Source organism: Rhodococcus sp. KRD162 (assembly GCF_017168335.1).
Classification (GTDB): Bacteria; Actinomycetota; Actinomycetes; order Mycobacteriales; family Mycobacteriaceae; genus Rhodococcoides.
Genome location: NZ_JABFAU010000015.1, coordinates 279508 through 336881, shown reverse-complemented (window position 1 = coordinate 336881; position 57374 = coordinate 279508). Strand labels below are relative to the sequence as shown.

The following is a 57374-nucleotide window of genomic DNA, read 5'->3' as shown; positions in this document are numbered from 1 at the left end:
GCATCCCAATACTGTCGACTACCGACTCAAGCGGGTGGAACAGCTCACCGGACTCGATCCGATGAAGCCGTCCGGACTTCGCCGATTGCATGCTGCCCTGATCGCCGACCGTCTCGAAGCACGTCGAGCCCCGGTCGACGAGCGACGGCTGTGACCGTTCCGGACGGTGCGGTGCTGGCAGCGTCGGCGGCGCTCGATTCGGTCGAGTCCGTTGCTGCGATGTTCCAGCCGGTCGTCGAGCTGTCGACCGGGAATGTCGTCGGGTACGAGGCGCTGGCCAGATGGCCGTCGCCGAGCCTTGCGCTCCCCGAGGACGTATTCGCCCTCGCCCGTGAGCGAGGCATGGTCGGACGCGTGGATGTGGCATGCCGAGCCGCTGCGTTGCGGGCAGCGCGCGAGCGCGCGTACGCGCGTCGGGTCCGGTTCTTTCTCAACATCGAACCGGGCTGTTTCGTCGACGAACGCGACGTCGGGGCCCACCTCGATGCCATCGGAGACGATCTGGATGTCGTTCTCGAGATCACCGAGCGTGATCTCGACCGGAACGTCCCGCTGTTGATGGCGCTGGTTCGAGGAGCGCGCGATCGCGGAATGGCGGTCGCCATGGACGATGTGGGCGCTACCCCGGCAACATTGCGGCTGCTGGACGCGGTGGCACCGGACATCGTCAAACTCGATTCGTCGATCGTTCGGTCGCCGTACCGGACGCGCGCTGCGATGCGTCAGGTGCGTTCCTATCTGCAGACGAGCGACGCAGTCCTGCTGGCCGAGGGGATCGAGACCCGTCGGCATCTGCGCCGCGCGGTGGCACTCGGCGCAACCATGGGCCAGGGCTGGCTGTTCGGCCGTCCGATGCCGCTTCCGGTTGCACCTGTCTGACCGGTCTGGCGTTGCGCCGATGGCCTGACACGAACCGACCCCGCACCCTTGTACGGCTGCTGAGCCTGGGCGCGGGGTCTGGACAGATCGACCGGACAGATCAGTTGGTGAACTTGTCCTTGATGTCGCTGGCGGTATCAGAGATGTCGTCGCCGACCTGCTTGGTCTTGCCCGATGCCTGATCCTTTGCGCCTTCGGCAGCAAGATCGTCGTTGTCGGTCTTGTGGCCGACCTTTTCCTTGGCGTCACCCACAAGCTCTTCTGCCTTGTGCTTTGCCTTGTCGATGAAATCAGCCATGCGAACTCCTCGAAGTCGATTGTTCTCTGTGTCCACGAGCAGCTATACCCGTCTGCGAAGGCGTCAATCATCGAAATGCGGGTTGTTCAGGTGTGATACGGGTAACCCGCCGCCATGGATTCGCAGACCGATGCACAGCACATGCCCGCGCCCGAACATCGACGTCCCAGTGGCGTGAACGATGCCACCGTGGCCGCCGCCGGGAAGGTGTCCGAGGCGCTCGAATGCGTCGAGCGCGCCCGTGGCCACCTCTATTCGTTCCATCAATTGATGGGTCACTCGGACCTGCTGCTCGGCGAGGCCGTCGGGGCCTTGTCCGAGGCCGGTCACGACGCCATTGCGCAGCGGATCGACGAGGACATGATCGGTAGGAACATTGCGCAGGGACGCTGGACGTTCCAGCTCGTCGAGGAATTCGACGACGGGTACTGGGGTCCGCTGCGCGAGCACGAACGAGCAGTTCGGGACGAGTTGATGGACGGACGTCGGCATGTATTCGAGGCCGAGATGAAGGAGCGGCGTCGATCGCACGGCCGCGCCGGTCACGAGGCCCGGCCGTCAGACTGACTGACAGACTGACTGACTGACACCGAGGGGGCTTCGAACTCGGGTAGGGCTTCGAAACAGCAGCGACCTCGCCTGTGAGGGCGAGGTCGCTCAGCGGTGTGACGTTCTAGCCGGCTTGCGTTGCCGCGTTCACTTCGCTGGAGGCATTGGCGGTGGACAGCTGACCACCGGAGTTCTCCAGGTGCGCACGGACGAACCAGTGGAAGAGCTCGAGCTGAGCGCTCTGGCCGATGAGCATGTCCTCGGTGATGGGGTCGATCTCGCCGACCTCCGCGATGTTCTTCCGGGTGGTCTCGATGACGCCGGTGTAGACCAGATCGAGAGCGCCGAGGTGCTCGATGGCGGTAGCTCGGCCGATCGAGTAGTCGTCCCACGAGCGTTCGGAAACGATGGTGCCAGGCGTCCCCTTGGCCGAGGAACCGAGCGTTGCAATGCGCTCGGCCACGTCGTCGGCGAACCCGCGAACTGCTTCGACCTGCGGGTCGAGCATCTCGTGAACGGCGATGAAGTTGGGTCCGACGACGTTCCAGTGAATGTGCTTGAGCGTCAAATGCAGGTCGTTGTATGCGTTCAGACGGTCCTGCAGGATTTCGGCGACGCGTGCGCCCTTGTCCGAGGTGAGTCCGGGAACGGTGTACGAGTTCTTTTCAGCCATGGTCACCGATTGCCCCGAGGCCGCAGAACACAAACATGCCCCGCCGAATCGAATCGGCGGGGCACGAGTGGTGTCGGATCAGGACTTGTCGAGCCTCGAGTGATCGGTACCCGAGGTCGTCGACGTGGTACCTGCCGAGGACGTTCCCTCCGTCGGGTCGACGATCGGGCTGTCGGCTGCGACTTCCTCGATCGGGTCGGCGTCCTCGTTCTCGGGTGGCGGATTCTTCAGGCTGAGGATTATCGAACCGGCCAGGACGGTGATGATGACCACCAGGCTGACCAAGGACGGAATTTCGGGGATCGAGGTGCTGATCACCTTGTGTCCGGCCTGCAGGATGAGCTTCACACCGATGAACGCGAGGATGATCGCGAGTCCCTTGGACAGGTAGTGGAACTTCTCGAGCAGTCCTGCGAGCAGGAAGTACAGGGCGCGCAGGCCGAGGATGGCGAAGGCGTTGGACGAGTAGACGATGAACGCATCGTCGGTCACCGCCAGAACCGCAGGGACGCTGTCGACTGCGAAGACCAGGTCCGCGGCTTCGATGGCCACGACCACGGCGAGCAGTGGCGTTGCCACGCGCTTGCCCGCCTCCTTGACGAAGAACTTGGTTCCGGCGTACTCGTCACGGACGGGCACGATCTTGCGAAGCAGTCGAACCGCGACCGATGTGCTCGGATCGTACGACTCTTCCTCGTCCTTCAGCAGCTTCCAGGCGCTGTAGAGCAGGATGGCTGCGAAGACGAACAGAACTGCGGCGAACTTGCTGACGATGGCCACACCTGCGGCCAGGAAGATCGCCCGGAACACGAGGGCACCGATGACACCGAAGAACAACACCCGGTGCTGGTACTCACGGGGAACCTTGAAGTATCCGAAGATCAGTGCGAAGACGAAGAGATTGTCCACGGACAGGCTCTTCTCCAACAACCATGCCGTGGTGTATTCGACGCCGGCAGTGGTGCCCAACGTGAAGAACACGACGATGCCGAAGACGATGGCCACACCGACCCACAGAGCGCTCCACCAGGCGGCCTCTTTGAAGCCGATGATGTGTGCACCGCGGTGCGCAAGCAGGTCGATTGCCAGCAGGATCAGGACGACGGCACCGAATGCCGCCCATGCCCACAACGGGACGCTCATCGGCTGACGCCCTCACTGGTGACTGTGCTGCCGAGCTTCTGTGTCGCTGCCATCTGGCACACGCTCCTTACATTGTCGTTCGTCGTGCAGGCTTGACTCCTGCGACTACTCCAGTGTGACTGTCGAGTTTCCTGCAGGCAGGGTCGTTATACGGACATGTTATGTCGCATTCCATTGCCGGTTTGCGGCAAGTTCGGTGCGCGGAAGGGGTTACGTACCCCGGCGGTTGCTCGGCCAGCCGATCAGCAACGCTCCGATCACGGCCGTGTGCAGCGCGAAGGCCTCGACGGGATTGCCGACATCCTGACCGGTCAGCTCTTCGATTCGCGACAGTCTGTACGTCACTGCGCGCACCGACAGATGCATGCGACGCGCGGTGGACGCGGAATTCGCGCCCGTGTCGAAGTACACCTGCAGTGTCTCCAACAATGGACCGGGACCACCGCGGGCAGCGAGCAACGGAGTCAGCAGCGTGTCGACCAGATCGGCGATGGCGGCGCGATCACTGATCAGCACTCGATAGACGAGCAGATCGCGGGCGTCGACCACCGGTGTGTCGAGTCCGAGCGAGGAGGCCAGGTCGAGCGCGTCGAGCGCTTCTCGATAGGACGTAGCCACGCCCACCGCCCCGCTTCGAGCGCGACCGAGGCCGAGCTGAGCCCTGCCGTATTCACCCTTGCGCCGTAGATCCACCGATTCGCCTGGTGTGCGAGGAAGCGTTCCCAGTGCACGTCCGGCCCGAGTGAGCACATGCTCGACGGCCTCGCGATCGGGTGCGGGGAACACCAGGATCAACTGGTCCCGCTTGGTCGTGACGAGCAATTCGGCGTCGCCCTTGCTGCCTTGCACGCTGCGCTCGACGACGCCGATGGCGGAGCTGGCATCGGTGAAGGGCGTGGTCGAGGTCACCACCGCTACCGCGTGCGGACTCGACAGGTCCAACCCGAAGGTCCGAGCGCGCTCGAGTACCCCGGCGATGTCGGCGGTGCCGGAGAGCAGATCGTCGACGAACTCGCGGCGGGCGAGCACCTCGGCCCGCACGAGAGTTCGGCGGGCGAGCTGAAAGCCCTCGGCGAGTTCGGCAACCGCATCGTCGACCGCACGCAGCATCACCTCACCCGCGGTGACGACGCCGGCAGGATCCTCGGCAGCGGCCTGCACCGCGGGCAATTCCCGCCACAGCCGCCATGCCGAGCTCAGATACAGGTCGAGCAACGCGCGCAACGCGACGCCTGCCCGAGCAGCAGTATCGCCCTGCCCGCGAAATTCGCGTAGTTGCTTGCGGCTCAACGGAACACCAGCATCGACTGCTTCGGCGAGAACGTCCAGAAAGTTGCCGAGAAGTGCGACGTCGAGTCCGCCTGCGTCCGATGCGGCCAGCGCAGCGACCGTGCCGAGCGGTCCCTCGTCCCGCTGTGTGGCCATGTGTTCTCGCATCTCCAATCCGACTGAAGGTCAATGGTAGGCAACAGCGTGAGCGGACGACAGTGTGGGCAGACGACAGTGCACCGCTCCCGACCCTGTCCGGGACACGCACGATCACACCGGGCGGCGTGTTCGGTATGCGAGAGGCACTATCTGGGAGCACAATCAGCCGATCCGCACGTTCGTCTCCACGTTGGGAGTCGCCTGCATGACCTCGTCGAACAGACCCGCACCAGGCCTGAGATCGCAGCTGCTGCGCAAGAAGCCGATCGCCGATCCCGACCAGCACACCAGTGGTGGACTCGAGCGGACCATCGGTACCTTCCAGCTGACGATGTTCGGAGTGGGCGCCACCATCGGCACCGGCATCTTCTTCGTGCTCTCGCTCGCTGTTCCCGAAGCCGGTCCCGCGGTGGTCCTCTCGTTCCTGGCGGCGGGCATCGCTGCCGGTCTCGCCGCCATCTGCTACGCCGAAATGGCCTCGGCGGTGCCGGTGTCGGGCTCGACCTATTCCTACGCCTATGTGACGATGGGCGAGGTCGTCGCAATGGGGGTCGCAGCCTGCCTGTTGCTCGAGTACGGGGTATCGAGCGCCGCCGTCGCCGTGGGGTGGAGTGGGTATCTCAACGAGCTTCTCGACAACCTCTTCGGCTTCTCCATCCCGCACGCACTGTCCGCCGCGCCGGGAGACACCGATCCGGGCGTGATGAACCTGCCGGCCGTGGTGCTGATCGTGTTGTGCGCCGTGCTGCTCATACGCGGTGCCAGTGAGTCCGCGGCCGTCAATGCGGTCATGGTCGTCATCAAGCTGGGCGTACTCGCGCTGTTCGCGGTCGTCGGATTCAGCGCCTTCGATTCGGGCAACTTTTCCGACTTCATGCCGCTGGGGGCGGCAGGTGTCACCGCCGCCGCGGGCACCATCTTCTTCTCGTTCATCGGTCTCGACGCGGTGTCGACAGCGGGCGACGAGGTGAAGAATCCGCAGAAGACGATGCCGCGAGCCATCATTGCGGCCCTCGTCGTCGTCATCGTCTTCTACCTCGTCGTTGCTGTGGCCGCCCTCGGCACTCAGCCGTGGACCGCCTTTGCGGGCCAGGAGGAAGCCGGGTTGGCCGAGATCCTTCGCAATGTCACCGGGCGGGCTTGGCCGGCGACGATCCTGGCCGCGGGAGCGGTGATCTCGATCTTCTCGGTGACCCTGGTGACGATGTACGGGCAGACTCGCATTCTCTTCGCCATGGGCCGAGATGGCATGTTGCCCAAAGCCTTCGCCACAGTCAGCCCCCGCACTCACACGCCGGTGAACAACACGATCGTCGTTGCCGTGATCATCTCGATTCTCGCTGCGTTCATCCCTCTCGACAAACTCGCCGACCTCGTGTCGATCGGCACCCTCGTCGCATTCATCGTCGTGGCGATCGGAGTGATCGTCCTTCGTCGCACCATGCCGAACCTCGAGCGTCCCTTCAAGGTGCCCGGGTATCCGGTGACCCCGGTGCTCTCGGTCGCCGCCTGTGTGTACATCCTGTCCGGTCTGCGATGGACGACCTGGTTCTGGTTCGTGCTGTGGCTTGCCGTGGTTCTCGCGTTCTATCTCCTGTGGGGTAGGCATCACTCGGCGCTCCGATCGGCTGGAAAGCAGGCGCGATGAGCATCTTGATCGCCTTCGCGCCGGGCAAAGGAAGCGTCGGCGCACTCGATCTCGGCGCTCAGTTGGCGCGATCCTCGGGAACGACCATCGATGTCGCGACCGTGGTGCCCAAACCGTGGTCGACGCCGTCGATGGCCCGTGTCGACGCCGAGTTCTCGGACTGGGCTGCGGCGACGGCCGCCGAGTCGGAGGCGAAGGCACGTCGATTCCTCGCCGATCGCGCACCCGATATCGCCGCGTCGTTCCATCGCCTCGCGCACCGCTCGGTGTCGACGGCACTGACCGAAGCCGCAGAGAGCGTGCCTGCTTCGGTGCTGGTGCTCGGGTCATCGGGGGACGGGGCGCTGGGGCAGGTTGTCGTGGGTTCGACCGCGGACAAACTCCTGCACTCCTCGCCGGTGACCGTCGCCCTCGCTCCGCGTGGCTACCGGGTGCGCAACCGCGCGACTCTGACCAGGATCACCTGCGCGTTCTCCGGTGACAGCGAGGCCTCGCGCGTCGTGGGGCCGACAGCGGAGTTGGCAAGGGATGCCGGAATTCCACTGCGATTGGCGTCGTTCGTCGTGCGCGGGGCGACGATGTACCCACCCGAAGTGGGACTGCGAGCCGAGGACGATGTTGCCGCGGAGCTCTCGCGAGGGCTGACCGAAGCGCTCACAGCTGCGGTGGAAGATGCAGTGGGAGTGGGGCTCTCGGCCGACCGAGTGACGACGGAACTGGCCTCGGGGCGCAGTTGGCGCGAGGCCCTCGACGAGGCGCAGTGGCAGGACGGTGAAGTGTTGGCCATCGGTTCGTCCGGCCCGCTCGGCCCCATCGCCCGCGTGTTTCTCGGATCACGAGCGACCAAGATTATCCGTCATTCACCGGTGCCGATCCTGGTGTTGCCGCGGCGGTGACCGCAGGGACCGTCGTCAGCGGTTGAGGGCCAGTACCGAAAGGAGCTCGTAGGCGACGTGAGCCGCCGCGATCCCCGTTATCTCGGCATGGTCGTATGCGGGTGCCACTTCCACGATGTCGGCACCGACCACGTTCAGGCCGACGAGTCCTCGCAGCGTGTTCAACAGTTCGCGGGAGGTCATCCCGCCTGCCTCCGGAGTGCCGGTGCCCGGTGCATGCGCGGGGTCGAGGACGTCGATGTCGACCGAGACGTAGACCGGACCGCCGTCGAGACGTCGACGCATCCGTTCGACGATGCTGGCCACGCCGTCGACCTCGTAGTCGTCGGATCGGATCACCTGGAAGCCGAGCACGCGATCGTCCTCGAGGTCCTGCTCGCTGTAGAGGGGTCCGCGAATGCCGATGTGCTGTGAGCGCTCCAGATCGATGAGGCCTTCCTCGCTGGCGCGGCGGAACGGTGTGCCGTGCGTGTACGGCGCACCGAAATAGGTGTCCCACGTGTCGAGGTGAGCGTCGAAGTGCAACACGGCCACCGGTCCGTGGTCGCGCGCGAGCGAACGCAGAATCGGCAGAGCGATGGTGTGGTCGCCGCCGAGCGTCAGGACCGAGGAACCGTCTGCACGCAGGTCGGTCACCGCGTCGTGCACGGTGGTCAGTGCCTCGGTGATGTCGAACGGGTTGACCCCGATGTCTCCGAAATCAGCCACCTGTTGGCGGGCGAAGGGTGAGACCTGTAGCGCAGGATTGTAGGGCCGCAACAGTTTCGACGCTGCCCGGATGTGCCCGGGGCCGAAACGCGCGCCGGGCCGGTAGCTCACCCCGGAATCGAACGGGACGCCGAGGATGGTGACGTCGGCGCGGGCGACCTCGTCGAGCCGCGGAAGGCGAGCGAACGTGGTGGGCTCGGCGTAACGAGGAACCTTGGTGGTATCGACCGGACCGATCGGGGTGTGCTCGGGATTGCTCGGGTTCATCGACAAATCCTTTTCGAGAGAGCGGAGTCCGGTGACCGTCGAGTCGACCAGTTCACTCGGCAAGCGTTACTCTGATGCACGATCTTGTCAACACGAGTTTCCTGAGAGGCGAGAACGGTGTCTGTTGCTACGTCGGTCGAGAACGACGCGCCGCGGATCGGTGCGCGGCTCAAGGAGGCGCGGCAGAAGAAGCGACTGACACTCGACGCGCTCGCCGACACCTGTGGGGTGACCAAGGGGTACCTGTCCAAGCTCGAGCGCGATCAGGTGAACGCCTCGGTCGCGTCGTTGGTGCGGGTGTGTGCTGCGCTCGACGTCCCGGTGGGTTCCCTGTTCGACGATGCCCCGGCGGGCGAAGTGGTGCGCGCACAGTCGTTGCCGCGCATCGTGTTCGGCGGTGAGGCGATGACGGAGTATCTGCTGACACCGGTGGGCGAGCGTCGGGTCCAGGTGTTGCTGGGAGATATCGAGGAAGGTGGCGGCAGTGGCGCGGAGTCGTACACCCTGCCGTTGGACGTCACGTTCGTGCACGTGCTGTCCGGCGAAATCAGAGTGACCTTCGAAGCCGAGCCAGACGGGACCTTCGGCGGGGACGACCTCGTGCTCGGGGCGGGCGATGCATTCACGTTCTCACCGCGACGGCCGCACAGTTTTCGCAGCGACAGCGTCGGCGGTGCACGGGTGTTGTGGGTACTGGCACCGGCCCTGCCCGAGGAGTTGCACAACAGGAAACAGGAGTTGTCGAGATGACGGTTACCGTGTCCCTGTATCAGGGGCCCGAACACTCCGGCGAAGTCGAGGTCAACCTCGCCGCCATCGACGCCGCCGCGGCAGAGGCGGCACGAGCGGGCGCGTCCATCCTCGTCACGCCCGAAATGTCGGTCAGCGGCTACGACATCGGTGAACTGGTGCTCGAGCGAGCGGAGCCGGCCGACGGTCCGATCTTTCAGCGCGTCGCCGAGATCGCGCGAACCCGCAGCGTGGCAATCGCATACGGATACCCCGAGCGCAGCGGAGAATCGGTGTTCAATGCCGTGCAGGTCGTCGATGCATCCGGACGACCACGGGCGCACTACCGGAAGACGCACCTGTTCGGTGAGCTCGACCGCGCCCACTTCGCTCCCGGCCCGGATTTACTGGTGCAGTTCGATTTCGGCGGACTGCGCTGCGGACTACTCACCTGCTACGACGTCGAATTCCCCGAAGCAGTGCGGGCGCACGCCGACGCCGGAACGCAATGGTTGATCGTCCCGACCGGCCTGATGACCCCATTCGAAATCATCGCCACCCATCTCGTCCCGACGCGGGCCTACGAAAGTCAGCTGTTCATCACCTACGTCAACCGCTGCGGAACGGAGACGAGCCTGACCTATTGCGGGCGCAGCTGTGCCGTCGGGCCCAGTGGACACGACATAGCACGAGCAGGCGCGCACGAGGAACTACTCACGGCGGAGCTCGATCCGAGCGAACTCGCTCGATCACGCGCGGTCAACACCCATCTCGCCGACCGCCGACCGGATCTCTACCGCACCGTTGTCCACCCGACCGGACCCTCGCGGGCCGAGCAGGAGACCGACCGATGACCACACCCGTCACCCCGGACAGCTCCATCGCATCCGAGGACGAGCAGCCCTTGACGATGTTCGGACCGGACTTCCCGTTCGCGTACGACGAGTACCTCGCGCACCCGGACGGTCTCGGACGCGTCCCCGACGCCGCCCTCGGCACTCGGGTCGCCGTGATCGGCGGTGGTCTCGCGGGCATGGTCGTCGCCCACGAATTGCTCCGGCTCGGCCTCGAACCCGTTGTGTACGAATCCGATCGGATCGGGGGACGGATGCGCTCGGTACCGTTCGAAGGGCATCCGGGCGTGGTCGCCGAGATGGGTGCGATGCGATTTCCGCCGTCGTCGACCGCACTGTTCCACTACCTCGATGCAGTCGGGCTGGACACGACGCCGTTTCCCAACCCGCTCGCCGAGGTGACCCCCAGTACGGTCATCGACCTCAAAGGCGAGAGTCACTACGCGCAGAAGCTCGACGATCTACCGCCGATATTCGCAGACGTGGCGAACGCGTGGAACAGGACGCTCGAAGAACACGCCGAGCTGATTCCGCTTCAGCGCGCCATTCGCCGAAGGGACGTCGGCGAGATCAAGCGAATCTGGAACGAGCTGATCGTGAAGTTCGACGATCAGACCTTCTACGGGTTCCTCGCTGCGTCCGAGCACTTCTCGTCGTTTCGGATGCGAGAGGTGTTCGGTCAGGTCGGTTTCGGAACGGGCGGATGGGACACCGACTATCCCAACTCCATTCTCGAGATCCTTCGTGTCGTCAGCACCGCGGCAGACGACCATCATCGTGGAATCGTCGGCGGCTCACAGCAACTGCCGATGCGACTGTGGACTCGCTCGCCCGAGAACATGGCGCACTGGCCGGCCGGCACGTCGGTGGCCTCACTGAACGGCGGCACCACCATGTCCCGGGTCACCGAGATCAGGCGGACCGACGGCGGCACCACGATCCACGACGACCGCGGCAACATTCGGACCTACCCTGCTGCCGTCGTGACCGCACAGAGTTGGATGCTGCTCAGCAACATCAGATGTGACGACGACCTGTTTCCCATCGATCACTGGACCGCCATCGAACGCACCCACTACATGGGGTCGACCAAAGTGTTCGCCCTCGTCGATCGGCCGTTCTGGAAGGACAAGGACCCGGTCACCGGGCGAGACCTGGTCAGCATGACGCTGACCGATCGCATGAGCCGAGGCACCTACCTACTCGACCAAGGCGAAGGCAAGCCCGGACTGATCTGCCTGTCCTACACCTGGTCGGACGATTCGCTCAAGCTGCTGGCCCTCGACCCGACCGAGCGCATGAACATCATGCTGCGCTCGCTCGAGGAGATCTATCCCGGCGTCGATTTCCGCAGCCACATCATCTCGACCCCGGTCACGTTGTCCTGGGAAACCGAACGCGACTTCATGGGAGCCTTCAAAGCGAACCTGCCAGGGCACTACCGATACCAGGAAAGACTGTTCACCCACTTCGTGCAACACGAACTCGACCCACGGCACCGGGGGATATTTCTGGCCGGTGACGACATCTCCTGGACCGCAGGCTGGGCCGAAGGTGCCATCCACACCGCACTGAACGCGGTATGGGGCGTCGTACACCATCTGGGAGGGACATCGGCAGAAGACAATCCCGGACCGGGCGACGTATTCGAGTCCATCGCCCCACTTCGATTGGGCGACTAGCTTTTCGGGGGCAGCGACTGCGGACGGCGCTCGTCGAACACGAACAGTGCCAGAGCGAAGGTCAGCATCACGGCGACCACCCAGATCGCCCGAAGGCCGAACAACTCGACTGCCACCGCCCCCAGTAGCGCCCCGCCGAGGAAACCAGCGATCACCACACCGAATCTTCCCGCCCGCGTCCCCTCCTCACGATCGCCGTCCACGACTCGATGAAACGCCGCCATAGACATGCTGCGGAGATTCCCGGTCGTCATCGTGGTGTTGAACGGCGAATCCACCAGCACACGAAAAGTCGTCACCTGCACGCCGGCCACATGCGCGAGAATCACCGAGACGAGGGCATCGGGCACGGTTGCCGGAAGAAAACCGACCGCCAGAACCACGAGTATCTCGACCACGAGAACCGCGCGAACCGGCCGCCGCACGATCTTCGCCACCTCGGGCAACGCGATGAACTCCGCTGTAGCGACGCCCAACACGAACGCAGTCAACGGCGGCACGAACGCGAGCGCCTCGGTCCACCGCCCACCTGCGATATCGACGCCGAGCAATACGACATTGCCGGTCTGTGCGCCCGCGAACACGCCACCGCGAGTGACGTAGGTGTAGGCGTCGAGGAACCCGCCGACGGCGGCCAGAAGCACCCCGAGCCGAACCGACTTCGCAGTCGCGACGGTGATGGGAGGTTCAGAACTCACTGCACGCCCGCCTGGTTCATTTCGCAGGCTCCACTCACGCCCGCCTGGTTCATTCCGCAGGCTCCACTCACGCCCCGATGGTTCATTTCGCAGGCTCCACTCACGCCGCCGCCGCCACCGCCAGCAATGACAGCAACAACTCTGCCCGCACCCGCGCAGACGTCAAATCCACTGCGAGCAACTCCTCGCACCGCGTGATCCGGTTTCGCAAAGTGTGACGATGAACCGACAGGTTCGTCGCCGCAGTTTCCCAGTGCCCGTTGGCCTCGAGGAAAGCCCGAAGCGACCCCACCAGGTCGGCGTTGTGATCGCGGTCGTAGTCGGCCAACAGCGCAACGGTCGTGGCGGCCATGGCGCGTAGCGACTCCTGTACCGGTTCCGAGGCCAACAGCATGGACCCGGAGAATTCTACGATGCGATCGCTCGGCCCGGCGGCGGCGCACGCGAGAGAGGCCTGCCGAAGGGCCACAGGAGATTCGGTGATAGGTCGCCGCGAACTGAGACCGGCACAGGCCGATCTCGGCAGCGAATCCATCAGTTGTGCCACGAACATGGCGTCGTCGGAGCCGCGCAACAAGAGCGTGCCGCCGGAGTCGGTGACTCGGGCGAAGGTGGGCCGCGACCGCAGCCGACACTGCGCATCGAATGCCTCGATGATCCGCTCGGACGGTGCGCGGACCACGGCGACCCGGATGGACGAATCGTCGTCGGCCGCGTCGGCGAGATAGCTCGGTAGCGGCGAATCGACCGAAGAAAGCAGATGACCGTCGAGCAGCAACCCGAGTGCGAGCGTGTTGAGCCGGGATTGCTCGGCACGCAGGCGCGCCGGCTTCTCGAGCTCGAGCGTGACAAGTGACACCGCATGCCCCAGCAGGATTTGCTCGACGCCCGTCATCGGGCCCGCGGTGCGAATGGCGAGGAAAGTCGGGCCGCTCCCGGTGATCGGCACCGAGTGGAGACTGACGGTTCGGCCGGGTTCGCTGACCGACACAGTGGCCGGTGTCGACGACGGACGGATGCTGCGGGCGATATCTGCCGCCTGCTCGACGAGATCGGATGCATCCATCGGATGAAACGACTCGGTGCGCGTGCCGATCAGCGCCACCGACGTCGAGGTGGCGACGGCGAGTTCACGGACGATCGCCTCCACCCCTCCGTGCAATGCTGCCCTGGTGATCCGGTTCTGTACCGCCGCCGCGCGAACAACCCGCTCGTACTCCTGCTCGGAGAGGCGTTTCATGACCGCGCGAATGACGGCAGCGAACGGAATGTCGTACGGAACCTCCACGACGGGAAGCCCGACGTCCTCGGCCGCGTCGAGGATGTACGTGGGAATGGTGCTGTGCGAGAGACCGATTCCGAAACCGAGGCAGCCGACACCAGCGGCCGCGAGAGTGCGGACATAGGTGTCGAGGGCAGGACCGTCGGAGTCGAAGCCGAGTCCGGTCGTCAGAATCAGTTCACCGCCCGACAGCCAGGGGCTGGGATCGGTGAGCTCGGTTGCCTGCGCAAAGGTGATGGGAGCAGCGCTGCGCTCGGGTCCGCCGCGATGACTCAATCGAAGCGATCGCTGCCGTAGCAGCCAGGACAGTTGCACACTCACATCTGGCACTGTAGTGCCCTATCGACGAAATGGTGTCCGACCTAGCGTCGTGCTGTACAAAATGGCAGGTCCCACCAGGGTGTGTGCGGTCGCATACTTGCTCGAACAGCCCACACGAAAGGTGCGAACATGGCCTCGATCGAGTACCGACTTCCTCAGGAGCGCAGGATCGTCACCGCCTTCCCCGGACCCGCGTCGACTGCCTTGGCGGCGCGACGCAAGGCCGTCGTCGGCGCCGGTGTGGCGTCCACACTGCCGGTCTACGTAGCAGACGCCGACGGCGGTGTCGTCGTGGATGTGGACGGCAACTCGTTGATCGATCTCGGTGCCGGAATCGCCGTGACGACCGTCGGTGCCTCCAACCCGGCCGTCGTTGCCGCAGTGCAGGATCAGGTCGCGCACTTCACCCATACCTGCTTCATGATCGCCCCGTACGAGGGCTACATCGCTGTTGCCGAGAAGCTCGCCGAATTGACACCCGGTGACCACGACAAGCGCACTGTCCTGTTCAACAGTGGTGCCGAGGCGGTCGAGAACGCGGTCAAGATCGCCCGTCACGCCACCGGCCGCTCCGCCGTCGTGGTGTTCGACCACGCGTATCACGGACGCACCAATCTGACGATGGCACTGACCTCGAAGTCGATGCCGTACAAGAGTGGCTTCGGCCCCTTCGCGCCGGAGGTGTACCGGGTCCCGATGTCCTACCCGTTCCGCGAAGGCACCAACGTCGACGGCTCGCCGATCACCGGTGCCGACGCTGCTGCCCGCGCGATTTCAGCGATCGAAAAGCAGGTGGGCGCAGGCAATCTCGCCGCCATCGTGATCGAGCCGATCCAAGGCGAAGGCGGCTTCGTCGTTCCTGCCGACGGATTCCTGCCTGCCTTGGTGGCATGGGCGCGAGACAACGATGTCGTGTTCGTCGCCGATGAGGTGCAGTCGGGGTTCACCAGGACCGGGGCCTGGTTTGCCAGCGAACACGAGGGCATCGTGCCGGACCTGATCACGATGGCGAAGGGCATCGCGGGTGGGATGCCGTTGGCGGCAGTCACCGGCCGGGCCGACCTGATCGACGCCGTGCACCCGGGTGGACTCGGCGGTACGTACGGCGGCAACCCCGTTGCCTGTGCTGCGGCACTGGCGTCCATCGAGCAGATGGAGACACTCGATCTCAATGCCCGCGCCCGCGACATCGAGCGCATCGTGCTCGGTCGGCTGCAGGCATTGGCCGCCGAGGTCGGCATCATCGGTGAGGTCCGCGGCCGCGGAGCCATGCTCGCCGTCGAACTCGTGCTGCCGGGTGGACGCGAGCCGAACCCCGAGGCGACCAAAGCCGTTGCGGCTGCGGCGCTCGCGGCGGGCGTCATCGTGCTCACGTGCGGTACCTACGGCAACGTGATCCGACTGCTTCCTCCTCTGGTGATCTCCGACGAACTACTCGATGAGGCGCTCACCGTCCTCGAAGACGCGCTTCGCAGCGCGGGACAGGGTCTCTGACATGTCAGCTCGTGATGTGATCGCGTCCGTGCCCACCGACATGTGGCTCGGCGGCGTCCAGACTCCGTCTGCATCGGGTGCCCGGTTCGCCGTGCTCGATCCCGCTACCGGTGAGGAACTGACCACCGTCGCCGACGCGACAGCCGCCGACGGAATCACCGCGCTCGATCAGGCGGCCGCGGCCCAGTCCGAGTGGGCGGCGACGCCTCCACGTGTGCGAGCGGAGATCCTGCGGCGAGCCTTCGACCTCCTGCACGCCCGCGCAGACGAGTTCTCCCTGTTGATGACGCTCGAAATGGGAAAGTCGTTGGCGGAGAGCCGCGGTGAAGTGAACTACGGCGGTGAATTCTTGCGCTGGTTCAGCGAGGAGGCCGTGCGCATCGGTGGCCGGTTCACCTCGGCACCGGCAGGCAACGGTGCAATCCTGGTGACCAAGTCGCCGGTCGGCCCGGTACTGGCCATCACCCCGTGGAATTTTCCGTTGGCGATGGGCACGCGCAAAATCGGGCCGGCACTGGCCGCGGGATGCACGGTGATCGTGAAACCGGCCGAGGACACCCCGCTCACGATGCTGCTCCTCGGACAGGTCTTCGCCGACGCGGGTTTGCCGAGGGGCGTGCTCTCGATCCTCCCGACCTCCGATGCCGGTGCCGTCACCGGGCCGCTGATGAAGGACCCGCGGCTCAGGAAGGTCACGTTCACCGGATCGACCGAGGTGGGAAAGTTGTTGGTACGCGGTGCCGCCGACCGCCTGCTACGGACGTCGATGGAGTTGGGCGGCAATGCCCCGTTCATCGTGTTCGACGACGCGGATATCGACGCCGCAGTCGACGGAGCGATGCTGGCCAAGATGCGCAACGGCGGCGAGGCATGCACGGCGGCCAACCGCCTCTACGTCGCGAACTCGGTGCGTGAGGAGTTCACCACGAAGTTGACCGCCCGGATCGAAGCTCTGACGGTCGGCCCGGGGGAGCAGGACGGCACCGACATCGGTCCGCTCGTCAACGACAAGCAACGCCGATCAGTGGCTGCCCTCGTCGATGATGCAGTGGCGAAGGGAGCGCGAGTGCGCACCGGGGGTACGACGCTCGGAGGATCTGGATTCTTCTATGCGCCTACGGTTCTGGACCAGATCCCCGATGATGCGCAGTTGTTGCGGGCCGAGATCTTCGGCCCCGTCGCGGCGATCGTCGGATTCGACACCGAGGACGAGGCGATCGCTGCGGCGAACGACACCGAGTACGGGTTGGTGGCGTACTTCTTCACCGAGAACCTCGACCGCACCCTCCGGGTATCGGCGGCACTCGACACCGGCATGGTCGGAGTCAATCGCGGTGCGATCTCCGACGCCGCGGCACCGTTCGGAGGCGTCAAGGAATCGGGATTCGGACGCGAGGGTGGTTCGGAGGGTATCGAGGAGTACCTCGAAACCAAGTACATCGCGCTTCGATGAGCGGGCACCGATAGCGCCGCTGCGGGCCGAGGACGCGGAGATCCGGTCGCTCGGCCCGCAGCGGAGCGCATCGGACCGAACTGCCGATCAGCGCTCGGCAGCGGCGATGCGGTCCTCGGCGAGGCGGTCGGCCGCTGCTCCCAACAGGATGCCCTCGGCACGCGCGATCGCGAAGATGCCGGCGACGGTGTCACCGATCTTGCCGATGGTGGCCATCACCTGGGCCGAATCCCTGCCGCGTAGTTCGCCTTCCACCTGAATCAAGCCGCCCGCGTTGGCGACGTAATCGGGTACCCAGACGATTCCGCGAGCGGCCAACATCGCCTCGACGTCGGGGGTGAGCAGTTGGTTGTTGGCCGCGCCGCAGACGATGGACGCCGACAAGCGGGCCGCCGAGGAGGCGTCGAGCGTCGCGCCCATGGCGCAGGGTGCGTAGACGTCGATATCGGCACCGATGATGTCCGACGCGATCCGCACTCCGGGGAAGTCGTCGACGATGCGATCGAGTGCGGGTGCGTAGGAGTCGCTGACGAGCACCTCGGCGCCGGCCTCGCGGAGCAGGGCGACGAGGTTGTATCCCACCTTGCCTGCACCTTCGACTCCGATGCGCTTGCCGTTCAGATCGTCAGAACCCCAGCAGGATTCGGCTGCAGCACGCAGGGACAGGAAAACTCCCAGTGCTGTCTGCGGGCCACTGTCGCCGGTGCCGCCTGCGGTGGTGTTCTTGCCCACGACGTGTGCGGTCTCTTCCGCGATGATGTCGAGATCGTCACTGTTGGTGCCCACATCGCCTGCCGTGACATAGGTTCCGCCGAGCGATTCGACGAAACGGCCGTATGCGTTGAGCAGCGTCGGGGTCTTGACGGAGGTGGGGTCGCCGATGATCACAGCTTTGCCGCCGCCGAGGTCGACGCCCGCAACGGCTGCCTTGTAGGTCATTCCGCGCGACAGGCGTAGGACGTCGGTCAACGCATCCTGCTCGGATGCGTAGGGGTAGAAGCGAGTTCCGCCCAGAGCCGGACCGAGCACGGTGGAGTGGACGGCGATGATCGCGCGCAGCCCGGTGTCACGATCCTGGCAGAACAGGACGCGCTCGTGCACGCGGTCCTGCGGCAGGTCGGGACGGTCGAAGACGCCTGCCGTCGAGGACAGGGAGCGGGGCGGGGTGCTGGCTACGGCGGCGGGGTGGTCGGCAACGACGGACACAGGCGGACTCTTTCGGTGATGAACGGCGGTACCCGAACGTGGTGGTACCCGGAATGGTTGTCCGTCACAGGGTGTCGCGGAGGTGCACGGTGGTCAACCTCTGTTGCCGGGACTGCGCATGTTGCACGGTGTGGCCTCGTGAGATCGGACCGAGGTGGTCGGGTTGCTCAGGGGGAGCGGGTTACTCAGCGGCGTCGGTCGCCGGCGAGTTGTTCGAGCAGCGGCTTGGTGCGGTACTGAATCAGTTCCGACATGGCGATGGACATGTTGGTGCGCTCGACTCCCGGTATGTCGAGGATGAGTCCCGCGATGCGATAGAGGTCGTCGGCGTCGACAGCGGCGATTCGGATATGCAGATCGGCCGCCCCCGAGAGCCCGAACACCTCGAGTATCTCCGGGATCGTGCGCAGATGTTCGGTGACCGCCGCCAGTGTGTGTTGGTTCACCTGTGCGGTGACGAACGCCTGCAGCGGACGACCCAGCGACTTCGGCGGGATGCGGTGATCGATCGGGGTCAGTGAACCCTTTTCGTCCCACCGTCCGAGTCGCGCCTGCACGGTGTTGCGAGAGAGCCCCAGCGTGGTCGCCAGTTCGACGCCGGTGGCGCGAGGCTTGGCGCAGAGGGCGAGAAGGAGTCGGGCGTCGGTCTTGTCCAGATCGGTCATTGCGCACTTTCTGTAGCTCGTTCGATACCCAATATTGTGCATGGTGCTCAGTTGTGAAGACGTCACTTGTGCACGCTGGATGTCAGTGGTGTCCTTGTGAAGGACATCACACCACGACGGAGAGTGCCACGACCATGAACACCACCTCGCTGATTCAGCTGATCAAAGAGTCGGGAACAGTGGTCCACAACGGGACCTACTCGCCTCTGGTCGCAGACATCGACACGGCCGCGCTGATGGACATGTACCGCGATCTCGTCGTGGTTCGCCGCATCGACACCGAGGCCACAGCACTGCAGAGGCAGGGTGAACTGGGACTCTGGGCACCGTTGCTGGGGCAGGAAGCTGCGCAGGTCGGATCGGCACGTGCGCTCGACACCGAGGACTTCGTGTTCGCCAGCTACCGCGAGCACGGCGTCGCCTACTGCCGCGGGGTCGATCCGACCCGGATGCTGCGGTTCTGGCGCGGATCGACGCTCTCCGGCTGGGACCCGTACGAATACCGGATGACCACTCCGGCGATCATCGTCGGATCACAGGGTCTGCACGCGACCGGATACGCGATCGGCATGCAACTCGACGGAGCCGAGGGTGCCGCCATCACCTACTTCGGCGACGGCGCGACGAGTCAGGGTGACATTTCCGAGGCGCTCGGCTTCGCCTCCAGTTTCCATGCCCCCGTGGTGTTCTTCTGCCAGAACAACCAGTGGGCGATCTCCGAACCGGTGACCGTGCAGACGAAGGCGACGATTGCCGCACGCGGTGAAGGGTACGGAATTCCCTCGGTACGCGTGGACGGAAACGACGTGCTCGCCGTCCTGGCAGTGACCAGAGCGGCGTTGGCACGAGCCCGAGAAGGAAGCGGCCCGACGCTGATCGAGGCCGTCACATACCGCATGGGCCCGCACACCACCTCCGACGATCCGACTCGATACCGTTCCGGTGCAACCGATGACGAATGGCGTGCCAAGGATCCGATCGACCGAATCGAGAAGCTGCTCAAGCGAATCGGAGCGTTCGACGAAGAGTTCGCCGCCTCGGTGAAGCGCACCGCCGACGAGGTCGCCGCCGCACTTCGTCGTGGCTGCCTCGAGACCGTCGAGCCGACGGCGATGTCGGTGTTCGACAACGTCTACGCCGACCCACACCCACTCCTGGACGACGAGCGGGCCCACTTCGCCTCGTATCAGGCAGGATTCGAAGGAGTCACCTCATGACCACGCTCGAACGACCCACGAGTCTTCCCTTGGGCAAGGCCATCAACGCCGGTCTGCGTCGGGCGATGGAGGACGACCCGAAAGTGCTGCTGATGGGCGAGGACATCGGCAAGCTCGGTGGCGTCTTCCGCATCACCGACGGCCTGCAGAAGGACTTCGGCCCGGGCCGCGTACTCGATATGCCACTGGCCGAATCGGGCATCATCGGCACCGCAGTAGGTTTGGCGATGCGCGGATTCCGGCCGGTGTGCGAGATCCAGTTCGACGGATTCATCTACCCGGCCTTCGACCAAATCGTCTCCCAGGTAGCCAAACTGCACTACCGCACAAGCGGAAACGTCAAGATTCCGATGACGATTCGCGTGCCGTACGGCGGCGGAATCGGCGCCGTCGAGCATCACTCGGAGTCGCCCGAGGGCTACTTCGCGCAGACCGCAGGCCTTCGCGTCGTCACCTGCAGCACTGCAGCCGACGGCTACTCGATGATTCGGCAGGCGATAGCCAGCGATGATCCGGTGCTGTTCTTCGAACCCAAGCGCCGCTACTGGGAGAAGAGCCCGATCGACCTGGACTCCACCGATCTCGCCGCCGCCTACCCCCTGCACCAGGCACGGGTGGTCACCGAAGGTACCGACGTCACACTCATCGCCTACGGACCGCTCGTGTCCACCGCCCGCAAAGCTGCCGAAGTTGCTGCCCACGAGGGGATATCGATCGAGGTCATCGATCTGCGATCGCTCTCGCCGATCGACTTCGAGACGATCGAGGCCTCGGTGCGCAAGACCGGACGGCTGGTCGTGACTCACGAGGCTCCCGTGTTCATGGGCCTCGGCTCGGAGATCGCCGCTCGAATCTCCGAACGGTGCTTCTACAACCTCGAGTCACCGGTGCTGCGCGTCGGCGGTTTCGGTACCCCGTACCCCGCGTCGAAGCTCGAGAAGTTCTATCTCCCCGATGTCGATCGGATCCTCGACGCGGTGGACCGCTGCCGCTCGCACTGAACTCACTTCTCACGCCCGCCGCCGATAGATACCGAACAGGATTCGACGATGCCCACGATCAAGAGCTTTCCGTTGCCCGACCTCGGGGAAGGGCTCACCGAGGCCGACCTGCTGACCTGGCTCGTCGGCGTCGGCGACACCATCGAGTTGAATCAGAACATCGCCGAGGTCGAAACGGCCAAGGCCGCGGTCGAACTTCCGTCTCCGTTCGCGGGCGTCGTTGCTGCGCTGCATGTGTCCGAAGGTGACACCGTCGAGGTCGGAATGCCGATCATCGACATCAGGGTCGATGGTGCGGACGCGGACACGGCCGAATCGGCTGCCGTCGAATCGGCTGCCGTCGAAACAGTTGCCGTCGAAGCAGCAGTCGCCGAGGAAGGGAGCTTCGAAGCGGGGGTCACGCGCGCTGCCGACGACGGTGCCGAACGCGTCCCGGTTCTCGTCGGATACGGGGTGGTGGAGGAAAGCTCGAGCAGACGCGGCGGCCGAGGAACGAGCCCGGTCGCAGCGGAAGCGAACGCGCAGAACGGAAAACCGTTGGCTGCGCCGCCGGTACGCAAGCTTGCAAAGGACAACGCCGTCGACCTTGCCCAGGTACCGGCCACCGGATCCCACGGGGATGTCACCCGTGAGGACATCGAGAGCTATCTGCTCGAGGACGACGCGTCTACCGAGCAGGTAGAGCAGCCGCTCGGCCGTGAAGAGCGCACACCGATCAAGGGAGTGCGTAAACACACGGCCGACGCGATGGTGCGCAGTGCATTCACCGCGCCGCACGTCACCGAGTTCGTCACCGTGGACGTCACCGAGACCCTGACGCTGTTGGATACTCTGCGGACATCCGAGCACTTCGCGAACGTACGGTTGACCCCACTTGCATTGGTCGCCAAAGCGGTTCTCGTTGCGCTGAAATCGAATCCGTCGCTCAATTCTTCCTGGGACGAGGCCGCGCAGGAGATCGTCACCAAGTACTACGTCAACCTCGGCATCGCCGCTGCAACCCCGCGCGGACTGATGGTGCCCAACATCAAGAACGCGCAGGATCTGTCGCTGGTGGATCTCGCGCGGGCACTGGCCGAGCTGACACGTACTGCCAAGGAGGGCAAGAGCAGCCCCGCCGATCTGGCCGAGGGAACGATCACGATCACCAACGTGGGGGTGTTCGGAGTCGATGCCGGTACCCCTATCCTCAACCCAGGTGAAGCCGCCATCCTGTGCTTCGGGTCGATACGCCGGATGCCGTGGGAGCATCAGGGCGAGATCGCATTACGGTCGGTGACAACCTTGTCGCTGTCGTTCGATCACCGACTGGTCGACGGCCAGCAAGGGTCGCAGTTCCTTGCACTCGTCGGACGGCTGATGTCCGATCCGATGAATCTGATCGCTCTGGGCTGAGCCTGCACGATCAGTGCTCGGCGCGGATCGACAGGCCGGGACGATCGGGCGCAAGATCCGCGGCGTGCAGGCCTCGTTCGGCTACGTCATTCGGAAGCGCCTGTCCGCGAACGATTGCCGCGCCCACGCGGGCGAGTGCCGCGCACGTCTGGATTCCGTACCCGCCCTGCCCGGCACACCAGAACAGACCCTCGATGTTCGGATCGAATCCGACAACAGGGGTGCGATCGGGAACGAAGCTACGGAGCCCAGCCCAGGACGAACGAACATGGCGCGCCGTCAGCGTCGTGGCCTCGGCGATGTCGTCGAACGCCCGGGCGATCTCCAACTCGTCCGGGCGGGCGTCGCTCGGTTCGGTGGGAGTTTCGTCCGCGGGAGAGCACAACAGTTGTGCGCCCTCGGGCTTGATGTAGAACTTCTCGTCGATGTCGCTCAGCGTCGCGAGATCGGAGGTGTCGAGTCCTTCGGGTGCGGCCACCATGAACACCGATCGTCGCATCGGGACGAGTCCGATGGGGTCGGCACCGGCCATCGAGCCGAGCACGTCCGCCCAGGCACCCGCCGCGTCGACGAGGAGCGGAGCGACATGGGTCGTCCCATTCGAGGTCGCCACATGCCACTGGCCGTCGACGCGTTCGAGCGAGGTCACCGCAGCACCGGTATGGACCCGTCCGCCGCGTTCGCGCAGCCCGCGTACGAAGCCCTGATGCAGTGCATGTACGTCGACCTCCATCGAATGCGGTTCGTAGAGCGCGCAATCGATCAGTTCGGGACGTAGCGGAGGAAAGAACGTGTGCGCCTGGGCAGGGGAGACGAGTTGGGCGTCGGGTGTGAGGCTCTTGATGTCGGCGTGCATCGCCTCGAGTGCGGGGCCTCGCCCGGTGGCAGCGAACTGAAGTAGTGGTCGCGGAGTGAGGAGTTCGGATCGGAAGGCCTCCGGCGGGTCGACCAGGAAGTCGCGGCTGGCTGTTGTCAGTGCGCGAATAGTGCTGTTGCCGTAGGTTTCCAGGAACAGCGCGGCCGATCGTCCGGTGGTGTGAAAAGCCAAGGTCTTCTCGCGCTCGAGCAGTGTGACGCGGCGATCGCTCGCGAGCTCGTAGCCCAGAGATGCCCCGCCGATGCCACCGCCGACGACGATCGCGTCGGCGAGGTGGGTGTCGCGGGCAGAGGTGCTCATGACTTTCTCCCGTTCGTCTTCTCGGTGTACCACTGCGCTCCTGGACCGACGGCCTCATCGAAGATCAGCCACGTCCGTGTCGACACTATCCCGTCGAGGCCCTGCAGTTCGTCGAGCACCAGATGCCGTAGGGCCGACGTGTTCGGAGCCCGGACCAGTACGAGCGCATCGAAATCACCACCCATGAGGCTGACGTGTTCGACGAACGCCAACGTGCTCAGTTCGTCGGCCACGGCGCGCCAGGAGTCCTGTCGAATGGACAGTGCCACGTACGCGGACGCCCCGACGCCGGCCTTTTCGTAGGCGATGCGTGCGGTGAAGCCCTCGATGACTCCTTCGTCGATCAGGCGGTCGACGCGCACATAGGCGTGAGCGCGGGAGATGTGCGTCGCTTCGGCCAATGCCCGCATGGACATACGTCCATCGCGGCTGAGCTCGGTGACGATGCGTCGGTCCACGTCGTCGAGCGCGTACTCGGGTTCGGTCTCTGCCATCCGTCCATCCCGGGAGGTTCGAGGGGCACAATGATGGACGAATTGTCGCCCATGGTCGTTCGGAAAGCCGTTCCTCTTCGATTGTGCTCTCGATTTGATGGTCGGTCCACTGGAGACCACGCTGTGTAGAACACTCGAGTTCGGGAAGAACGCGCAGAAGGGGCATCGAATGACCGCGACCGACACGCTCGATCACGTCACGACCTCGGTCGCCCGACGTGTTCGACAGGGCCACGAGGCAGAGTTCGTGGAGTGGACCGATCGAGGCATCGATCTCGTCCGGACGTTTCCCGGGTTCCTCGGTGGCGGCTGGCTGCGCAGCTCCGGAGAGTCGAGCGACTACCACGTGGTGTATCGGTTCGAGACCCACGACCACCTCGAGGCATGGATGCGTTCACGAGCCCGGCGCAGCTGGCTCAGCTCAGGGCGTTCGATCGCCGACGATGTTGCAACACATCGGCTTTCCGGCGTCGAAGGATGGTTCGAGCCGCAGTCGACGCTCACCGAGGCGGTGCGAGTGATCGGTGGACCGCCGCCGCGTTGGAAGCAGGCGGTGTCGATCGGTGTGGCTTTCTACGCCGTCAGTCTGCTGGTCAACATTCTCCTCACCCCTCATCTGAACACCCTGAACGTAGCTCTGCGCACGGCTCTGGTGGTGATGACGTGCACGCCGCTGATGGTGTATGTGGTGATGCCGTTCGTCACCGCGCGGCTGCGCACCTGGCTCGTGCCGCGCAGCGAGGGGTAGCACGAGAGTCGGTACAGTCGAGGCCATGCCCGACGCCGCTGTGCACAACCAATTCGCTCTGGACGGGGCGTGGAACTTTCGCGATCTCGGTGGTGCTCGCACGAGCGACGGCGCGAGGGTCAGGCCTGGATTGTTCTATCGTGCTTCCGAATTGAGCGCCCTGACCGAATCGGGACAGCGCACAGTTGCCGACTTCGGGATTCGCACGGTGTTCGATCTTCGTGGTGAATCGGAGATCGAACGCAGCGGCACAGATCGAGTTCCCTCGGGCGTGGAGTCGATCTCGGTGCCGTACGTCCGAGCCCGCGGCGAGCGCGCTCCGCACGAGGCCTCGATCCACACCGAGCAGAACCAGGTGGACTACATGATGCGGGCGTACGCGTCCTACCCGACTCTCGACGGGGCCTCGCACGCGATCAAGGCCGTGGTGCACGCGCTCGTCGAGCAACGTGGTGCGGTGCTGGTGCATTGCGCTGCAGGCAAGGACCGAGCCGGATGGACGGTGGCGACCGTACTGCGGGCCGCGGGAGTCGGTGAGAGCGACATCCTCGCGGACTACCTGAGAAGCAACGAGGCGGTCGAACCCCTCCTGGTTCACCTGCGCCGAATCTGGGCGGGCACCGAGCCGGACGCACGTCCTACCGAGGCCATGCTGGGTGTGCGAGCGTCCTACCTCGAACACGGACTGGCGGCGATGGAGTCCAGCTACGGCTCGTTCGAGGGCTATCTGACGCACCTGGGTATCGACCGCAGTCTCCGCCGACAGTTGGCGGGCGCCGTTCTGGACCACTGAGCGGTAGCCTCGCTCCATGCGTATCGGCACCACTGCACCCGACTTCGAACTCGCCGATCATTCGGGCGAGCGTCGTGCGCTCACCGAGTTGACTGCCGCAGGCCCCGTCGTGTTGTTCTTCTATCCGGCCGCCAACAGCCCGATCTGCACCGCGCAGGCATGCCATTTCCGGGATCTGGGCACAGAATTCGAGCGCCTCGGTGCGCAGCGCATCGGGATCAGTACCGACACCCGCGATCGCAATCAGCACTTCGCGCTCCAGCGGGCGTTCGATTTTCCACTACTGTCCGATTCCGACGGCGCTGTTGCCGAGCAGTTCGGGGTGCGGCGAGGAGGGTGGCTCACTCGCAAGCGTCGGCTTCGCGAACTCGAACGAGGACACTCGACTGCTGCTCGACGTGGACTTGTGCGGCAATTGCTGTCCGTGAAGCGGACGACCTTCGTGATCGACAGGCACCGAGTGGTACGCATGGTCGTGCGGAGCGAGCGCGGTCATGTCCACGCCACCAAGGCATTGGACTACCTGCGCTACTTGTCGTGACGGTGGGTGAGATCGCTATTCGTTCGCGCCGCTGAACAGGGCGGTGTAGACGGCCGGCTTCGATGCCTCGGCGCGCGCATCGGTCGACGCGTCGTCGGGGTGGCTGAAGAGCGCCTCGTTCTTGTCTTCGGGTTCCATTCCCAGAGCATGCCCCTGATCGAGTGCAATAGCCACTCGCCGCGCTGAATGCATGCGTACAGCGCAGTGGGATACTGCACCGATGCCCGAAGAATCGCTGTTCGACGCCCTGCGCCGCGAGCCCGACGTCGAGGCACCCAACCTCTATGCCGTCGACGCGGCGGACCGACTCGTTCTCGACACCTTCGACCGACATCCGGGCATCGACCGAGCGGCACCGATCGCGGTGATCGGCGACCGATACGGCGCGCTCACCCTCGGTGCCGTGGCGCTGGGCTTCATGGATGTGCGGGTCCATCAGGATGCGGTCACCGGCGTGCGGGCGCTCGAACTCAACGCCGCGCGGGTGGCGATGACCGGCGCATACACCCAGCACGAACTCGGTGCCGAGTTACTCGACGGCGTCGCGGCGGTACTGATGCAGCTACCGAGAAGTCTGGCCGAACTGACCGAGATCGCGGAACACATCGCAGCCCACGCCCCTGCGGAGGTGGTTCTGTTGGCCGGAGGGCGAGACAAACACATGACGCCAGCGATGAACGACGTGCTGCGACGGTCGTTCGAGACGGTGACGGCAGGCCGAGGACGGCAGAAGGCGCGAGTGCTCACCGCGACCGGGGCGGTGGCGTCGGGCATGACGTATCCGGTGAGCAAGCGGATCGCCGACCTGGACATGACGGTGGTCGCACACGGTGCGGTGTTCGCCGGAGCCGGACTCGATCTCGGGACGCGTCTTCTGCTCGACTACCTGCCCAAGATGTTGCCGCATGCCCGCACGGCCGTCGATTTAGGTTGTGGCACAGGAATTCTCGCAACAGAGTTGGCTCGAAGCAGGCCCGGCCTCCAGGTGATCGCCACCGACCGTTCCTCCGCAGCGACCGCCTCTGCGGCGGCGACGGCCGCGGCCAACGGAACCGAGATCTCGGTGATCGTGGACGACGCGATGTCGACCTTCGAGTCCGAGTCGGTCGATCTGGTGGTGTGCAATCCGCCGTTCCACGAAGGCGCGGCAGTGCACACGGGTGGAGCGAGCAAACTGTTCGCCGCAGCCGGTCGGGTCCTACGGCCGGGCGGACAACTGTGGACGGTGTTCAACACCCATCTGAACTATCGCCGCGAACTGGCCGAGGCCGTCGGCCCGACCGACTCGATGGGACGAAACAGCAAGTTCACCGTCGCCCGCTCGGTACGCCCGAGCGAGCGGCGATAGGCCTCAGGTGATCGGGCCGCCGTCTTCCGGGGTCCCGTCGATCTGACCCCGGTTTCGACCGCGGTCCTCGACGAGCGTGCCCTCGACGATCTCGGCCTGCCGCTGGCCCTCCGCGTAATCGATATCGGGATCCTCGTCCGATTCCTGAACGACGTGGTCGACCAGTTCCTCGGTCAATTCCTCGTCGGGAGTTTCGGTGATCGGTCGGTCGAGCTCGTCCTCGGTGGTGACGTCGGGCTCTTCCTCGCTGAGTTTGAGGTCCAGGCTCTCGCCCTCGGCAGCTTCACGAGCGGTGGTGCCGAAGCTGTTGGCCTCGCTCCAGTGGTCGGGTGCGTCGACCACGGTGTCGCCGTCGTCGTTGCGCACCTCGTCGGAGTCGAGGCTTTCGCTGGTGTCCAAGGTCTGGTCTGGTCCGTCTTCGATAGCCATTTCCTCATAGTGCCCGTTTCGATTCGGCGTCACACATTCGGTCGTCTCAACGGATCGAGGCTGCACCCGGTAGAGTCCGATTTGTCCGTCGTAGAAGTTTTCCGCTTGGGAACTTTTGTCCGGATGCCAGACGTTCTACAAGAGACCGACGGGGAGATCCCCGGTGGGGATCAGAACTTTACGAAGGGAAGAGTCACGGTGCGCACCTCCAGCAACCCGGTGTTCCGCAACCTGCCCAAACAACAGGGCGGCGGCTACGCCACATTCGGATCTGCGACGGCTGGAGCCTCGCAGGCCGCAACGTTCGGTCAGCATCCCGGAACGCAGACCGACCCGTACACCACCCAGCCGGCTCAGCGGGCCATGACGATCGACGATGTCGTCACCAAGACCGGCATCACCCTCGGTGTGCTGACCGTCACGGCGGTCATCTCGTACATGCTCGTCCAGAACAACAACGCTCTGGCCATGCCGTTCGTTGTCGTCGGTGGTCTCGTCGGTTTCGGTCTGGTCATGTTCGCGACCTTCGGCCGCAAGATGGACAACAAGGCGCTCGTGCTCGCGTACGCGGCGGCCGAGGGCATCTTCCTCGGAGCCCTGTCCTTCGTGTTCACCTTCCCGATTCAGGGGGTCGGAGCCGGGACCCTCATCTCGCAGGCCGTCCTCGGCACGTTCGGCGTGTTCTTCGGCATGCTGATCGTCTACAAGACCGGTGCAATTCGCGTCACCCCGCGCTTGACCCGCATGATCGTCGGTGCCCTCATCGGCGTCGTCGTGCTGATGCTCGGCAACCTGGTTGCCAGCTTCTTCATGGACGGTGGATTCGGCCTGCGTGACGGCGGACCCATCGCCATCATCTTCAGCCTCGTCTGCATCGGAATCGCCGCGTTCAGCTTCCTGCTGGACTTCGACCAGGCCGATCAGCTGATCCGCGCACAGGCCCCGGAGAAGGCAGCCTGGGGCGTCGCCCTCGGCCTGACCATCACTCTGGTGTGGCTGTACATCGAGATCCTGCGTCTGCTGAGCTACTTCCAGAACGACTAGTACTCACGCGAAAATGCCCCGCCACTCCGTTCGGAGGGCGGGGCATTTCTCGTCGGTACCGGTGAGATCAGCTCAGACGCTCGAGCACCATGGCCATGCCCATGCCGCCGCCGACGCACATGGTCTCGACGCCGAACGTCTTGTCATGGGTGGTCAGGTTGTTCAGCAGGGTGGTGGTGATGCGGGCACCGGTCATACCGAACGGGTGGCCGACCGCGATGGCACCGCCGGAGACGTTCAGCTTGTCCTCCTCGATGCCGAGGTCGCGTGCCGAGCCGAGGACCTGCACGGCGAAGGCCTCGTTGATCTCGAACAGGTCGATATCGGAAATCGACATACCCGCGATCTTCAGTGCCTTGCGGGTGGCCTCGATCGGGCCGAGACCCATGATCTCGGGGGACGTTCCGGTGACTCCGGTGGACACGATGCGCGCCAGCGGGGTCAGTCCCAACTCTTTCGCCTTCGTGTCGCTCATGATGACGAGCGCTGCGGCGCCGTCGTTGAGTGGGCAGGCGTTACCTGCGGTGATGGTGCCGTTGGGGCGGAAGACCGGCTTGAGCTGGCTGATCTTCTCGTAGGTGGTGCCTGCGCGCGGCCCGTCGTCGGCGGTGACGACGGTGCCGTCGGCCAGAGTCACCGGGGTGATCTCCCGCTCGAAGAATCCGGCGTTGATGGCCTCCTCGGCGCGGTTCTGGCTGCGGACGCCCCAGCGGTCCTGGTCCTCGCGGGAGATGCCGGTGAGCAGCGCGACGTTCTCGGCCGTCTGGCCCATCGCGATGTACGCGTCGGGCAGCTCGCCGTTCTCGCGGGGATCGGTCCAGCTGTCCGCACCCTCTTCCTGAGCCTTCTTGGTCCGGGCCTCGGCGTCGGCGAAGATCGGGTTGTGGCTTTCGGGAAGCGAATCGGAGCTGCCGTGGACGAAGCTCGATACGCTCTCGACGCCTGCGGAGATGAACACGTCGCCCTCGCCCGCCTTGATCGCATGCAGCGCCATCCGGGTGGTCTGCAAAGAGGACGAGCAGTAGCGGGTGATCGTCGTTCCTGGCAGCGAGTCGTAGCCGAGCTGGACCGCGACGATACGAGCGAGGTTGTTGCCCTGCATGCCGCCGGGCAGGCCGCAGCCCAGGAGAAGATCGTCGATGTCCTTCGGATCGAGCGAGGGCACCTTGGCCAATGCAGCGGCGACCATCTGAGCGGTGAGGTCGTCGGGACGAATGTCCTTGAGCGAACCTTTCATCGCCCTGCCGATCGGTGAACGCGCGGTGGCGACGATAACTGCCTCGGGCATGGAATCTCCTTCGTGTCGATACTGTGTCGGCGCTGAGTTACCGCCGGGTAGGGCAATGTCTCCTGTCCGAACTTACAACCCCGGAGATCGGGCACCGGTACGACGTCCGAGATCCTCCGATGCCGTGCTGATCTCGGCGTCGAGCTCAGCGGTTCTGCGTCGCAGGAACCGGTCGAGAGCGGCCGTGGCGCGGGGGATCGCCCTCCGCGACTCGACGGCTGCAGATACGGTCGGCAGCTCGGGCAGCGGGCCGCCGTGCCACACGCCGAGGGCGGATGCGAGCACCGGCAGAATCTGCTGAGCAGCCAGTTCGTACCCGGCCGCCGACGGATGAAAACGATCGGCCGAGAACATGGTGTCCGGGGCCGCGAGAAACTCCGGGGCGAGCAGATCGGCCAGCGCCACCGGATGGCCGCCCGCGCCGAGCGTCCTGGCCGTCTGCGCGTGGGCCAGGCGTCGACCCCAATTGCGAACGACGGTGCGCAGCGGTTGCGGAATGGCCGTCACGACACCGAGATCCGGGCATGTGCCCACAGCGACGACGCAGCCCTTGGCCGTCAGTCGCCCGACCGCGTCGCCCAACCTGGCCGCCGATGCGGGAATGGAGAATTTCTTGGTGACGTCGTTCGCGCCGATGAAGATCACCGCCGCGTCCGGCGGCGGGCCCGCGACGAACATGGCGTCGACCTGACCTTCGAGGCCCTTGGAGGTTGCTCCCGCAATCGCTTTGGTGCTCAATCGAATTCGTTGGCCGGTTTCCTCGGCGAGGCCGCGTGCGAGGAGAACTCCTGGAACCTCGTCGGCCACGGTGCAGCCCACTCCGGCCGCTGTGGAGTCGCCGAAGATCATCAGGTGAATATCTGCCGAACTTCCGATCCGCCATCGCTCGGGCGCAGTGCACCCCGCGGTGTAGACGCCGTCCGCCTCGGGAGGTTTGGCGGTGGTGCGGCCGATGACGCCGCGTGCCGCAGCGGCCTGGGCCATCAGATGCCGGTACGCGGCCCAGGACGCAGTACCTGCTCCGGAGCCTGCAAGGACTGTTGCGGCGCTCGCCTTCGCAGCGGTACGCCATCCGCTCGCCGTCACAGATCGATCCCTCTCCTCGCGCCGTCGAGACCATCGTATGCGGGTCTCGACGGCCGTGGCCGAGAGTGCACGATGCCCATCTGGGAAGATAGGGAAATGCGCATCGCTCAGCACATCACCGAACTCATCGGCAACACCCCGCTGGTGAAGTTGTCCACCGTCGTCGGCGACGGCGGCGGCACGGTCGCAGCCAAGATCGAGTACCTCAACCCGGGTGGGTCGTCCAAGGACCGCATCGCGGTCAAGATGATCGACGCCGCCGAGGCCGCAGGCGAATTGAAGCCCGGAGGCACCATCGTCGAGCCCACGTCCGGCAACACCGGCGTCGGCCTCGCACTCGTTGCTCAGCAGCGCGGTTACAAGTGCGTGTTCGTGTGCCCCGACAAGGTCGGTGAGGACAAGCGCAACGTACTACGCGCTTACGGAGCCGAGGTCGTCGTCTGCCCGACGGCCGTTGCACCGGAGGACCCCAACAGCTACTACAGCGTCTCCGATCGACTCGTCCGCGAGATCGAAGGAGCCTGGAAGCCGAATCAGTACTCCAACCCGGCCGGCCCGGCCAGCCACTACGAATCCACAGGCCCCGAGATCTGGGCCGACACCGACGGCAAGATCACTCACTTCGTCGCGGGCGTCGGCACCGGCGGCACCATCTCCGGCACCGGCAAGTACCTCAAGGAGGTCTCCGGCGGCAAGGTCAAGGTCATCGGCGTCGACCCCGAAGGATCGGTCTACTCCGGCGGCACCGGACGCCCGTACCTCGTAGAGGGGGTCGGCGAGGACTTCTGGCCGACCGCCTACGACCCGTCCATCCCGGACGAGATCATCGCCGTCTCCGACGCGGATTCGTTCGACATGACCCGTCGCCTGGCCCGAGAAGAGGGTTTGTTGGTCGGTGGCTCGTGCGGAATGGCTGCCGTGGCTGCAATTCAGGTTGCCGAGCGCGAAGGGCCCGACGCGTTGGTCGTGGTACTGCTGCCCGACGGCGGCCGCGGCTACCTGGCCAAGATCTTCAACGACTCGTGGATGTCCTCGTACGGATTTCTGCGCTCACGCCTCGACGGCAAGACCCACGAGACCTCGGTCGGTGAGGTTCTGCGCGGGAAGTCCGGCGCGCTGCCGGACCTGGTGCACACCCATCCGTCGGAGACCGTGCGCGATGCGATCGAGATCCTGCGCGAATACGGCGTCTCGCAGATGCCGGTCGTCGGTGCGGAGCCGCCCGTCATGGCAGGCGAGGTCGCAGGCAGCGTCACCGAGCGCGAGCTGCTCAGCGCCGTGTTCGAGGGTCGCGCTGCACTGGCCGATCCGGTCGCCCAGCACATGAGTGAGCCGTTCCCATTGATCGGTGCCGGTGAGACCGTCTCCGATGCCACCAAGGCGCTCGGGGAGTCCGATGCGTTGATGGTGGTCGAAGAAGGCAAGCCGGTCGGCGTCATCACTCGGCATGACCTGCTCGGATTCCTCAGCAAGGCGTAGACCGTCGTGCGCCTTTTGCGTACCTGGGGGTACGCAAAAGGCGCACGATCGGAAGCGTTACCGGACGGCGCTCGAGCCCGTCAGCGCCTGTCCGATCACCAGCTGATGGACCTCGGACGTACCCTCGTAGGTGAGGACCGACTCGAGGTTGTTGGCATGCCGGAGCACCGGGTATTCCAGGGTGATTCCGTTGGCGGCCAATATTGTTCGGCATTCACGAGCGATCTTGATGGCCTCGCGCACGTTGTTCAGCTTGCCCAGCGACACCCGTTCTCCTGGTAGTTCGCCCTTGTCCTTGAGTCGGCCCAGATGCAGCGCGAGCAGCTGGCCCTTGCCGAGTTCGAGCGCCATGTTCGCGAGCTTGGCCTGCGTGAGCTGATACCCGGCGAGGGGCTTGTCGAAGACCGCGCGGGTCTTCGAGTACTCGATGGCCGATTCGATGCAGTCCCGCGCAGCACCCATCGCGCCGAAGACGATGCCGAAGCGAGCCTCGTTGAGGCAGCTCAATGGACCACTCAGGCCGCGGGCCTCGGGCAGCATCGCATCGGCCGGCAGTCGGACGTCGTCGAAGACCAACTCGCCGGTGATCGAGGCACGAAGCGAGAGCTTCTTCTTCACCGTGTTGGCGGTGAATCCGGGGGTGTCGGTCGGTACGACGAAGCCGCGGATCTTGTCGTCGGTCTGAGCCCAGACGACGGCGACGTCGGCGACCGGACCATTGGTGATCCACATCTTGCTGCCGTTGAGGATCCAGTCGTCGCCGTCGCGCTTGGCGCGGGTGAGCATGCCGCCTGGGTTCGACCCGTAGTCGGCCTCGGTGAGCCCGAAGCATCCGATCAGCGAGCCCTCGGCCATCCCGGGGAGCCACTGCTGCTTCTGCTCCTCCGAGCCGTACTTCCAGATGGCGAACATGGCCAGCGAGCCCTGTACCGAGACCAGGGACCGGATACCGGAATCGATGGCTTCGAGTTCGAGGCAGGCCAGGCCGTATGCCGTCGCGGAGGTGCCGGCGCAGCCGTAGCCCTCGAGGTGCATGCCCAGCAGTCCCAGGGAGCCCAGCTCCTTGGCCATTTCGCGCGCCGGAACGGTGCCTTCGTCGAACCAGTCGGCGATGTGCGGACGGATACGCTCGTTTCCGAACTTTCGGACGGTGTCCCTGATCTGTCGTTCCTCGTCGTCGAGGAGTGAATCGATCGCGAACAGTTCGTCGACGCTCTGGGAGTTGGCCACGGTGCCTCTTTCCGCTGGGGGTGGTCTTCGCAGGTTACCCACGGCTCTGCCGGGTGGCGCAGGCCGATTAGTGTGGAGGGCATGAGTGAGCAGCGCAGCAAGGCAGACAGCGACCTGTGGCAAGGATTTTCGACCAAGGCGGTACACGCCGGTTACGAGCCGGATCCGCTGACCGGTGCGGTGAACGTGCCGATCTACGCCAGCTCCACCTTTGCTCAGGACGGCGTCGGCGGCATGCGCAGCGGTTTCGAGTACGCGCGCACCGGCAACCCGACGCGGCGGCCGCTCGAGGCCAATCTTGCAGCCATCGAGTCCGGTACCTATGGCCGCGCGTTCTCCTCCGGCATGGCGGCCACCGACTGCCTGTTGCGTTCTGCGCTGCGTCCCGGTGATCACCTCGTCATTCCCAACGATGCGTACGGCGGCACGTACCGGTTGATCGACAAGGTCTTCACTCAGTGGGGCATCGAGTACTCCGTTGCCGCAGTGTCCGATGTCGACGAGGTGCGCGCCGCCATGCGCCCCAACACCAAGCTCGTCTGGGTCGAGACGCCCACCAACCCGCTGCTCAACGTCGGTGACATCGAGGCGCTCTCGGGCGTCGCCCACGAGGGTGGGGCCAAGCTCGTCGTCGACAACACGTTTGCATCTCCCTATCTGCAGCAGCCCCTGAGTCTCGGGGCCGATGTGGTGCTGCACTCGACCACCAAGTACATCGGCGGGCACTCCGATGTCGTCGGCGGCGCATTGGTGACCGACAGCGAAGAACTGGACACTGCGTTCGCGTTCCTGCAGAACGGCGCGGGCGGAGTTCCCGGACCGTTCGATGCGTTCCTGACCTTGCGCGGCATCAAGACTCTCGCGTTGCGGATGGAGCGGCACAGCGACAACGCCGAGAAGATCGTCGAATTCCTCGACGGCCATCCGGCCATTTCGCAGGTCATCTACCCCGGACTCGAATCGCACCCGTCTCACGCTGTCGCCGCGAAGCAGATGCGACGCTTCGGCGGCATGGTCTCGGTACGACTGGCCGGCGGAAAGCAGGCCGCCTTGGACTTCTGCGCGAAAACCGAAATATTCACTCTCGCAGAGTCTTTGGGTGGCGTCGAGTCGCTCATCGAACATCCCGGTGCGATGACTCACGCCTCGACGGCCGGTTCGTTGCTCGAGGTTCCCGACGACCTGGTGCGACTGTCGGTCGGCATCGAGGACGGTGCCGATCTGGTGGGTGACGTCGAGCAAGCACTGGCATGATCGTCGCACTGATCGACTCGGGCCTCGGCTTGGTTCCGACGGCCTCGCGGTTGCGGCAGATGCGTCCCGAGCTCGATCTGGTGCTGATGATGGACCCCGACAACGCCCCGTGGGGACCGAAGCCGGATCGGTGGGTGATCGACCGGGTGGTCGGCACGGCGCAGCACGCCGTCGAACTCGGTGCCGAGGCGGTCGTGTTGCCGTGCAACACCGCCAGTGTGACGGCGCTGAGTCACGTCCGGGCCGCGCTCGGCGAGTCGGTGCCGGTGGTGGGGACCGTTCCGGCGATCAAACCCGCTGCAGCGGTGAGCGATCGGATAGCGATCTGGGCGACGGCAGCAACGACGGCGAGTGCATACCAGGCGCGCTTGATCGAGCAGTTCGCCTCCCATCGGACGGTGACGAGCGTGGCGTGCCATGGTCTCGCGGATTCGATCGACCGCGGAGACGCCGATGGAATCCGCACTGCCATCGCCGCTGCCGTCGCAGCTACTCCCGACGACGTCGAGTCGATCGTGCTGGGGTGCACCCACTACCCTCTGGTGCTCGACGAGATCGTCGCGCAGTTGCCCGTCGGGGTGACGATGTTCGACAGTGCCGAGGCGGTGGCACATCAGACTGTCCGACGCGTGGACGAGATCGCCTCGGGCCGTTCCGGGACCGGCCGGGTATCGGTATGGCTGAGCGGAACCGAGGGCGGCATGCCTGCGAGTGCGCAGCGCTACCGACAGGGGCAGGTGCTGCTCGGCGGAGTATCGGCCGAACACCACTGATTCCGCCGGGAATGTATGACGCTCCCACGCGTTGTCCTTCACGGAGCTAACGGTCAGCGGTGGAGGGAAACACATGGTCGGCGTCGCAGAGCGAAGTACAGCCCGTCGGAGTTCGGTGCGCATGCCGCATCGGTACGCGTTCTGGGTGGTCGGCGTGTCGTTCGTCGTTCTCATGGCGTCCTCGGCCGCCCCGTCCCCGTTGTATCCGGTGTACCAGCAGTCCTGGGGATTCAGCGCGATCACACTGACGACCATCTTCGCTGTGTACGCACTCGCGTTGCTGTCGACTCTGCTGACCGTCGGTAGTTTGTCCGATCACATCGGGCGTAGGCCGATTCTGATCGCGTCACTGCTGCTTCTGATCGTCGGCCTGGTGTTGTTCATCGTTGCCGACAGCGTGCCAGTGCTGATCGCGGCGCGAGTCGTGCAGGGAATAGCTGCAGGTGCGGCTACGGGTGCGATGAGTGCGGCGATCATCGATCTGCAGCCCGATGTGTCGACGGGGCCGTTGCTCAACAGCATCGCGCCGTCCCTCGGGTTGGCGGGCGGGGCTCTCGGCGCCGGATTGTTGGTGCAGTTGGCGCCTGCGCCCGAGATTCTCGTGTTCGCGCTGCTGATCGCCGCTGCGGCAATCCTTGCCATTGCACTGCTGTTCGTTCCCGAGACCTCGGCGCTGCGGGGCTTCGATTCTCGTCGGCACCTCGCCTCGACGCTGCTGCCGCGAGCGTCGATCCCGAAGTCCGTGCGGGCACCGTTCTTTCTGATCGCACCCGCGTTGTTCGCCACCTGGTCGCTCGGCGGCTTTCACCTCTCACTCGGTCCTTCGATCATCGGAACCGTGTTCGGAATCGACAACCACATCGTCGGTGGGTTGGAGATATTCGCGCTGTTCGCTTCGGGTGCTGTCGCTGCGGCCGCAGTGCGCAACGGATTTCCGCGAACGGTGATGATGAGCGGTGCGACGGTGTTGGCGGCAGGGGTCGCACTGACGTTGGTGTCGGTGCAGATCGATTCGATCGTGCTGTATTTCGTCGGTGCCGTGATAGCCGGCTCGGGTTGGGGAGCAACGTTTCTCGGCGCCATGCGGACCCTCGGTGCGATGGTTCCCGCCGCCGAGCGAGGCGGGGTGTTCGCCACGACGTTCGTCATCAGCTATCTCGCATTCAGCGTGCCGGCAGTGGTTGCCGGGCTCTCGGTGCACCGCCTCGGACTGAGCACGACGGTGCTGGTGTACGGGGCATTCGTCATCGCGCTCGCACTGATATCGGTGGTGGGATTCTCGCTCGCGCAGCGGCGAGATCGCTAGTGGGGGTATCTCGGTCGAGCTACCTCTGCCGAGGATGAGCGCCCTGCACTGCCCGATCGGGTAGTTCGGTCGGGTCGTTGGCAGGGTTCGCCTCTCGAGGTGTTCCCAACGCGGTGCACGGCAGTGGAGTGTGTTCCTCAGTGAGACGCCGATCACAGAAGAAGGCGTCTTGTCACTCACACTCACCGAGGAGACACCGATGGTTATCGAGCTCAATCAGATCTGGGAATTCCCCATCAAGGAGTTTCACCCGCTGCCGCGCGCCAAGCTGGGAGTCGGAGCCCACGACATGATCGGTGTCGAGGCCAAGGAACTCGGATTCAAGCGCTCGCTGCTGGTCACGACCGGTCTGCGTGGGTCCGGAATCATCGAGGAACTCATCGGCAAGATCGAGTACCAGGGCGTCGAGGTGGTTCTCTACGACAAGGTCGAGTCCAACCCCAAGGACTACAACGTCATGGACGGTGCCGCCCTCTACCAGAAGGAGAAGTGCGACAGCGTCATCTCCGTCGGTGGTGGCTCGAGCCACGACGCCGCCAAGGGCATTCGTATCGTCGTCGCGCACGACGGTCGCAACATCAACGAGTTCGAGGGATTCTCCAAGTCCACGAACAAGCAGAACCCACCGCACATCGCCGTATCGACCACCGCCGGAACGGGTTCGGAGACCTCCTGGGCGTACGTCATCACCGACACCTCGGACATGGAGAAGCCGCACAAGTGGCTGGCCTTCGACGAGGCATCCACACCCACTCTGGCACTGGATGATCCGCTGCTCTACTACACGTGCCCGCAGCAGTGGACCGCGTTCTGCGGGTTCGACGTCCTGGCGCACGGTGCAGAGCCGTACGTCTCGCGTCTGGACTTCGCGCCCTCGCTCGGCAACGCGATCTACTCGATCGGGTTGGTGTCCAAGCACCTTCGCGAGGCCGTGTACGACCCCGGCAATCTGAAGGCACGCGAGGGCATGATGAACGCCCAGTACATCGCCACGCAGGCGTTCAACTCCGGCGGACTCGGTGTGATTCACTCGATCTCGCACGCGATCAGTGCGTTCTACGACAGCGCTCACGGTCTGAACAACGCCATCGCCCTCCCGCGGGTGTGGGAGTACAACCTGCCCTCACGGTACGAGCGCTACGCAGAGATCGCGGTGGCCATGGGTGTCGACACCAAGAACATGACCACCGTTCAGGCCGCCGACGCCGCCGTGGAAGCCGCGATCAGACTGGCGAAGGACGTCGGTATTCCCGACAACTTCGGTTCGATTCGGTCTGCGACGTACGACAAGAACCGGATGAACACCGGCAAGTACGCAGGCAAGGGTGACGTGATCAAGGGCGACGAGAAGTCGGTTCTGAAGATCTCCGAGCACATTCAGGAAGATTGGTGCACCCCGGGCAACCCGCGCCAGGTCACCGTCGAGTCGATGATCCCGGTCGTCTCGCACGCGATCAACGAGTCGTACTGATGCTTCGCAGTGGTGCGGTTATGTGCCCCAGACGGCACATAACCGCACCACTGCGCCGTCTGAAAGGAAGCACATGACCTCGCTGTCGACAGTGCGCAGTCACGACACCGGAACCGTTCGATTCACCGATGCCGCAGACCTGCAGCGCGCGCTCGGAGAGCAGGACTACATCGCCGACGACGACCTCGCCACCGTGGTGCACCTGGCGACAGCGCTGGACCGGCCACTGCTGCTCGAAGGCCCAGCCGGCGTGGGAAAGACCGAACTGGCCAAGGCGCTCGCCGCGGCGAGCGGTCGCAAACTGGTCCGCCTGCAGTGTTACGAGGGCCTGGACGACAACCGAGCCCTGTACGAGTGGGACTACGCCAAGCAACTTCTGCATGTGCAGATGCTTCGCGAACACATCGGCGCGCTGACCAAGGACGTCACCGACATCGACGACGCCTCGAGCATGCTCGCCGCTCGTGACTTCGGCTTGTACTCCGAAGCCTTCCTGTCGGTACGTCCCCTGCTGGAATCGGTGTTGTCCGAGGAGCCGGTGGTACTGCTCGTGGACGAGGTGGACCGAACCGAGGAGTCGATGGAGGCACTGCTCCTCGAGGTGCTCGCCGAGAAGCAGGTCACCATCCCCGAGGTCGGCACGTTCACTGCCCGCAGCGACCCATGGGTGATACTGACCTCCAACGACACTCGTGAGTTGTCCTCGGCCCTCAAGCGGCGTTGCCTGCACTTTCATCTCGACTACCCGACGGCGGCGCGCGAACGCGAGATCGTCACCGCTCGCGCTCCCGAGGTGCCTACACAGATGGTGGCCGAGATCGTAGATCTGGCAACACAATTGCGCGAGCTCCCGCTACGCAAGAGCCCCTCGATCTCGGAGGTGATCGATGCGGCTCGTATCGCTTCGGTTCTCGGCCATACCGACGAGACCCGAAAATATCTGCTGGCCGCGCTGGTCAAATACTCCTCGGACATGAAGATCGCACTTGCCGGACCGGTGGCCGAGACATCCTCGGTGGCAACATCACTGGGAACGGTCGTCAATACGACCGCGACGGCCTTCCGAGGACACGGTGGACGCGACAAGGGCGGCATCGGAATACGACGATGACCGGGCACCGTACGTTCTCGGCATCGGTGGTACTCGATGTGCTGGCGGCGGTGTTCGGTCGAACGCTCAGGCGCTTCGGGGTCGCTGCGTCGCCGGCCGAGGTCATCGAGGTGCGACGCGTCCTCGGTCTCCTCGGAGCCCGTGACCTCACGATCCTGCGTGCGGCACTGCGCGCGACCTGCGCCAAGTACGAGCACGAACAGCACGGTTTCGATCTGGCCTTCGAGTCGATGTTCGTGGCGCACATCGACAGCGCCACGGACGAGCATCGTTCGTCCGTGGGTGCGCAGGTGGCGGGTGGACTACCGACGGACCTCGATGTGGGAGCAGACCGGGAGGCCGCCAAGTACGCCGAGTACAACGAGCGTGCCGTCGAGATCGGGGATCTGCTCGACACCCCGGAAGCAGACAAGGGCTTCAATCCACACAAGGACGACGACGACATCAGTCTTTCCTCCGAGGATCACGATCTGTCGATCGACACGGACGGTGACATGGGTCGTCGCGGGGTCACCTACACCGTCGACCTGGAGCGGTCCGGATCGACGGCGGCAGGGGAGTTGGCGTCGAGCACCAGCGGAGCGATTGCCGGACAACTGAACTGGGAAGACCCGGCGAGTATCTTGGCGTGGTTCGATGCCTACGACCCGAGCAGCGTCTACGGCGACGGTGGTGATTCGGGTCCACTGAGCGCGGCCATGCTCGACCGCATCACCGATGCCGTCGAGGAATTCGTGGCAGCGCTGGGGGATCTGACCGGGAGGATGTCCTCGCCGGTGCCGGTCGACGGCGCGGCACAGACGATCGGCCGGCACGCAGAGATCGAGCGCGCGAGTCACGAGGTGCTCAAACACATGCGGGGCACTCCTCGGCCTCGACCGCGCGAACATGCACGCGGCCCGCTCGACATGCGGCGCACCGTCCGGTCCAGTCTGCGTACCGATGGAACACCTTTCCGCCTGGTGACGAAAACTCCGGTGCCCGACAAGGTCCGGCTCCTCGTTCTCGCCGACGTCTCACTGTCGGTCCGGCCGATCACGGCGTTCACTCTCAGGCTCGCGCAGGCCATGCATGCTCGGGCGAACCGCTGCACGGTGCTGGGTTTCGTGGATTCACCGGTGGACGTGACGACCACCTTGCTCGGCAGTACCGGAGACGGTGCGCTGGCTGCGGTGCTCGCGGACGCACGACTGGATCTCGAAGCGAGTAGCGACTACGGCAGGACCTTCGCGGATCTGCTCGATTCGCACGGAGAGGTTCTGAACAAGCGTACTGCGGTCATCATCGTGGGAGACGGTCGATGCAACGGACGGCCGCCGGGGCTGGAGGCGTTGAAGAAAATTCGGTCGAAGGTGCATCGGATCGCGTGGATCACCCCCGAGGCTCGCCGTTACTGGGCGCAAGCAGCGTGCTCGATGGAGGAGTACGAGCCGTTCTGTGACCGTGTGGTGGTGGCGCGTGACGGGGAGCAACTGACGGCGCAGGCGGCCGAGCTGGGACACGCGCTGTCCTGACCTCACCGGTGGCGGTACCTGCCCGATCGGGCAGGTGAGAACCTGCCCCGGCGCTGGTGGGTTCGGACGCGGCACACCCGTAACGTTGTAACCTGAATCACAGATCCGGATTCTTTCGGAGCGAAGGACAGCGAGGGCGTGAACGGTGGACCAGGTAGCGACGGCGGATGTCGGCAAGGCTCTGCACGACCTGGACTCGCAGCGTAGCCGGGCCGAGGCTCCCCGGGTCCTGAAGTTTCACGCGCCCGAGATCGTGTTCGGTCCGGATTCGCTGGGCGAGGTCGCGCACGCGACCCGCCGACTCGGCGGTGAACGGCCGATGCTCGTTACGGATTCGGGACTGATCGACAGTGGCTGGGCCGGACAGTTGGTCGACCTGCTCACCGACCAGGGGCTCGATCCGCAGGTCTGGAGTGCGTTGACACCCAATCCCAAGGATGCCGAGATCGAGGCGGGGCACGAGTACTACGCCGCCACCGGTTGCGATGTGCTGGTCGCCATCGGCGGAGGGTCGGTGATGGATGCCGCCAAAGGCGTCGCCATCCTCGCGGGTAACGGCGGCAGGATCCTCGACTACGAGGGGGTCGATCGAGCGACGCGGCCGATCCCGCCTCTGGTCATGGTGCCGACCACCTCGGGCACCGGGGCCGATGTCTCGCAGTTCTGCATAGTCACCGACACGGCGCGGTCGACCAAGATCACCATTCTCGGCCGAGCGCTCGTTCCGGACATCACCGTGATCGATCCGGTGTTGCTGACCACGATGCCCGAATGGCTCAATGCAGCAACTGGTTTGGATGCTCTGACGCACGGAATCGAGGCATTCGTCTCGCTGGGGCACAACCAGCTCACCGACCACCATGCCCTCCGCGCCGTCACGATGGTGATGTCGCACCTGGCTCGCACCATCGACGAACCCGCCGACATGGCTGCCCGGGGGTCGATGGCGCAGGCCAGTCTCGAGGCCGGCCTGGCGTTCACCAACGCAATTCTCGGTGCCACCCATGCGATGAGCCATCAGGTGGGCGGGTTGCTCGATCTTCCCCACGGGGTGATCAACGGGGTGCTGCTGCCGCACGTCATTCGATTCAACGCCGCAGTGGATCCGCTGCCGTACGTGGCGATCGCGACGAGCCTCGGATTGCCCGAGGGCAGGGCCAGGCCCGAAGAGGCCGCGATGGCCGTCGCGGATCGCGTCGACGGACTTGCTCGTCAGGTGGGTGTACCGTCCGGCCTGGCTCAGATCGGAGTCAGCGAGTCGGATCTGGATGTGTTGGCCACCAATGCATTACGAGATGCCTGCATGTCCACCAATCCGCGTTCTGCGACGCACCGCGAGATGGTCGATCTGTTCAGGACAGCGCTGTGACCTCGAGACCTGATGTGACGAACGGGGTGGAGGTGCCCGCCGGGCCCGATCTGTCGTTGCTGACCGGCCTGCGCTCGGGTAAGAACACCTTCTATCCTCAGTACCGCGGCGCCGCCGAACGGTTGGAACGCGTGGTCTATGCGCTCGAGCTGATTTCGCGGGCGCTGGTGCGCACGGTCGACGGTCCGGAAACCCTGGTGTGCGCGGTGGCCGAGGCTGCTCGGGCCCATTTGAGCGCGCGCTGGGTGGTGTTCGCTCTCGCCGACGGCGTCTTCCCGGACGCCGGCCCGCGACGGCTGGTTCTCGGGCCGGACGCGACGCCGTTCCTGGTCGACGATGTCGAGGGACCGCCGCTGCCGGACGATGTCGTCGACTGCCTCGAGTCGATTCGGAATTCGACCTGCGGTGACGGCCTGACTCCGGTGATCTCTGCCCATCACGCCTTCGTGCCCATCGCGTTCGACGGAGGTGTGGTGGGGGCCTTTGCCGCGTGGACCGGAGAGCGACGGGTGCTCGACGCCACCGACGCAGCAGTGTTGAGTATTCTCGCCAGCCAAACCGCGGTGGCCCTGCAGAATTCGGCGCTGTTCCAGAGTCGGCGCGAACTGCTGGAGCGGACCGAGAATGCCTACGCGCAGGCCAACCGAACGGCGGCCGATCTGGCGGCGCGCAATGCGGAACTACAACTGACACAACGACAACTGGGTGCGGCTCACCGGCATCAGGTACTCGATGACGAACGCCACCGCATCGCCCGTGAACTCCACGACAGCGTGACCCAGGCCGTGCTGTCGGCGGGGATGCAGATCGAGGTATGCCGTAGCGACATCTCGGCCGAGGAGCGTAGTGAACGGCTGGATCTGGCCAAGGATCTGACGCGTCGAGCAGTGGATCAGTTGAGGTCGGCGATCTACGCGCTCAATCATCCTCAGGACGCCGATCGAACGTCTCTGCCCGAGATGCTCGAACAACTCTCCGTGGTGCACATGCCGGACGAGCTGCAGGTCTCGCTGCGCGTGGAGGGAACTCCGGTGGAGCTGAGCAGTGAATGCGAGCACTCGTTGCTCCGCATCGCGGGCGAAGCCCTGTTCAACACTGCGGTGCACTCCGGTGCGTCGCGGGCGATCATTCGACTGACCTATTCGGCCGATCACGTCCAGCTCTCGATCGCCGACGACGGAAACGGCGACCCGGCCCATCTGCGCATGATGTTGCAGATGGCCGAGTCCGCCGACGTGGACGGCAGGCACCGAGGATTGGCGAACATGGCGGCCCGCACCCGTGAGCATCGGGGCGTCTTCGAGATCCGGCGCGCCCGTATCGGGGGTGTGCGTGTTGCGGCGCGGATTCCCTCGCATGGAGAATTCGAGAAGGGCGAGACACAGTGACTATTCCGACGGTTGGCACCCACGCCAGGCAGGTTTCGGGGCGCACGGTACGCATCGTGCTGGTCGACGATCACGCAATCCTGCGCGACGGATTGCGATCGGTGCTCGAACGCGAGTCGGATCTGACGATCGTGGGCGAGGCCTCCAGTCGGGAGGAGGGTCTGGCCGTCGTGGCTCGGGTGGAACCCGACATCGTGTTGATGGATCTCAAGCTCTCCGCCAGCTCGGATTACGAGGGTCTGGCACTGTGTGCGCAATTGGCCAAGGCACACAACGGAATCGGGCTACTGGTGTTGACGACCTTTCTCGATGACCGGCTCGTGGTGGAAGCCGTGCACGCCGGAGCCCGGGGGTATGTGGTCAAGGATGTCGACACCACCGAGTTGGTCCGGGCGATCCGGGCCGTCTCCCGCGGGGAGAGTGCTTTCGATTCGAGAAGCGCTTCGGCCGTCGTTCGATCACTGAACGGCACGCCGAGCAGTATCGAGCGCCTCACCGAGCGTGAACTCGAAGTGCTTCGTCTGCTCGCTACGGGGCTGTCCAACAACATGATCGGAACACAACTGTTCATCTCGGCAACGACGGTGAAATTCCACGTCAGCAACATCATGCGAAAGCTGGCGGTCAGTCGGAGGGCCGAGGCGGTGTACGCGGCGAGCAAACAGGGTCTGATTTGATGTGAGCCTGCACCGCGCCGATCGGTGAGCTCGACCGATCCGGGAGCCGTGCGGGTCGGTCGGGCGCGGCGCAGATGTCCGTTCAGACGAACTGGGGTGCCGGGGTCTTGTCCACGACGAGCCATCCGCCGTGGTGCTCCGAGGTCTGGAACCGCACACCTGTCGACAGGCCCAGTTCGATCAACGCGGGCTCGTCGAACGTGCGGACATGTCCGTGGCAGGCCGTTGCCTCGGATTCGTAGGGTACGGCGACGACGACGCGCCTGCGCGCGATTCGGAGCGCCTCGGCCACGATCCGAGAACCGGTCTCGGCATCGACGTGCTCGAGAAGATGCAGTGCCGTCACGGTATCGACGCTGCCATCGGCAACTGGAACATCCGCTGCGTCGCACACCACACTGTCGAGCGTGACGCCGAGACGTGGGGCGACGGCGGCGAGTAGCCGCATGGTGCCTGCCGACACATCCGTCGCAGTCACACTGTGGCCCTTCGTCGCCAGTCGCAGCGGGAAGAAGCCGAAGCACGAACCCATGTCGAGCACCGAACCGAGGACCAAGGATTCTGCGCGAGCGTGGACAGCCGCGAAATCAGCGGTGCCGGCCAGCAGCTCGTTCAGTGAGTTGCGGTAGTAGGTGGACCAGGCCTCGATCGGATCGGCAACGGTGGTGCGAACGAGGCCGACCAACACCAACTCGAACTCGCGCTGCGACAGACCCACATGGCGGGCCTGCTCGGTGACCACCGGAACGAGGCACTCGCCGATCTCGGCCTCGGTCAGGCCGTGGCAGACCTGCACGGTGGAGCCATTTCGGACGGCGTCGAACTCGACCTCGCGCAGGTAACGGACCACCACGTTCTCGTGCGCCCACACGTGATCGGGGCTCGGTGCGAGTGCGTCCAATTCGGTCATCGAAAGCCCTCTCTGCTCGTCGGGCTACGGACGGTCAGCGCTCGACGAGATCTGCTGCATACGAACTGTGTCCCGGTGAAGTCTGTGTCATCGGTGACGTCGAGCGTCTCACACGCAGCGCTCGGTTCGGCAGTTTCGAGGTAGTTCGGGCTGCTCGGCCGAGGTTCACCTCGCGCGCCGGACGGGCCGGACACCACCCGTATGGACGGTTGACCGCAACGGGTCGACCGGCTAAGCGGCGAGCTGGAATCTACGCAACAGTCACCACTCGGACAGATGCGTGTGACCGTCCTGCAGGGCGCGTGCGAACAGTGCCGCCTTCGTCGGAGCGTTGCGGCCCACTGCGGCGTACTTCTGTCGGATTCGGGTGATGTGGGTATTGATCGTGCCTACCGAGATGTAGACGGAGCGAGCGGCAACTGTTTTCGAGTCGGAGGCGAACCAGGCAAGCATCACCTCGATCTCGCGGGCGCTCAGCGCAGGCTTGCGGTGATGCGGGTCTCGGACCGTCGAGTGTGCATCGGGTGTCGTCCGCTCTGGTCGCCGGAACGAGTGATGTGTCGCCGCTGTCAGCATCTGTTCGAGCACGAAAAATCTTCCCCCTCGGATTTCTAACTTCTCTCCTACCGCACCGTCCATCGTCGAAGACGATCCGCGCGCAATGCCAGCCGAACGGGAAGTCCGTACAGAGTCAATACGGACATACTGGACTCGATACACGCGTCATTCAAACGCAGTAAGTTGGCATTTCTGCTACTCAGCGGGCCTTCCAGCGAATCCGTACACGACGGCCCGGCTCTATAGTTCTCGGTCATGACCTCCGAGCGCCCGGACCCGTCCTCGATCTCGGATCGCACCGAATTCGCGGCCAGTTTGCGTTCGATCAGGATCGAGGCGGGGGCCACGGTCCGCGAGATCGTCGAGCGTTCCGGTGGCCTGCACGGCACCATCAGCGGGTGGTTCGCCGGACACCATGTTCCGACGAAGGCCAGCGCCGAGATGTTCGCGGCCGTTCTCCTCGCCTGTGGAATCGACGACGAGGACGAGCGTCGACGATGGTGGGATGCGGTGACGAGAGTGCGGTCCGGTTCGGGCAGGCGCACGGTCGATCCGGTCGAAGGCGATTCCCCGTACAAGGGCCTGGCAGCGTTCGAGTCTGCCGACGCCGAGTGGTTCTTCGGACGCGAGGATGTGGTCGAGCGTCTCGCTGGGCGCGTTCGCGAAGCGCTCGACGCAGGCGGGGGCCTGGTGTTCGTCGTCGGTGCCTCGGGCTCGGGAAAGTCCTCGCTGCTGCGAGCCGGACTGGCACCGAGATTCGCAGGTTCGGTGATCTACTCCGGAATCGGCGATATCCGCGGCTTCCCCGCGCATGCACAGTCGCTGCCGCCCGGATCCGTACTCGTCCTCGATCAAGCTGAGGAATTGTGGACCCTGGCGACAGCGCAGGAACGAGAGAACTTTCTCGATGCCGCGAAAATTGTGCAGAACTCCGAGTCGGTGGTGGTCGTGGGTCTGCGGGCGGACTTCTATCAGAACGCCGCCTCGGAGGATGCGCTGCTCGCCGGACTCTCCGACAACCCGGTGGTGGTCGGACGCCTCACCGAAGCCGAGTTGCGTGAGGTCATCGTGTCGCCTGCGGCCAAAGCAGGGATCACCGTCGAGGACGCGCTGGTGCAGGTGTTGCTCGGTGAGCTGGGCCCGCGCGGATCGCAGTTCGCCCACGACTCGGGAGCCTTGCCGCTGCTGTCCCACGCTCTGCTGACCACGTGGCAGGGGTCGAGCGGCAGGACTTTGACGGTGGCGAACTACCTGGCGACGGGCGGCATCGGCGGTGCAGTGGGGCAGAGTGCCGAGGAAGTGTTCTCGGCGCTGACCGCCGAGCAGCAGCGTGAAGCACGGCGCATTTTCATGCGACTGGTCAATCTCGACGACGACGTCGTGACTCGTCGGCGCGTCGATCGCGTGGAACTGTTCCTCGGCGACGAGAACGCGGACGCGGTCACCGATGTCGATACCGTCGTCGAACGGTTCGCCGCGCGCAGGCTGCTGACCGTCGAAGAAGAGACCGTCCAGATGACCCACGAGGCTCTGCTCACGGCCTGGCCGAGACTGCGTGAATGGCTCGACGACGACCGGCAGTGGCTCGTCGAACACCGGAGGCTCACCCGGGCAACAGAATTGTGGGAGAACAACGACCGCGACGAGGGTTCGCTGCTCCCGGAGTCGAGGCTGGCGCTGATCGATGAATCCGTCGGTCCGGTGCGTCGTCGAGATCTCAATTCCGTCGAGAGGTTCTACCTCGACGCGAGCGCGAACCGAATCGAGCAGCAGCACCGACGCCGACGCCGACGCCGACGCACCCTGGACACGCTGCTCGCCGCCCTCGCCATCATGACCGTTCTGGCCGTGACCCTTGCGGTCACAGCGTTCGTCGCCCGATCGGACGCGAACACCAGGCGGGTCGAGGCCGAGCACGCAGAGGCGGAGGCGGTCTCGCGTCAGATCGCAGGTGTTGCACGCCAACTGCGGACACAAGATCCCGGGCTGGCCGCCTACTTGGCTCTGGCCTCGTACGAGGTGGAGCCGACGCCGGAGGCGCGATCGGCGCTGCTCGACTCGTCGGCGATCCACACTCCGGTGCGGCTGACCGGTGTGGAGGGCGAGTCCGTGACCGCCGTCGACCCGCGCGGGCGCTTCGTGGCAACAGCAGGTTCCGACGGGCATGTGCGCATGTGGGCTCTCGCCGACGGGCATCCGCAGCTCGGAGAGTTCGTGACGCCGGACGCACCGGTGTTGACGTTCGATCCGCGAGGCGGCGTGCTGGCTGTGGGAGGGTTCTCCGGCGTCGAACTGTGGGATGTGTCGGACCCGACGGCACCGACGAAGCTCTCGGACGTGCCGGTCACCGGTGTGCGCAGCCTGTCGTTTTCTCCGGACGGAGCAACGCTTCTCGTCGGCACCCAGGACAAGTCGCTGCCTCTCCTCGACGTCGCAGACCCCGCCCGGCCGAGCACCGTCGGCGTTCTCGATCAGCCCGGTTCGCCGTCGGCCACCGAGTTCAGTCCCGACGGCCGGTTCCTGGTGACCGCAGGCACCGGCCGCGCGATGCGGGTGTGGAATGCGACGCAGCTGACCGGCGCGTCTGCGGCCCCGCCGGTCCCGCTGCTGGACCTGCCCTCGGACGGATCGACCTACACCGCGTTGCAGCTGGCCTTCTCTCCCGACGGTGCAACGCTGATCGCGGGCACGACCGGTCGTGAGGTTCTGCGATGGGCCGTCGACGGTGCTGGACGGCTTACCCCGCGGACCGCGTTGACGGGGTTCACCAGTTACGTCAACGACGTGTCGTTCAGCGGGGACGGGACGCTGATCGCCGCGGTGAGCTCGGACAATTCCTCGAAGGTGTGGAACGCAGCGACGGCAACGCTGCAACTGACACTCCCCGGCCCGAGCGAGGTCAGCTCGCTCGGATTCACACCCGACGGCTCGTCGCTCGTCACCGCAGGTGGGGACGGGATCACCCGGATCTGGCCGCTTGCTGCGCCTGCACTGCCCGATGCCGGTGACACCATCTATCAGATACCCGTCGACGAGTCGGGCACGCGGCTGCTCGTGGGTGCCGGCCGTCGGGCCGACGGCACGACCCTCTGGGACGTCTCGGACGTGCAGCGTCCGGTCGCGTCGGCACCGCTGGTGGTCGGTGAGGGGCTCGTGCAGACAGGTGCGGTGGCACTGACCGCCGACGGCGCCATGGCCGCCGTCGGCACGGCGGCCGGTGGATTTCAACTCTGGGACACAACCGATCTCGCCGATCCCACTGCCCTCGGTTCGGTGGGCAAGGCAACCAACAGCTTGACTGCCGCCATGGCGTTCGACCGGGCGGGGACCCTGCTCGTCGTCTCCGGCCAGGATTCGAACGACGTGTCGTTGTGGTCGCTGGCCGACCCCGCCGCCCCGCGGGCCCTGTCGACTCTGGAAGCGGGAAACTATCCCAGCGGACTGGCAGTGACTCCCGACGGATCGATACTCGCCGTCGCCACCATCGGCGGGTTGGTCGAACTGTGGGACATCGGTGACCCCTCCGATCCGCACCCGAGTTCCATGGTCGGCGGTTTCGGTAGCGCGGTCCAGGCCGTCGCCATCTCACCCGACGGAAGCACACTCGCCGCCGGAAGCGCCGATCGCTCGATTCGACTGTGGGACATGCACGATACGACGAGTCCGCAACACCTGGCCCGAATCGTCGGGCCGTCGCACACGATCTATTCGCTCCGATTCGATCGATCGGGTACCCGGTTGGCCGCAGGCGACGGAGGGTCGACCGCCTGGTTGTGGAACGTGGAGAACCGGAGCGCGCCAGAACGAGTGGCCGCGCTCACCGCGTACGCAGATCGTGTCTACGATGTCGGATTCGGCGTGGACGGGACGTGGCTGTTCGCCGGTGGATCGGCCCGCGACGTTCGCATCTGGCGGACCGAGCCGGACGACGTTCGAGCGCGACTGTGCCGATCCGGGGGATCGGTGGTCACCGAAGCCGAATGGGCACAGTATCTGCCCGGTGTTCCCTATCGGCCGTTGTGCGGCAACGGCTGACCGGCCGAGTGCGGCCTGCTGAAGTTCGCGAGCAGTCCCGTGTAGAGCTTGGCCGGTGGGGCGGCGAATTCGCCGCGCTTTCCGGTGCGCAGTCCAAGGGTGACGAGCGATTGCACGAACAACGTTCCCGCAGCTACGCCGTCGATCACAGGTACGCCGATCTCGGCCGAGATGTCTCGGCACAGATCTGCCATTCCGGCGCAGCCGAGTACCACGGCATCGCTGCGGTCCGTCTCGACGGCGAGACGGCACGCCTCGGTGACGATCTTGCGAGCATCGGGGTCGGTCTCGAGTTCGAGGACCGGTAGCTCGCAGGCATGAATGCCGAGGCAATGGCGTCCGAAGCCGTAGTGGTTCGCCAGATCCTGGGCCCGTCCGATGGTGCGTCCGAGAGTGGTGACGACGCTGAACCCGCGGCCGAGAACGCTCGCAGCGTGCATCGCTGCCTCGGCGATGCCGATGACCGGACCGGACGCGAGTTCGCGGGCGGCGTCGACGCCGGGATCGCCGAAGCAGGCGATGACGTAGCCGTCGGCACCTGCGGCCTCGCCGGTGGCGATCTCGGCGAGAATGCCCGGGACACTGAGGGCTTCGTCGACGTGGCTTTCGATCGACACCGGCCCCATCGAGGGACTGACCGCCTCGACGACGGTGCCCGGACCGACCACGGCCCGGGCACAGTCACCGATCGTTGCGGTCATCGAACGGGTGGTGTTCGGATTGATGACCTTGATGAGCACGAAAGAAATCCTATGCCTTCGCTGGAACGTCGAAGTTGGTCACTGCCAGCTTGGTTCGCGTGGCCAGGTAGTAGTACACGACGAATCCGATGCCGCATCCGATGAACCAGCTGTACTTCGATGCCGTCGACATACCGGCGATTTCCATGCCCTCGATCGCTCCGTTGAAGAGCACGGTGATCATGGCCACCGCTGCGCCGACGATGGTGGAGTACACCGCAGCCGGGTTGTAGCCCTTCGAGTACCAGTACAGGCCGGTGGGAGACATCGAGAACAACTCGTCGACGACGACCTTCTGCTTGCGGACGAGGTAGTTGTCGGCGATGAGGATGCCGAACAGTGGTCCGATGAATGCGCCGAGAGTTTCCAGCGTCAGGTGAATGACATCGGGATTGTTGTACAGGTTCCACGGGGTGATCAGCACCGAACCGATGGCGGCGATCATTCCGCCCGCACGCCAGCTGATGCGCTGCGGACTGACGTTGGAGAAGTCGAACGCCGGGGAGATGAAGTTGGCGACGATGTTGATACCGATGGTGGCGATGGTGAACGTCAGTGCGCCGAGGACGATGGCGAAGGTGCTGTCGATCCGTGCCACGGTCTCGACCGGATCGGTGATCAGCTCACCGAACACCGGAAGCGTCAGGGACGCGGTGACGACGACGAGGATCGAGAAGACCAGGAAGTTCACCGGTAGGCCGAGGAAGTTGCCCTTCTTCACTGCGGCGTAGGACTTGCCGTAGCGGGAGAAGTCGCCGAAGTTGAGCATCGGGCCGGAGAAGTAGGACACCACCAGTGCAATGGCACCGAGCATGATCGGAATGGAACTCAGACCCGTGTGCTCCACATCGCCGAGATTGAGATCGATTGCCCCCCAACCGGCCTTCCAGATCAGGTAGCCGCACAGCATGAACATCACGACGTAGACGGCCGGGCCGCAGAAGTCGATGAACTTGCGGATGGACTCCATGCCGCGCCAGAACACCGCGGCCTGGACGACCCAGAGGAACAGGAAGCTGACCCAGCCGAGCAGAGAGAGTCCGGCGAACCCGTAGTCGGCGGTGACGGCGTACGGAGCCAGCGACGGGAACAGCTTGATCAGCACGATGTCCAGTGCCGCCGAGGCGAGGAAGGTCTGAATGCCGTACCAGGCGACGGCGATCAAGCCTCGGATGACGGCCGGAATGTTGGCACCGAGAACACCGAAGACGCTGCGGCAGATGACCGGATACGGAACTCCCGACACCTGACTGGGCTTGGCGACGAGGTTGCAGAAGAAATAGACGATGGTGATGCCGACCAGGAGTGCGACCAACACCTGCCAACTGGCCAACCCGAGCGCGAACAGACTGCCTGCCGTCACGTACCCGCCCACCGAGTGCACGTCGGACATCCAGAAGGCGAACAGGTTGTACGAGGTCCAGGTCTGCTTCTTCAGCGGCGCGAGGTCGTCGTTGGTCAGCCGCGGATCGTAGCTGTCCTTGATCAGGCCACCGCCGACCGGCTCGCCTGCGGCTTCCACGAGGTCTCCAGGTCGAGCAGGACCGTGTGCTGTATCTGTCATCGATGCTCCTGACGGCATGGCAATGAGGTGAACGAATGAATGAGGAAAAAGTTAGACGCGAAGTGTTGCGGCCTCGTGACGAGAGCGATATATCTTTTTCCGCCGTTCCCGCGGTGCTATTCCGGCGGCGGATCGGCAAACAATCCCTGATCGTTGGACAAGGTCGAAATGACCGAATTGAGACGCGTGTGATGGTGTTGCGCGGCGCGCAGCAGGCCAGCAGAATCGCGGGCCAGGAATGCGGTGAGCATATCGGCATGATCACTGTGCAGCGAGGTCCTGTCGGATCCGTCCACATGCACCATCGGTTGGATGGGTTCGGTTATGTTCCAGGCAGATTCGAGCATATGCAGGAGGCGATACATACGCGACGGCCGAGTCAGAGAGAGGTGGAATTCACGCGAGAGACGATGGTATTCGCGTGAGTCGTCCGAGGCCAGCGATGCCTCGAGCAGCCGATTCACCTCGACGAGATGCGCGCGGTCGGCGTCGGTGGCCACCTCGACGGCAACCGGCAATGCTGCCGTCTCCAGAACCTCTCGGACGATGTACATTTCGCGAAGCTCGGCCGCAGTGAGTTGCGCAACCGTGTACCCCAGATTGGGGCGATGATCGACCAGACCTTCGCCGATCAGAGTCTTGAGAGATTCACGCACCGGGATTCTGCTCACCCCGAACAGTTCCGCTACCTCGTTGAGCGGAATAGGGGTATTCGGCGGGGCATCGCCGGCGAGAATGACCCGTCGTAGTTCTCGCAGAATGGACGGCTGTGGGCTACCCGGAGCAGTTATCGACAATTGTGAGAGCAATATCGATCGACGGCGGGGTGGCACGGGGCGAACGTTAGCGACCGAGTGTTTCATCCGCATGACGACACGGTTCCGTCCGATAGCATCGTCCCTCATGGCCTCGGACCAACTCGGTACTCAGTTCTGGCCGGACGTGGACGGGTCGCGAACTCTCGTCGTCCCGGTCGGTTCGATCGAGCAGCACGGGCCGCACCTTCCGCTCGACACCGACACCCGCATCGCCGACGCGGTGGCGCGGAGCATTCCCGGTGTCCTGGTGGGGCCCGCGATCGCGTACGGAGCCAGTGGCGAGCACGAGGGCTTTCCCGGCACCGTGTCCATCGGAACTGCAGCCCTGGAAGCGGTGCTGGTGGAGTACGGGCGTTCGGCATGTCGGTGGGCAGAGCGGGTGGTGTTCGTCAACGGGCACGGTGGCAACGGTCCTGCCGTGCGTTCGGCAGTGTTGCTGCTGCGCTACGAGGGCCGCGACGTCGTGTGGTTCCCCTGTGCCGTGCCCGGAGCAGATGCTCACGCCGGACGTACCGAAACCTCTTTGCTGCTGCATCTTTCGCCGGAGTCCGTGGACATGACGAAGGCGGAGGTGGGAAATCCGACCGACATCGCGTCGTTGCTTCCGGCGCTCCGCGACGGCGGCCTGGCACCCGTCACGGCCAACGGTGTCCTCGGAGATCCCACCGGTGCCGATTCCGAGGAGGGGCGGGTGCTGTTCGAGCACCTGTGCACCCGTGCCCGCGACGCGCTGCAGAGATGGAGTCCGTCGGAGCACGGAGTGATCGCGTGAGCGCGCTCGGCGAAGCTCCTGGTGAGAGCCCGATGGGCACGTCGGGAAAAACGGGGAACAGGTATGTTACGTCGTATTTCCCGGGTGGCCGCCACGCCGGGGGCTCGTCCGCTTACCATCTTCTGATGGGTGAAGGTCGATTGCCTGATGGCTTCGGGGTGCGAGTCGATCCACGCGTACGTACATACTCCGAAGGACGCGTGCTGATCGGTGGTTCACCGACCCGGATGCTCAAACTCGCACCGACCGCCGCAGCGATGATCGGTGACGGTTTCATCGAGGTCACCGACTCGCAGTCCGCCCTCGTGGCGCGCAAACTGCTCGACTCGGGCGTCGGGAATCCGCGCCCGATGTCCATCCCGTCGCCGTCCGATGTCACCGTCGTCGTGCCACTGAAGAACAACGAGGCAGGACTTGCGCGCCTGATCGCCGCGCTGCACGGCCTCCACGTCATCGTCGTCGACGACGGCTCCGACATCCCGGTCGCGCTACCGGCCACGTCGTGGTCCGTGGGCAGTGTGACGGTACTGCGGCACGAGCGCTCACGCGGACCCGCCGCGGCACGCAATACCGGATTGCGATGCGCTACAACCGACTTCGTCGCCTTCCTCGACTCGGACGTCGTTCCCCGCAAGGGCTGGCTCGAGGTCATGCTCGGGCACTTCTCGGATCCCGCGGTCGCCTTGGTTGCACCCCGAATCGTCGCGCTAGAACCGGAGGGCAGCGCACTCGCTCGATACGAACACGCACGCTCGTCGCTGGATCTCGGGCGCAAGGAGGCGGCCGTTCGAGCAGGCAGTGCGGTGTCCTACGTTCCCAGCGCCGCGATGCTGATGCGCCGTTCGGTCGCACTGGACTGTGACGGGTTCGACGAAACGATGCACGTGGCCGAGGACGTCGATCTGTGTTGGCGGCTGCAGGAAGCCGGCTGGAGGTTACGGTACGAGCCGGTCGCGCACGTCGCGCACGAACATCGCGTGACGTTCGCCGAGTGGTTCGCCCGCAAGCTGTTCTACGGGACCGGAGCAACACCGCTGTCCGCTCGCCATCCCGGTATGGTGCCGCCGATCGCGATGTCGCCGTGGACCCTGGTGGCCTGCATACTGGCAGCGAGTTTGACGCGGCTCGGACTGATCGGTGCCGCCGCGACACTGTCCGTCACGATCGTTCGGCTACGCAAGATGTTCGTCGGTCTCGATCAACCCACGAGGATCGCGGCCGTCCTCGCGGCGGAGGGTTTCGTTGCGGGCTTGTGGCAATTGGCCTCGGCTCTGTGTCGACACTATTGGCCGGTCACCTTGCTTGCTGTGCTGTTGTCCAGTCGCATACGAAAAATCGCACTGGGTTTGGCTGTGGCGGAAGCATTCTCGGATTGGTACAAGCACCGTGAACTGGGCGGCCTCGATCCCGTGCGATACGCCTTCTTCAAGCGGGCCGACGACATCGCGTACGGCGCCGGGTTGTGGAGTGGCGCTCTGTCGGCCCGCAGTATCGATGCGCTCAAACCACGTCTGGACGGTTGACGACGTGCGAAACCGACGTGCATCGTCGACGATGTGACATCGACCGAGTTCGCCGATGTTGTCGTCGTCGGAGGTGGTTCGTGCGGATGTGTGGTGGCAGCACGGCTGAGTGAGGATCCCGATCGGTCGGTGCTGCTGCTCGAAGCCGGACCCTCGTTCGCCGGTGTCGGCGATGTCCCGGAGGCGTTGGTCGATGCGTCGATGCTCCCCATCGGACCCGGTAGCGACTGGGTGGGGACCTACCGCGGCGAGCTCACCCCGGGAGTGAACCGCACGATCGCGCGGGGCCGGGTCCTCGGCGGTTCCGGAGCGGTCAACGGTGGCTACTTCGTCCGCGCCACGCCCGGCGACTTCGAGGCGTGGCCGCAGTCGTTGTGGTCTTTCGACCAGGTGCTGCCGTACTACGTCCAATCCGAAACCGATATCGATTTCGGAGCGAGGGGGCGATGGCACGGGTCCAGTGGGCCGATGCCGGTGGCGCGGACCCCTGCGCACAGTCGGCATCCGCTGACCGAGGCGTTCGTGAACTCCGCGGTGCGTGCCGGATTCCGGATGCACGAGGACCTGAATGCTCCCGATGCGGCGTCAGGGGGAGTGGGCGCAGTGCCCTTGAACATCCGCGACGGACGCCGCGTAAGCGCAGCTCTTGCATACCTTTTGCCAGTAATCAGTCGGAAAAACCTTCGTGTGCAGGGAAATTCGACAGTGACCTCGTTGATGTTCAAGGGCACCACAGTGATCGGCGTCGAGATCATCGGCGACGGCGGACGCACCGTTGTGAGGACCGACAACGTCATCGTGTCGGCTGGTGCCGTTCACACCCCGGCGCTGCTGCTTCGATCCGGCATCGGGCGCGCCGAAGACGCTGCGGCGCTCGGAATCTCGATAATCGCCGACAGCCCGGGCGTCGGTCACGGGTTCAGTGATCATCCCGAGGTGGCCGTTCCGCTGACCGCACTCGATCGTCCTTCCGTGACATCGCCTGCACTGGAAGCAGTTCTGCATGCCGGTGATGTGGAAATCAGGCCGTACACCAGGAGATTCGACCAACTCATCTCCGGTCTTGCGCGTGGGCCGCAGGTGGCCGGCGTCGGCCTCATGCGCTCGACGGGACGCGGGAGAATCTCGCTGCGCAGTGCGGACCCACTCGAAGCGCCCGACGTGCGGTACCGCTATCTCGACTCGGACGTCGACCGGAACGCGATGCGCGAGGGTGTCGAACTCGCGAGGGATCTGCTGGCCTTCGCCGGTATGGCCGGCGGAGCGGCCGCTGCGCCGAGCGATGATCCGCTCGCGGCGCTCGGCACGTCACTGCATCTGTCCGGTAGCGCCCGGATGGGGCCGGATTCCGATCCGGAGTCGGTGCTCGACGATCGGTGTCGCGTTCGCGGCGTCGAGGGACTCCGCGTGATCGATACCTCGGCATTTCCGGTGGTTCCGAGCCGCGG

53 protein-coding genes (2 of these 53 only partly in view) are annotated in these 57374 nt (G+C 64.9%); 32 read left to right on the top strand and 21 right to left on the bottom strand.

Annotation, left to right across the window (positions count from 1 at the left end):
* Together J1M87_RS29315 and J1M87_RS22185 are read left to right on the top strand one after the other, a co-directional pair.
* Window positions 1-154, top strand: the final stretch of a protein-coding gene (locus tag J1M87_RS29315; RefSeq protein ID WP_206491946.1) for a CdaR family transcriptional regulator. Its footprint begins 1103 nt before the window's first position; 154 of the gene's 1257 nt are visible here — the last part of the coding sequence; its start codon lies off the left edge, out of view; its stop codon occupies window positions 152-154.
* The gene (locus J1M87_RS22185) at window positions 151-879 is read left to right on the top strand and encodes an EAL domain-containing protein (RefSeq protein WP_307830903.1); all 729 of its coding nucleotides are present in this window, start codon (window positions 151-153) and stop codon (window positions 877-879) included. Before J1M87_RS29315 ends, J1M87_RS22185 begins: the two co-directional genes overlap by 4 nt.
* A 100-nt stretch (window positions 880-979) precedes the next feature.
* Here J1M87_RS22185 and J1M87_RS22180 read toward each other — a convergent pair whose 3' ends face one another.
* The gene (locus tag J1M87_RS22180) at window positions 980-1177 is read right to left on the bottom strand and encodes a CsbD family protein (protein ID WP_206491945.1); all 198 of its coding nucleotides are present in this window, start codon (window positions 1175-1177) and stop codon (window positions 980-982) included.
* A 114-nt stretch (window positions 1178-1291) separates the two neighbouring features.
* Here J1M87_RS22180 and J1M87_RS22175 point away from each other — a divergent pair, with 114 nt between their 5' ends.
* Window positions 1292-1744 (top strand): hypothetical protein, encoded by a 453-nt coding sequence (locus tag J1M87_RS22175; protein WP_206491944.1) that lies wholly within the window; start codon window positions 1292-1294, stop codon window positions 1742-1744.
* Window positions 1745-1850: 106 nt separating this feature from the next.
* On the opposite strand, the gene J1M87_RS22170 is transcribed toward J1M87_RS22175, so the two are convergent.
* The 3 genes from J1M87_RS22170 to J1M87_RS22160 form a co-directional block, all read right to left on the bottom strand.
* Window positions 1851-2399, bottom strand: a complete 549-nt coding sequence (locus J1M87_RS22170) for a Dps family protein (protein ID WP_206491943.1) — start codon at window positions 2397-2399, stop codon at window positions 1851-1853.
* Window positions 2400-2477: 78 nt separating this feature from the next.
* Window positions 2478-3542, bottom strand: coding sequence for a TerC family protein (locus tag J1M87_RS22165; protein WP_206491942.1), 1065 nt, complete (start codon window positions 3540-3542; stop codon window positions 2478-2480).
* A gap of 210 nt (window positions 3543-3752) precedes the next feature.
* Window positions 3753-4967, bottom strand: coding sequence for a CdaR family transcriptional regulator (locus tag J1M87_RS22160; protein WP_206491941.1), 1215 nt, complete (start codon window positions 4965-4967; stop codon window positions 3753-3755).
* 208 nt (window positions 4968-5175) lie between these two features.
* Between J1M87_RS22160 and J1M87_RS22155 the strand changes: the two genes are divergently transcribed.
* Together J1M87_RS22155 and J1M87_RS22150 are read left to right on the top strand one after the other, a co-directional pair.
* Window positions 5176-6618, top strand: coding sequence for an amino acid permease (locus tag J1M87_RS22155; protein ID WP_206491940.1), 1443 nt, complete (start codon window positions 5176-5178; stop codon window positions 6616-6618).
* Window positions 6615-7514: a universal stress protein gene (locus J1M87_RS22150; protein WP_206491939.1), complete on the top strand. Its 900-nt coding sequence runs from the start codon at window positions 6615-6617 to the stop codon at window positions 7512-7514. The genes J1M87_RS22155 and J1M87_RS22150 overlap by 4 nt, the downstream gene beginning before the upstream one ends.
* Before the next feature lie 15 nt (window positions 7515-7529).
* On the opposite strand, the gene speB is transcribed toward J1M87_RS22150, so the two are convergent.
* Entirely contained in the window at window positions 7530-8489 is a 960-nt protein-coding gene (speB, locus tag J1M87_RS22145) for an agmatinase (RefSeq protein ID WP_206491938.1), read from the bottom strand.
* Window positions 8490-8606: 117 nt separating this feature from the next.
* Between speB and J1M87_RS22140 the strand changes: the two genes are divergently transcribed.
* Genes J1M87_RS22140 through J1M87_RS22130 form a run of 3 tightly spaced genes read left to right on the top strand, consistent with a single transcriptional unit; the run spans window position 8607 to window position 11754 of the window.
* On the top strand, window positions 8607-9239 hold the full coding sequence (locus tag J1M87_RS22140; RefSeq protein ID WP_206491937.1) for a helix-turn-helix domain-containing protein: 633 nt from the start codon (window positions 8607-8609) through the stop codon (window positions 9237-9239).
* Window positions 9236-10072, top strand: coding sequence for a carbon-nitrogen hydrolase family protein (locus J1M87_RS22135; protein ID WP_206491936.1), 837 nt, complete (start codon window positions 9236-9238; stop codon window positions 10070-10072). The genes J1M87_RS22140 and J1M87_RS22135 overlap by 4 nt, the downstream gene beginning before the upstream one ends.
* A complete protein-coding gene (locus J1M87_RS22130) occupies window positions 10069-11754 on the top strand; it encodes an NAD(P)/FAD-dependent oxidoreductase (protein ID WP_206491935.1) in 1686 nt (561 codons plus the stop codon). Before J1M87_RS22135 ends, J1M87_RS22130 begins: the two co-directional genes overlap by 4 nt.
* On the opposite strand, the gene J1M87_RS22125 is transcribed toward J1M87_RS22130, so the two are convergent.
* Entirely contained in the window at window positions 11751-12452 is a 702-nt protein-coding gene (locus J1M87_RS22125) for a YoaK family protein (protein WP_206491934.1), read from the bottom strand. The two genes, J1M87_RS22130 and J1M87_RS22125, sit on opposite strands and share 4 nt — an antisense overlap.
* A 100-nt stretch (window positions 12453-12552) precedes the next feature.
* A complete protein-coding gene (locus J1M87_RS22120; protein ID WP_206491933.1) occupies window positions 12553-14055 on the bottom strand; it encodes a PucR family transcriptional regulator in 1503 nt (500 codons plus the stop codon).
* A gap of 129 nt (window positions 14056-14184) precedes the next feature.
* On the opposite strand from J1M87_RS22120, the gene gabT reads away from it, so the two are divergent.
* Together gabT and J1M87_RS22110 are read left to right on the top strand one after the other, a co-directional pair.
* A complete protein-coding gene (gene gabT / locus J1M87_RS22115; RefSeq protein ID WP_206491932.1) occupies window positions 14185-15549 on the top strand; it encodes a 4-aminobutyrate--2-oxoglutarate transaminase in 1365 nt (454 codons plus the stop codon).
* 1 nt (window position 15550) lies between these two features.
* Window positions 15551-17002: an NAD-dependent succinate-semialdehyde dehydrogenase gene (locus J1M87_RS22110; protein WP_206491931.1), complete on the top strand. Its 1452-nt coding sequence runs from the start codon at window positions 15551-15553 to the stop codon at window positions 17000-17002.
* Window positions 17003-17089: 87 nt separating this feature from the next.
* Here J1M87_RS22110 and J1M87_RS22105 read toward each other — a convergent pair whose 3' ends face one another.
* Window positions 17090-18208 carry a Glu/Leu/Phe/Val dehydrogenase gene (locus J1M87_RS22105; protein WP_206491930.1) on the bottom strand — a complete coding sequence of 373 codons (1119 nt, stop codon included), beginning with the start codon at window positions 18206-18208 and terminating at the stop codon, window positions 17090-17092.
* 185 nt (window positions 18209-18393) lie between these two features.
* Window positions 18394-18873: an Lrp/AsnC family transcriptional regulator gene (locus J1M87_RS22100; protein ID WP_206491929.1), complete on the bottom strand. Its 480-nt coding sequence runs from the start codon at window positions 18871-18873 to the stop codon at window positions 18394-18396.
* Window positions 18874-19007: 134 nt separating this feature from the next.
* Here J1M87_RS22100 and pdhA point away from each other — a divergent pair, with 134 nt between their 5' ends.
* Genes pdhA through J1M87_RS22085 form a run of 3 tightly spaced genes read left to right on the top strand, consistent with a single transcriptional unit; the run spans window position 19008 to window position 22486 of the window.
* Window positions 19008-20090: a pyruvate dehydrogenase (acetyl-transferring) E1 component subunit alpha gene (pdhA, locus tag J1M87_RS22095; RefSeq protein ID WP_206491928.1), complete on the top strand. Its 1083-nt coding sequence runs from the start codon at window positions 19008-19010 to the stop codon at window positions 20088-20090.
* On the top strand, window positions 20087-21091 hold the full coding sequence (locus J1M87_RS22090) for an alpha-ketoacid dehydrogenase subunit beta (protein ID WP_206491927.1): 1005 nt from the start codon (window positions 20087-20089) through the stop codon (window positions 21089-21091). The genes pdhA and J1M87_RS22090 overlap by 4 nt, the downstream gene beginning before the upstream one ends.
* A gap of 48 nt (window positions 21092-21139) precedes the next feature.
* Entirely contained in the window at window positions 21140-22486 is a 1347-nt protein-coding gene (locus J1M87_RS22085) for a dihydrolipoamide acetyltransferase family protein (RefSeq protein WP_206491926.1), read from the top strand.
* Window positions 22487-22496: 10 nt separating this feature from the next.
* On the opposite strand, the gene J1M87_RS22080 is transcribed toward J1M87_RS22085, so the two are convergent.
* Together J1M87_RS22080 and J1M87_RS22075 are read right to left on the bottom strand one after the other, a co-directional pair.
* A complete protein-coding gene (locus J1M87_RS22080) occupies window positions 22497-23663 on the bottom strand; it encodes an FAD-binding oxidoreductase (protein WP_206491925.1) in 1167 nt (388 codons plus the stop codon).
* Entirely contained in the window at window positions 23660-24157 is a 498-nt protein-coding gene (locus tag J1M87_RS22075; RefSeq protein ID WP_206491924.1) for an Lrp/AsnC family transcriptional regulator, read from the bottom strand. Before J1M87_RS22075 ends, J1M87_RS22080 begins: the two co-directional genes overlap by 4 nt.
* A gap of 169 nt (window positions 24158-24326) precedes the next feature.
* Here J1M87_RS22075 and J1M87_RS22070 point away from each other — a divergent pair, with 169 nt between their 5' ends.
* Genes J1M87_RS22070 through J1M87_RS22060 form a run of 3 tightly spaced genes read left to right on the top strand, consistent with a single transcriptional unit; the run spans window position 24327 to window position 26239 of the window.
* Window positions 24327-24905 carry an antibiotic biosynthesis monooxygenase gene (locus tag J1M87_RS22070; RefSeq protein ID WP_206491923.1) on the top strand — a complete coding sequence of 193 codons (579 nt, stop codon included), beginning with the start codon at window positions 24327-24329 and terminating at the stop codon, window positions 24903-24905.
* 25 nt (window positions 24906-24930) lie between these two features.
* Entirely contained in the window at window positions 24931-25698 is a 768-nt protein-coding gene (locus tag J1M87_RS22065; RefSeq protein WP_206491922.1) for a tyrosine-protein phosphatase, read from the top strand.
* A 16-nt stretch (window positions 25699-25714) separates the two neighbouring features.
* Window positions 25715-26239 carry a peroxiredoxin gene (locus J1M87_RS22060; protein ID WP_206491921.1) on the top strand — a complete coding sequence of 175 codons (525 nt, stop codon included), beginning with the start codon at window positions 25715-25717 and terminating at the stop codon, window positions 26237-26239.
* A 15-nt stretch (window positions 26240-26254) separates the two neighbouring features.
* Here the strand turns inward: J1M87_RS22060 and J1M87_RS22055 are convergent, their stop codons facing one another.
* On the bottom strand, window positions 26255-26431 hold the full coding sequence (locus J1M87_RS22055; RefSeq protein WP_206491976.1) for a hypothetical protein: 177 nt from the start codon (window positions 26429-26431) through the stop codon (window positions 26255-26257).
* Between the two features lie 28 nt (window positions 26432-26459).
* Between J1M87_RS22055 and J1M87_RS22050 the strand changes: the two genes are divergently transcribed.
* Entirely contained in the window at window positions 26460-27587 is a 1128-nt protein-coding gene (locus J1M87_RS22050; RefSeq protein WP_206491920.1) for a methyltransferase, read from the top strand.
* Window positions 27588-27590: 3 nt separating this feature from the next.
* Here J1M87_RS22050 and J1M87_RS22045 read toward each other — a convergent pair whose 3' ends face one another.
* Entirely contained in the window at window positions 27591-28016 is a 426-nt protein-coding gene (locus J1M87_RS22045) for a hypothetical protein (protein ID WP_206491919.1), read from the bottom strand.
* Between the two features lie 198 nt (window positions 28017-28214).
* On the opposite strand from J1M87_RS22045, the gene J1M87_RS22040 reads away from it, so the two are divergent.
* Entirely contained in the window at window positions 28215-29060 is an 846-nt protein-coding gene (locus J1M87_RS22040) for a Bax inhibitor-1/YccA family protein (RefSeq protein ID WP_206491918.1), read from the top strand.
* A gap of 67 nt (window positions 29061-29127) precedes the next feature.
* Here J1M87_RS22040 and J1M87_RS22035 read toward each other — a convergent pair whose 3' ends face one another.
* Window positions 29128-30348, bottom strand: a complete 1221-nt coding sequence (locus tag J1M87_RS22035; RefSeq protein WP_206491917.1) for an acetyl-CoA C-acetyltransferase — start codon at window positions 30346-30348, stop codon at window positions 29128-29130.
* Window positions 30349-30420: 72 nt separating this feature from the next.
* On the bottom strand, window positions 30421-31434 hold the full coding sequence (locus tag J1M87_RS22030; RefSeq protein WP_206491916.1) for an SGNH/GDSL hydrolase family protein: 1014 nt from the start codon (window positions 31432-31434) through the stop codon (window positions 30421-30423).
* Window positions 31435-31530: 96 nt separating this feature from the next.
* Between J1M87_RS22030 and J1M87_RS22025 the strand changes: the two genes are divergently transcribed.
* Window positions 31531-32913, top strand: coding sequence for a cystathionine beta-synthase (locus J1M87_RS22025; protein WP_206491915.1), 1383 nt, complete (start codon window positions 31531-31533; stop codon window positions 32911-32913).
* A 57-nt stretch (window positions 32914-32970) separates the two neighbouring features.
* On the opposite strand, the gene J1M87_RS22020 is transcribed toward J1M87_RS22025, so the two are convergent.
* A complete protein-coding gene (locus J1M87_RS22020) occupies window positions 32971-34143 on the bottom strand; it encodes an acyl-CoA dehydrogenase family protein (protein ID WP_206491914.1) in 1173 nt (390 codons plus the stop codon).
* An 81-nt stretch (window positions 34144-34224) separates the two neighbouring features.
* Here J1M87_RS22020 and J1M87_RS22015 point away from each other — a divergent pair, with 81 nt between their 5' ends.
* The 9 genes from J1M87_RS22015 (at window position 34225) to J1M87_RS21975 (ending at window position 45006) form a co-directional block, all read left to right on the top strand.
* Window positions 34225-35397, top strand: coding sequence for a cystathionine gamma-synthase (locus tag J1M87_RS22015; protein ID WP_206491913.1), 1173 nt, complete (start codon window positions 34225-34227; stop codon window positions 35395-35397).
* Window positions 35394-36170, top strand: coding sequence for a glutamate racemase (locus J1M87_RS22010; RefSeq protein ID WP_206491912.1), 777 nt, complete (start codon window positions 35394-35396; stop codon window positions 36168-36170). The genes J1M87_RS22015 and J1M87_RS22010 overlap by 4 nt, the downstream gene beginning before the upstream one ends.
* Before the next feature lie 121 nt (window positions 36171-36291).
* Window positions 36292-37476: an MFS transporter gene (locus J1M87_RS22005; RefSeq protein WP_206491911.1), complete on the top strand. Its 1185-nt coding sequence runs from the start codon at window positions 36292-36294 to the stop codon at window positions 37474-37476.
* Window positions 37477-37675: 199 nt separating this feature from the next.
* Window positions 37676-38947: an NDMA-dependent methanol dehydrogenase gene (gene mdo, locus J1M87_RS22000; protein WP_206491910.1), complete on the top strand. Its 1272-nt coding sequence runs from the start codon at window positions 37676-37678 to the stop codon at window positions 38945-38947.
* 73 nt (window positions 38948-39020) lie between these two features.
* Complete coding sequence (locus J1M87_RS21995) at window positions 39021-40058, top strand: MoxR family ATPase (protein WP_206491909.1); 1038 nt, start codon at window positions 39021-39023, stop codon at window positions 40056-40058.
* Window positions 40055-41572, top strand: a complete 1518-nt coding sequence (locus tag J1M87_RS21990; protein ID WP_206491908.1) for a VWA domain-containing protein — start codon at window positions 40055-40057, stop codon at window positions 41570-41572. The genes J1M87_RS21995 and J1M87_RS21990 overlap by 4 nt, the downstream gene beginning before the upstream one ends.
* 181 nt (window positions 41573-41753) lie before the next feature.
* Complete coding sequence (locus J1M87_RS21985; RefSeq protein ID WP_241257356.1) at window positions 41754-42941, top strand: iron-containing alcohol dehydrogenase; 1188 nt, start codon at window positions 41754-41756, stop codon at window positions 42939-42941.
* The gene (locus tag J1M87_RS21980; protein ID WP_307830902.1) at window positions 42938-44329 is read left to right on the top strand and encodes a histidine kinase; all 1392 of its coding nucleotides are present in this window, start codon (window positions 42938-42940) and stop codon (window positions 44327-44329) included. Before J1M87_RS21985 ends, J1M87_RS21980 begins: the two co-directional genes overlap by 4 nt.
* Window positions 44326-45006, top strand: coding sequence for a response regulator transcription factor (locus J1M87_RS21975; RefSeq protein WP_206491906.1), 681 nt, complete (start codon window positions 44326-44328; stop codon window positions 45004-45006). Before J1M87_RS21980 ends, J1M87_RS21975 begins: the two co-directional genes overlap by 4 nt.
* A gap of 82 nt (window positions 45007-45088) precedes the next feature.
* Here the strand turns inward: J1M87_RS21975 and mftM are convergent, their stop codons facing one another.
* Both mftM and J1M87_RS28800 read right to left on the bottom strand, forming a co-directional pair.
* Window positions 45089-45916: a mycofactocin oligosaccharide methyltransferase MftM gene (gene mftM, locus J1M87_RS21970; RefSeq protein WP_206491905.1), complete on the bottom strand. Its 828-nt coding sequence runs from the start codon at window positions 45914-45916 to the stop codon at window positions 45089-45091.
* Window positions 45917-46177: 261 nt separating this feature from the next.
* Window positions 46178-46504, bottom strand: coding sequence for a LuxR C-terminal-related transcriptional regulator (locus J1M87_RS28800; RefSeq protein ID WP_307830901.1), 327 nt, complete (start codon window positions 46502-46504; stop codon window positions 46178-46180).
* Between the two features lie 225 nt (window positions 46505-46729).
* On the opposite strand from J1M87_RS28800, the gene J1M87_RS21960 reads away from it, so the two are divergent.
* Window positions 46730-50509 (top strand): NACHT and WD repeat domain-containing protein, encoded by a 3780-nt coding sequence (locus J1M87_RS21960; protein WP_206491904.1) that lies wholly within the window; start codon window positions 46730-46732, stop codon window positions 50507-50509.
* Here the strand turns inward: J1M87_RS21960 and J1M87_RS21955 are convergent.
* The 3 genes from J1M87_RS21955 to J1M87_RS21945 form a co-directional block, all read right to left on the bottom strand.
* A complete protein-coding gene (locus J1M87_RS21955; RefSeq protein ID WP_206491903.1) occupies window positions 50482-51249 on the bottom strand; it encodes an aspartate/glutamate racemase family protein in 768 nt (255 codons plus the stop codon). The genes J1M87_RS21960 and J1M87_RS21955 overlap by 28 nt on opposite strands.
* 10 nt (window positions 51250-51259) lie before the next feature.
* Window positions 51260-52813 carry an NCS1 family nucleobase:cation symporter-1 gene (locus J1M87_RS21950; RefSeq protein WP_206491902.1) on the bottom strand — a complete coding sequence of 518 codons (1554 nt, stop codon included), beginning with the start codon at window positions 52811-52813 and terminating at the stop codon, window positions 51260-51262.
* Window positions 52814-52929: 116 nt separating this feature from the next.
* The gene (locus J1M87_RS21945; protein ID WP_206491901.1) at window positions 52930-53646 is read right to left on the bottom strand and encodes a GntR family transcriptional regulator; all 717 of its coding nucleotides are present in this window, start codon (window positions 53644-53646) and stop codon (window positions 52930-52932) included.
* Window positions 53647-53716: 70 nt separating this feature from the next.
* On the opposite strand from J1M87_RS21945, the gene mftE reads away from it, so the two are divergent.
* The 3 genes from mftE to mftG form a co-directional block, all read left to right on the top strand.
* Window positions 53717-54403 carry a mycofactocin biosynthesis peptidyl-dipeptidase MftE gene (gene mftE / locus J1M87_RS21940; RefSeq protein WP_206491900.1) on the top strand — a complete coding sequence of 229 codons (687 nt, stop codon included), beginning with the start codon at window positions 53717-53719 and terminating at the stop codon, window positions 54401-54403.
* Between the two features lie 125 nt (window positions 54404-54528).
* Window positions 54529-55926 (top strand): mycofactocin biosynthesis glycosyltransferase MftF, encoded by a 1398-nt coding sequence (mftF, locus tag J1M87_RS21935; protein ID WP_206491899.1) that lies wholly within the window; start codon window positions 54529-54531, stop codon window positions 55924-55926.
* 33 nt (window positions 55927-55959) lie between these two features.
* On the top strand, window positions 55960-57374 hold the 5' portion of the coding sequence (gene mftG / locus J1M87_RS21930) for a mycofactocin system GMC family oxidoreductase MftG (protein ID WP_206491898.1). The gene runs 61 nt beyond the window's last position; only the first 1415 of its 1476 coding nucleotides appear in the window; it begins with the start codon at window positions 55960-55962; its stop codon lies beyond the right edge, outside the window.

Coding starts and splice junctions, on each gene's coding strand:
- J1M87_RS22005 (WP_206491911.1), top strand. CDS start 36,292: ATGCCGCATCGGTACGCGTTCTGGGTGGTCGGCGTGTCGTTCGTCGTT.
- mftM (WP_206491905.1), bottom strand. CDS start 45,916: ATGACCGAATTGGACGCACTCGCACCGAGCCCCGATCACGTGTGGGCG.
- J1M87_RS22050 (WP_206491920.1), top strand. CDS start 26,460: ATGCCCGAAGAATCGCTGTTCGACGCCCTGCGCCGCGAGCCCGACGTC.
- mftE (WP_206491900.1), top strand. CDS start 53,717: ATGGCCTCGGACCAACTCGGTACTCAGTTCTGGCCGGACGTGGACGGG.
- J1M87_RS22080 (WP_206491925.1), bottom strand. CDS start 23,663: ATGAGCACCTCTGCCCGCGACACCCACCTCGCCGACGCGATCGTCGTC.
- J1M87_RS21990 (WP_206491908.1), top strand. CDS start 40,055: ATGACCGGGCACCGTACGTTCTCGGCATCGGTGGTACTCGATGTGCTG.
- J1M87_RS22100 (WP_206491929.1), bottom strand. CDS start 18,873: ATGACCGATCTGGACAAGACCGACGCCCGACTCCTTCTCGCCCTCTGC.
- J1M87_RS21950 (WP_206491902.1), bottom strand. CDS start 52,813: ATGACAGATACAGCACACGGTCCTGCTCGACCTGGAGACCTCGTGGAA.
- mdo (WP_206491910.1), top strand. CDS start 37,676: ATGGTTATCGAGCTCAATCAGATCTGGGAATTCCCCATCAAGGAGTTT.
- mftF (WP_206491899.1), top strand. CDS start 54,529: ATGGGTGAAGGTCGATTGCCTGATGGCTTCGGGGTGCGAGTCGATCCA.
- J1M87_RS22130 (WP_206491935.1), top strand. CDS start 10,069: ATGACCACACCCGTCACCCCGGACAGCTCCATCGCATCCGAGGACGAG.
- J1M87_RS22070 (WP_206491923.1), top strand. CDS start 24,327: ATGACCGCGACCGACACGCTCGATCACGTCACGACCTCGGTCGCCCGA.
- speB (WP_206491938.1), bottom strand. CDS start 8,489: ATGAACCCGAGCAATCCCGAGCACACCCCGATCGGTCCGGTCGATACC.
- J1M87_RS22055 (WP_206491976.1), bottom strand. CDS start 26,431: ATGCATTCAGCGCGGCGAGTGGCTATTGCACTCGATCAGGGGCATGCT.
- J1M87_RS22175 (WP_206491944.1), top strand. CDS start 1,292: ATGGATTCGCAGACCGATGCACAGCACATGCCCGCGCCCGAACATCGA.
- J1M87_RS22090 (WP_206491927.1), top strand. CDS start 20,087: ATGACCACGCTCGAACGACCCACGAGTCTTCCCTTGGGCAAGGCCATC.
- J1M87_RS22015 (WP_206491913.1), top strand. CDS start 34,225: ATGAGTGAGCAGCGCAGCAAGGCAGACAGCGACCTGTGGCAAGGATTT.
- J1M87_RS22075 (WP_206491924.1), bottom strand. CDS start 24,157: ATGGCAGAGACCGAACCCGAGTACGCGCTCGACGACGTGGACCGACGC.
- J1M87_RS21995 (WP_206491909.1), top strand. CDS start 39,021: ATGACCTCGCTGTCGACAGTGCGCAGTCACGACACCGGAACCGTTCGA.
- J1M87_RS22010 (WP_206491912.1), top strand. CDS start 35,394: ATGATCGTCGCACTGATCGACTCGGGCCTCGGCTTGGTTCCGACGGCC.
- gabT (WP_206491932.1), top strand. CDS start 14,185: ATGGCCTCGATCGAGTACCGACTTCCTCAGGAGCGCAGGATCGTCACC.
- J1M87_RS22045 (WP_206491919.1), bottom strand. CDS start 28,016: ATGGCTATCGAAGACGGACCAGACCAGACCTTGGACACCAGCGAAAGC.
- J1M87_RS22085 (WP_206491926.1), top strand. CDS start 21,140: ATGCCCACGATCAAGAGCTTTCCGTTGCCCGACCTCGGGGAAGGGCTC.
- J1M87_RS22180 (WP_206491945.1), bottom strand. CDS start 1,177: ATGGCTGATTTCATCGACAAGGCAAAGCACAAGGCAGAAGAGCTTGTG.
- pdhA (WP_206491928.1), top strand. CDS start 19,008: ATGAACACCACCTCGCTGATTCAGCTGATCAAAGAGTCGGGAACAGTG.
- J1M87_RS22155 (WP_206491940.1), top strand. CDS start 5,176: ATGACCTCGTCGAACAGACCCGCACCAGGCCTGAGATCGCAGCTGCTG.
- J1M87_RS22110 (WP_206491931.1), top strand. CDS start 15,551: ATGTCAGCTCGTGATGTGATCGCGTCCGTGCCCACCGACATGTGGCTC.
- J1M87_RS22135 (WP_206491936.1), top strand. CDS start 9,236: ATGACGGTTACCGTGTCCCTGTATCAGGGGCCCGAACACTCCGGCGAA.
- J1M87_RS22060 (WP_206491921.1), top strand. CDS start 25,715: ATGCGTATCGGCACCACTGCACCCGACTTCGAACTCGCCGATCATTCG.
- J1M87_RS22165 (WP_206491942.1), bottom strand. CDS start 3,542: ATGAGCGTCCCGTTGTGGGCATGGGCGGCATTCGGTGCCGTCGTCCTG.
- J1M87_RS22160 (WP_206491941.1), bottom strand. CDS start 4,967: ATGGCCACACAGCGGGACGAGGGACCGCTCGGCACGGTCGCTGCGCTG.
- J1M87_RS22150 (WP_206491939.1), top strand. CDS start 6,615: ATGAGCATCTTGATCGCCTTCGCGCCGGGCAAAGGAAGCGTCGGCGCA.
- J1M87_RS22065 (WP_206491922.1), top strand. CDS start 24,931: ATGCCCGACGCCGCTGTGCACAACCAATTCGCTCTGGACGGGGCGTGG.
- J1M87_RS21960 (WP_206491904.1), top strand. CDS start 46,730: ATGACCTCCGAGCGCCCGGACCCGTCCTCGATCTCGGATCGCACCGAA.
- J1M87_RS22025 (WP_206491915.1), top strand. CDS start 31,531: ATGCGCATCGCTCAGCACATCACCGAACTCATCGGCAACACCCCGCTG.
- J1M87_RS22170 (WP_206491943.1), bottom strand. CDS start 2,399: ATGGCTGAAAAGAACTCGTACACCGTTCCCGGACTCACCTCGGACAAG.
- J1M87_RS22035 (WP_206491917.1), bottom strand. CDS start 30,348: ATGCCCGAGGCAGTTATCGTCGCCACCGCGCGTTCACCGATCGGCAGG.